Here is a 45,176-nt window from a genome sequence, read left to right as displayed (position 1 = left end):
TTAGAAGGCCTATTAAGTTTACCCTTTTTTAGCTAGAATTGATTGAAATATTTATTAGTGATTTTAAATTTTACTATTGACAATTCTTAGCTGGACTTAAAAATAAATGGTACCAATGATTCGATGAAATTCTCATTCCATTTTTATCACCATAATTCATTATACCCTATATATTGAAGGGTTAAATGATTTAAATTATCTATGTCTTCTATCTAAAATATGATATAATTTATTTTAGCTATAAAAAAAACAACTATAAAATATTGTAAGGAAGGTTTTTTTGGAACTCATGTAGGTCAAGTTCTTTTTGATTGATATTTTTAAGTGAGAACTTTCCTATTCGTTATAAAAAAGGAGTTTGATCATGTTTAATTTGAAAAGAAAATCTTTTAAAAACTTTGATTTCATATTATTTATTACTGTTATCCTACTTTGTATTTTTGGTATAGTAATGATTAAATCGGCTACTTTAACATTTGAAACTAACCGTTATGTAAAAGTACAATCTATTTCCACCGTTTTAGGTATTCTAGCCATTGTTTTTTTAGTATTGTTAGATTATCAATTCCTAGGAAAATTTTATATTCCTATTTATATAGTATCAGTTTTACTATTAGTAGCTGTTGCGTTTTTCGGAACAGGTGGAGATCAGTGGGGAGCTGATTCCTGGTTGACCATTGGAGGATTTACATTCCAACCAGCAGAAATCTCAAAGGTTGGTATAATAATATTTTTAGCTAAATTTATTGAAAAGAATAAACATGATATTAATAAACCAATGACTTTATTGAAGATAATAGTGTTTTCAGGAATACCTATTCTATTAATAGCAAAACAACCTGACTTAGGTACAGCAATAGTGTTTGTATTCTTCGTTTTAATCATGCTTTTTGCAGCAGGATTAGATTGGAAATATATTGGCTATGCATTCCTGGCGGGAGTTATAAGCCTTCCAATATTATGGTTTTCACTTGAGGGTTATCAACGTGATAGAATATTTAATTTTTTAGACCCAGAAAGGGATACATCGGGGACAGGTTATCAAGCTATGCAATCAAGAATTGCAGTAGGCTCAGGTAAAGTATTTGGAAGAGGATTGTTTCAAGGAACTCAAACTCAATATAATTATTTACCGGAAAAACAAACGGATTTTATTTTTGCAGTAGTCGGTGAAGAATTAGGGCTAATAGGAGGATTAGCTCTTATCCTTCTATATTTTATCTTGCTTTTGAGACTTATAAGAATCGCTAAGAACAGTACAGATACTTTTGGTTCCCTTATGATTACTGGTTTTGCTGCTATGTTTTTAATCCATATTTGGGAAAATATTGGAATGACTGTAGGTCTTATGCCTATAACTGGTATTCCTCTTCCTTTTTTAAGCTATGGAGGAACATTCCAGCTAATTAACCTAATATGTATAGGAATTGCGTTGAGTGTATCAGTCCACAAAGAAGGACTTAACTTTTAGCTGCATTATTGCAGCTATTTTTTATTGACTAGTACCTTGCAATAAAAGGTAGCATAGTATATAATATAGTCAAACGAATTTGGAAGGGAATGTCTATGAATATTCAATTCAAAAAAGGAGTATTAGAGCTATGCGTTTTATCATTACTTACTAAAAGGGATTTTTATGGTTATGAGCTTGTAGAACAAATATCAAAATACATTAATATATCTGAAGGAACTATATATCCCCTACTAAGAAGATTTAGAAAAGATGGATATGTAACCAATTACCTGCAAGAATCTCAAGAAGGCCCTCCAAGAAAATACTATAAGATTACAAAAGAAGGTCAAGTGGCTTTTGAGGAGTTGGTGAAAGAATGGGAAGACTTCACCATTGGAGTTAATAAGATTATAAGGGGTGATTTTATTGAATAGGACAGAATATATACAGATTCTTCAAAATGGGTTGAAGGGGTTACCAGAAAACGAAATTATGGATATTTTATATGATTATGAAGAACATTTTGAAGTTGGTCTGTCCAAAGGAAAATCAGAAAAAGAAATTACAAAAGAATTAGGTGATCCTAGAAGTATTGCTAGAACCTATAGAGCGTCTTCGAAAATCACTGAGGCAGCAACCAATCCATCTCCTAAGAATTTGCTTAAAGCTATTTTAGCAGCAATGGCTTTAGGGTTTTTCAACTTAGTCATTGTTCTGGGTCCATTTTTAGGAATAGTAGGATTGTTAATTGGGCTTTACGGTGTTTCAATAGGTTTTATAGTTGGAGGTATAAGTTCCTTCTTTGGTACAATAGTAGCACCTTTCTTCCCATATAGTATAAGTATAGGTGTCCATCCTATAATATCTATATCCTTTGGAATTGGTTTAACTGCTTTAGGATTATTAATAGGTATTGGATGCTTCTATTTAACTAAACTATTGTATCAAGGTGCTATTAAATATCTAAGATGGAATATAGATATTATTACAAAATAGGGGGTGTTTAAAATGAAAAAGATAATTATCGTGTTAATAGGTACTGTGTTGATATCTTTTGGTGTAGGTTTTTTTAGCTTGAAATTATCTCAAGATAATGTAAGGGATGGTTTTAAAATAAAATTTGATGATAAAAATTATTCGGTTAATATAAATTCAAACAAAACCAATGTTAATAGAAAAGATGGAGATTATGTCCTTATAGACGAGAAAGATAATACATCTATAAAAGGAATAGAAGAAATAGAAATTGATGTAGATATTGCAACAGTAAATATTATCTCCGATAATAGAGATAATATTTCCATCCATTATCATGGAAGAATCTCACCTTATATAAAAACTAATTTTAGTACAAAAACATCTGGAAATAAATTAATTGTTCAGGCTAAGGCAAAAAGTAAAAAGAATAACTTAAGCAATTCAACAAATGCAGACTTATATTTAGATATAATTATACCCTCTTCTTATACTAATGATTTAAATCTAGAAGCTAATCTAGGGTCAATAAAAATTGAAGATCTAGAATTGAATAAATTATATATTAAAAGTGAATTGGGAGATATAAATGTTAAAAATGCCATTTTCAGAGAATTGGATGCCAAATCTTCTCTAGGTAGAATATCTATAGATAATGTATCATCTTCAAAAAATAAATTAGTCACCGATTTAGGTGCAATAAATGTTGAAAACATTAAAGGCCCCTTAGAAGCCAAAACCAATTTAGGAAGCATAGATTTAGAATATGATAAGATTGATTGGGATATAAAAGCTGAATCTGATTCAGGAAGTATAAAAATCATCCTTCCAAAAAACTCTAACCTAACTATTGATGCAAGCACCAGCCTAGGAAGTATAAAATCTAATATACCACTAGAAATTAAAGAAAAATCCAATACTAAACTTATAGGGGTATGTGGAAGTGGAGAAAATATGATATCCCTCATGGTGGAATTAGGAAGTATAAGTATCAATGAAAAATAATTTGAATCCAGGGGGTAAGTAATATTGATTAATATAGGAATTAAAAAGAGATTACTATTATTATTAGTATTAACTACTATCATAATATCATCTACAGGCTGTAATCAGAATGGAGAAAGTGTAATGGTTTCCAATGGACCACTTACCATGGAAGAAAAGTTAGAGGATTTTGAATATGCCTATAATATTATAAAAGAAAACTATTCTTTTCTTGAAGTCAATAAAAGATTAAATGGAGTTGATTGGTTAGCAAATAAGGATGAATATACTGAAAAAATTAAAAATACAAATTCCCACTATCAGTTTATGGAAGAGTTATCAAATATAATAATGGAACTAAATAATGGCCATACCCATGTAGTGCAAATGAATGAATTTAAATGGTATCATTCAGTATATTCCCAACATAAATTCAGCTATAATAAACCTTGGTTTAAAGTATTTAACGATAAAAAGGTTTTGGCTAGATATAATTACTTAAGTCCAAAGGAAAGCCCTGAAGATTCAGGTTACTTTGGCAATACTAGTCCAGCTTTTAAAACAGATATTATAGTTCCCAATAAAGTTGCTTATTTAAAAATAAATATAATGGATGGTAGGCGTGTAGAAAAAGATGGCAAAGAGATTAGGGAATTTTACGAAAAAATAAAAGACTATGAAAAACTCATTATAGATATTAGAGGAAATGGTGGTGGGAGTGATAGCTATTGGCGTGAAAATGTTGTTTCAGCCTTAGCAAAAGAGCAAATTTCTACAAGTAATTATATCTTTGTTAGAGGAGATTATGGAAACCCTTTCTATAGAGCAAGAGGGATAAAATTAAAGTCTATTAAAAGTATAAATGAAGATATTTTAAATCAAATGCCTGAGGAGATAGAAAAAGATTTTGATAAGTATTGGATATCTACAACCACTATTAATCCAAAAAACCCAATAGACTTTAACGGTAAAATTTACCTATTAGTAGATTATAAAGTCTATTCTTCTTCAGAAAGTTTTGCCTCATTCTGTAAAGATAGCGGTTTTGCCACTTTGGTAGGTGAAACTACTGGTGGAGATGGGATAGGTATAGATCCACTTTTCTTTTCATTGCCAAATAGTGGAGTGGTAATAAGGTTTAGTAGTCTAATGGCTTTAAATGGAGACTTCACCATTAATGAAGAAGTAAAGACTACTCCTCATATAAAAGTAAGTTCTGCTGTTACAAGGAATTATGATTTGGATAATTGTATCCAACATGTGGTAAATGATAACTAAGTCGGGGATATCCCCGACTTAATTACTTATTAATGGTTTTCAATTCCTTTATATCCTTTTCTTCATTTGATATCATATTTACATATTAGCTTTCTAACAAGCTTCTCATAATATACTATATATCTGCTTCCTTAAGAGTTCCTGCCTTATATAGAATCGGGACCAAAAGTTTCAATATTACAGAATAAGCAGGTATATTTACTGCCTGTTTGCTTGCAGCTCTTGTCATAGTTACCATTAATGGATGATCAAAAAGGATATTTCTAAAATAGGGTACCATTATAATACTTGTTATCACTTGTCCTATAAGTATGGATACAAATATCTTCCATAAAGCAGGTTTTGCCCAATCCACTTTTAAGACCTTTGCTATAATTCCAGGGATTATCCCTGTAAGTGCTGAAGTTAATACAAAATGTGGCATGAATGGCCCTGTAGGTCTAAGTATATGACTGAGAATATCCCCTACTCCACCTACTATTCCTCCAACCATAGGTCCAAGCACTATCCCTCCAAATATAATTGGAAATCCCCCAAAATTGATTATTCCTGGAATAGTAACGATTCTTGATAATACAATATTCAAGGCAATCAAGAAACTTGAGATAACCATAGTCTTAGTATTCAGCTTTTTCACAAAAAAATACCTCCTTTCATAAATGATATGACAGCCTGTCACATCAGAAAGAAGATATTACTGAAGTGACAGCGAACGCGATAATATGCCGCAAGCACTAGCTTTTCGTTTAGAGGCAACGTCCCATCCTCTAACACTTTACGCATACTATCTACTCTGTCATTAAAATCTAGTTATAAAATATTGGTCAAAATTAAATATCAATTAAATTTATTGACCTATGAAAATTATATACTAATTGTAAATATTAGTCAAGAAATCGGCATAGATACTAGTATTAACTTTCTTATATTAATATAAAAGAACTGTTTTCTTTCTCTAATTAATATATTTCAGAATCATCAATAGTAATATCGGTTTCAGTTTTATCCTCTCTCGTCGTAAGAAAGGCAACAATAATCAAAGAAACAATATTGCCAAAGAATAAATTGATTACAGCAGCGACTAATCCAAGTATAATAAATAAAAAGGAATTCAATCTCTTTCTAACATAAATTGCAAAGTATAATACTAAACAGTAAATTGTTCCTGCAACTTCTCCTATTGTAGCCGGTAACTCTAAATTATAGGGGTCGATTATTCCGGTAATTCCTCCTATTAAGGCCCCTATTAAAAATCCTAATAGCAAATATGCAAAGTAAAATCCAATTGCTTGCTTCCAATTCCTTTCCAAGCTAAAATCAGTAAGATTATTCACATTTCTCCCTCCATTTGTACGGTTAATTTTATAACCTCTGCTAATTAATAATATATTTATTTATTACCCAATATGTACATGTCCAAATGGGGTTTTGTTAATTTATTACAACTTCTTTAATTTTAACAATTACATATAAAAATCATTCATTATTCTCCAATTTATTTACTACCATATCTCCCAACTTTTCTAAAGAAACCCTTCCATTATCATATCTTAAAAATACTACTTGTCTTCCTTTTCTACATAATAGGATTATTTCTTCATTTATTTCTATTCCATATAAGCTTAAATCCTGCTTATTTTTTATTTTGTTAAGTTCTAAGGAATGTTTTTCAGTTTCCCTATATAAAATATCATTCTCTAAACCTTTAGCAATTGAATCAAATCTTGTCAAGTAGTAGTCAAGAATTAAATAAGATCTATCCTCACTCTTATCTTTATTTTGATCATATATAACAACCGATTCAATCAATGTATACTCCTTGGGTATAAATAAACTCCAATCTTGATAAAGAGTATTTCCATATTCAGTTTCATTCCTCTTTAGTGCTAATCCTTTATCACTACTATAATCTATTTTTTCTATCTCCTCTATTGTAACTACCGGTAAAATATGTAGATCCATAATTTCATCAAGTTTTATCCTTTCTGCCCTTGAATCTCTGTAAAAAACACTAATTGTTAAAACCATAATAAATAAAATAAAAATAGATTTTCTCAATATAAATTTGCCTTTCATCAATAAATAATCTCCCTGATGCTTTAAAAATTCATTACTATCTAATACTCTCTCTAACCGTTGTAATTTCTTACTCTGTCTTCTAGGTTTAAATGTAGACATTAAAAGAAAAATCATAGATATAAGGGATTTTCCATTATTTAACGATAGATAAAAATTATTTTTTACATTTAGCTTTACATAGAAAATAATAATAATACATAGAACTAAAGCCATAGGAATGATTGTATTGGTAAATTTTTTGCCTAATTTTTTCTCTCTGTATTCCTTTATGATTAATTTCTGTGCCTCAGGAGTTTCATATAATTCTTTTAAATCAGATCCTTCTGGTGATGAAAATATTAAAAATATATCCTTTTCACAAACGAAATTCCATCCTTTGTTTTTATGTTTTTTGATCCTTTCATCTTTTATACCTTTATCATCTTTTTTTACTATATCTATTCTATAGTTTAAATGCCTAGGCTTATCTTCTTTAAAATATGCAAAGAACCCTCCTATTTTTTGGAGATGAAGTCCTCCCCTGGACATTTCAGAAAAAAATTCTTCATATTCTTCAATATTATATAGATCTCCAAAAAGGAACTTTCTAACTGGTTTGTTCATTTTCTACCCCCTTAAGCATTGTCCATTTACCATTTACATATATTCTTATTAAATAGTGCACTAGAGATAAATTCCAGTGCACTATTTAATATAAACCTTTTTCCTTCTTCTGATTATGATTCTAATTATTAGGATTATTAAAACTAAAACAATCAAAATAACTCCATATAATACTAGGGCAATCTTATTTGGTTTTTTTAATCTTGCAAACAAATTTGGATTATCGTCAACAATTTTTCTGCCTTGTTTTTGACTATAATATTGAGGAACTTGGGGTATTCCGTCTTCAGTTTCGAAGGATTTTAAATACTCAGCTATAGCTAACCATTCTTTAATTTCATGTCCATCATCATATATTATTTGGGCTTCATAATCGGTAATTGGGATACCTTCTTTAGTCTTAGGTACAATGGATAATAGCCCAAAGGATTTATCACCAACAATGGAAAGCATTTGGGCAGAATACAACCCTGCAACTACCCTATATAGTTCTTCATCCCTTATCTCTTCTCTGCTGCCATCTTCCTTTTCCAAATATACATCGGTTACCTTATTAAAGATTAATCTATTTGGGTTAAAGGTGAAATTAAGACCAGATGTGTAGAGCTGAGCAACACTCATTATAGGGGAGATTGAAGCATCTACCTCTGCTACAGTTTTTAATTCTTTTCCTGTTAAATATACAGAAATTAAAGGATAACCTGACACTTTATCAGGACCTATACCTAAAGAACTTACATTAAACACATCTGATACAGTAATATTCCCTTTAATAAAGGAGCCTCTTATAGTACCTGTAGGAACTACTGAAACAGCTATAGGCTCATAATTCTCCCCCTCAGCTTCCTTTACTGCATATATATAGGAATCGCTAATAAGATTTCCTAATATATCTTCATCATGATCTTTACCTAATATTCCGTAAGAAGTAAAATTAAATGGGGTATAAGCCACTACTTCATCAAATACCATATTAAATCTAGTTAAATATTCAGCTTGTACCCGACCCTTATAAAAATCTATAGTTTCTGTAATTTCTGGATTGGAAGTTAAATAACCCTCTATTGGTTCTAACCTATAATCTTTTACCATCCAATTTTTATTCTCGTCTTTAGCTATTTTCAATATTCCTAAATTTTCTCCATATCTACCAGAGGACCCAATTATTGTATTTCCCACTATTATAGGCTCTGGATGAGTAGTATGGGTATGCCCACTAATAATTATATCTATGTCTGGAACTTCTTTGGCTAGTATTTCGTCTTCTGATTTAGACTTATCCTCCCAGGTACCAGAATGAGACAAGCAAATTATTAAATCCGCTTTTTCTTCCTCTTTTAATACACCAACTGTATCTTTTGCCGACTGTATCGGATCTGTAAATTCAACCTCTGACATTGGTGCATTAGATGCTGCTTCCTTCCCCATTAAACCAAAAATACCTATTTTAATACCATTACGTTTAATTAATATATGGTTTTTTACACCATAATAATCCATAGCATCCTTTAGTTTTTTTAAAGTTGGAGTTAGTTCACCATTATCATCTACTGGAAAATGAACATTAGAAGCTACCATTTTTGGTAAAACTTCCCCACTATCCTTAGCAACTTTCAAACTATCTGCTAATCCTTCTGCTCTAAAATCAAACTCGTGATTACCTAGAGTTACTACATCATATCCCATCTGTCCCATTATCCTAAGTCCAGGTGCATGGCTGGAAAAAACAGTCTGAAACAAAGTTCCCATAGAAAAATCTCCTGCATCTACTAATAGTGTGTTAGGATTTTTTTCCTTTTCTTTATCGATTGCTGAGTATAACCTAGCGTATCCTCCTAATATTTTAATTTCTCCATCTTCTTCTATTTCGAAGGGATATAAATGGTCATGCATATCATGGGTAAATAATATCGTTATAGATTGATCTACTTCTTCCAAATAGGACTTTTGAGGAACTATCATGAATCCCATCACAAGGATCAATACAATTAGTAATATCCTAAAATTTTTTCTCATAATCCCCCTCCCAATATACCTTTACATTCAATAATTATTTAAGAACCATTCAATTAATTGAGAACCTATACTTATAGACTTATTGAACATTTCTAAAACCTCATCTTTAGAGAACCAATCTGCATCGACTATTTCTTCTCCATCTACTTTAATATCTCCATCTAAATACTCTGCTGTAAATCCTATCATCATAGAATTTGGATAAGGCCAAGGTTGAGAACCAAAATATTTAATATTCTTTACCTTTATGCCTACTTCCTCAAATACTTCTCTTTTTACACATTCTTCAAAAGTTTCACCATATTCAACAAAACCAGCAATTACACTATATCTTCTATTGGGAAACTGTTTATTACGAGCAAGTAGTAGTCTATCCCCTCTGGTGACTGCTACAATAATTGCTGGTGAAGTTCTTGGCCAAGTGGTATTACCGCAATTAGAGCATATCATTGCTCTTTCAAACTTACTATCCTTTATATACATTTCAGAGCCACATTTACCACAGTATTGGTTCAATTTCAACCAGTTAAGTAGCAGATTTGCCTTTGAAGCTAAAAGATATATGTTTTCTTCTATAGATCTAGATAAAGTTCTTAAATCCATAAAATAAAAATTATCGTCTTCAATATGATCAACAAACTCTCCACAATGGCAATTATACCCAGAATATGCTCCCATACACTGGATATTATATATACTTATATTCAGTTTAAGTATATCCTTTTGTCTAGGAATGAAAAAAAACCCTTTTTCCTTATAAACCATTAATTTATTATCCCTGAATAAAAACCAATAATCTTCTTTATCTTCCTTATGTAAAGGTTTAACTGACGGCTGAAATACAATGTAATCTTCCAAATCAACTCCCCCTTATTCACTATCAACAATATTCTCTTTTTCTTCTAAAAAACATTTTCTACATAGAGGTTCATATTCATCTGAAGCACCTATTTTGATCCTTTCCTGATCTTTAGACTTTCTATGACTAACCCACCCATCGCTTCCACATCTTACACAAACTGCATGGTGCTTATAAAGATAATCTGCAATGGGCATCAACTCCTTAACTATTTCAAAAGGCGTCCCTGTAAAGTCCATATCAAGACCTGCTACTATGATGGTGAAATTCTTCTCAAGTAATTTATTAATCCCTGAAATAATATCTCCAACTTTTCCCCCTAAAAATTGGATTTCATCTATTGCTATAACATCAGGTTTTAATTCATTACAATACTCTATTAACTGATCTATATCTTCTACTATAATGGCATTCATAGAAGTTAGATCGTGGGTAACAATCTCATTTCTTCTATACCTGCTATCAATAGCTGGTTTAAATGCTATTGTCTTATATTTTGCTATGTTAAATCTTTTAACATCCTTTTCTAGACTCGATGTTTTCCCTGAAAACATGGATCCTGTGTGAACAATTAATTTTCCTTTGTATTGATGCAAAACAATTTCCTCCTTTTTCATTAGCTTTTACTATTATACCATGATTTCTTTAATTTCAAATTGAAAACTTTGATGTATATTCACATAATATTTTTTTATGAATATTATAAAGTATCATATGTCCTATAAGGGAGAGTTGCTCATGGATAAAAAGACAATAGTAGAAGTAAAAAATATAGGTATGACTTATCATACATTCAATGGTGAGACGGAAGCCCTCCGAAATATAGATTTTAGTGTTTATGAAGGTGAAATAGTAAGCATTGTAGGGCCTAGTGGATGTGGTAAATCTACTTTACTTTCAATAATTGCAGGTCTAATAAAGCCCTCTGCTGGAGAAGTATTGGTCAACGGAAATAAAGTTACTGGTCCAACTGAAGACATAGGCTATATGTTTCAGAGAGACCATTTGTTTGAGTGGAGGACCATACTTCAAAATGTATTGTTAGGTCTTGAAATACGCGGTAAAGTAGAAGAACAATCTGTGAAAACCGCAGAAAAGCTTTTGGAAATCTATGGACTAGGGGATTTCAAAAATAATTACCCTAGGCAATTATCTGGTGGTATGAGGCAAAGAGCTGCTTTAATTAGAACATTGATTGTAGAACCTAATCTATTATTATTGGATGAACCCTTTTCTGCATTAGATTATCAAACAAGACTAGCAATATCGGATGAGATTGGAATCATATTGAAAAAGGAGAAAAAAACAGCTCTTCTAGTCACCCATGATATTGCTGAAGCTATATCTTTATCCGATAGAATAATTGTACTAACCAATAGGCCTGCTAATATTAAAGATATAATAAAAATTGAATTAACCTGTCCTGGAGGAGTATGGAGCCCAATTAAATGTCGTGAAGCTCCCGAATTTAGACATTATTTCAACAAAATATGGAAGGAGCTTGATGTTCATGTCTAATAAATCAGTATCGAAGGAACATATTAAATATTTGAAAAGAATAAGAAAAAGGAAACGCACTATTTTCATAGCACAAGTATCTATTCTGATAATAGGTCTATTACTATGGGAAATAGCTGCTCGACTTGAATGGATAGATTCTTTCTTAACAAGTTATCCTTCGGGAATATGGAAGTTGTTTTTAGAGTATACTAAAAATGGAGGTCTATTCTATCATGTAGGAATTTCCGTTTTCGAAACCATAGTTGGTTTTACTGTAGGTACCTTATTGGGAATCCTGATTGCAATAGGTCTATGGTGGTCTGATTTTTGGGCAAAAGTTTTAGATCCTTATTTAGTAGTGTTAAATAGTTTGCCAAAAACAGCATTAGCTCCTATTGTGATTATCTGGGTTGGTGCAGGTTATTCAGGGATCATAGTCACTGCCATCACTGTATCTATTGTTATAACTATTATGAATATGTTCTTTAGCTTTATATCTGTAGATGAAGATAAAATAAAACTATTACAAACCTTTGGAGCTACTAAATTTCAAATTCTCAAAAAAGTAGTACTACCTTATTCAATACCTACTATGATAAGTACTTTAAAAGTAAATATCGGACTATCCTGGGTAGGGGTAATTGTAGGAGAATTTCTAGTATCCAAAGCAGGCATTGGTTATCTAATAGTATATGGTGGTCAGGTCTTTAAATTAGATTTAGTGATGATGAGTGTGTTCATTTTAGCCTTAATTTCAGCACTAATGTATAAAGGAATTTCTATTTTGGAGGATAAATTTTTAAAATGGAATGAATGATATAAAGGTTAGGTTCAATTGAACCTAACCTTTATTATTTATCTAAATCTTCAATTGTATTTTCTTCTGCTTTTATAGTTTTTGGTTCCATTTTATTATTTTTATTTATATATACATTTGCCACTTTAATCCCTTTATATAGGAGAAAAATCATCAAAACTTCTTTAGCTATGCTCAAAATAATTGTTAATATTTGGATAATGCTAAATAGAGTCATACTTGGACTTGGATTTACATTTACATTCATTAATTTTCCCCTTTCTTTGGTCTAATCTATTAATAATTAACTATCTCAACCCTTTCTATTACAACTGGTTCAATGGGTCTATTATTTCCATCGGTTTCTACTGCTGCAATTTTATCTACTATATCCATTCCCTCAAATACATGACCAAATACAGTATGCCTATAATCTAAATGAGGCGTACCTCCTAATTCTTTATAAGCTTTTATTGCAGTTTCAGGGAAACCTCCATCTTCTCCGATTTCGGTCATTTGATTTATTAAAGATTCTTCAACAGTATCTTTTTGAACTATAAAAAATTGACTACCATTAGTATTAGGCCCAGCATTTGCCATAGATAGAGCACCTCTAAAATTATGATAATTGATATCGAATTCATCCTCAAAAGGTTTGCCCCATATGCTTTCCCCACCAGTTCCATTTCCAATTGGATCTCCACCTTGTATCATGAAATCTTCTATTACCCTATGGAAAGTCAATCCATCATAATATCCATTTTCAACATGAGTTTTGAAATTTTCCACTGCCTTAGGTGCTATTTCAGGAAAAAGCCTTATCTTAATGGTTCCATAATTGGTTTCCATTACGATAATCTCCTCATCTTTTTTTGGTAATTCTAATTGTTCTAATACCACATCAGCGCCTCCTTCTGTTCGTTCTTGATTTTTTTCTACCTTTTTACATCCATTTAGAATTGATAGAGTAGTTAATATCAAAAATAAAAAAATAATTTGATATATTCTCTTATTCATTTTTAAATTCCTTTCCAAATAGTTTCTTCTTTAGGATACCATATATTTCGACTGAATATAATAGTTTTTCAATGATTTACTCAACTTTATGGAAAATTCGGGATGATTCTGTCTGCCCTATAACATACTATTCTACTACAAACCATACTAATATTAATCCTAATACTGCTAAAACTCTTGATACATATAAATATCCATCAGATGGTTCTACATTTTTATACTTCCATCCTTCCCATATTTTCCATCCAAGCCTAGGATTAATTATATTAATAATCAGAAGTATGCTTACAATTATTCGCATCATATCACCTGCTTGATAATATTTGATCTACATCAATTTATAAAATAATCTTCCATTTTCTATACTTTTCTCTACTTCTCCTATGTAAACTAAATGCTCCAGATGGCTCATTGCTTCTCCAGAGGCGAACCATTTTTGAGGACTAGGAAATTCTCCCCAACTATCATATTTTAAATCCCAATGCATTTTGGATGCTATATCCCTAACTGTCATCTTGTTTTCTTTTATAATTCCTTTTATCTCTTCTAATCGTTTAGCATGATGCTCTAAAAGTTCATCAATTCTTTGTTTATGATCCCTTATTATATTTCTATGAGAAGAAAACAGATACTCTATAGGATAATCATAAACTTTTTTTAAGCTTTTAAAGTATGTTGCCAGTATATCTTCATCGAATCCCCAAAAAGAAATATTTGGGGTTATACTATCCAATATATGGTCTCCACCAAAAAATAATTTATGTTCCTTTTCGTATAGACCAATATGTCCTGGAGTATGCCCAGGTATATCTACTACTTCCAAATGATAATTTCCTATAGTTAATATATCTCCTTCACTTAATGGAATAAACTCTATTGGTTCCTTTGGGCAATATTTGTAGCCAGGGTGATTATCAAAAGATATCTTATCTTTCTCTAGATCAAATAGTATTTTATATTCTTCCAACCTTTTCCAATATTTTTCTCCTGTCATCTGATTAATCATTTTACCATCTATTTTACCTGCATATACCTTAACCCCTTCTTGATTTAGAGCAGCGGCTAGTCCTGAATGATCCGAATGAAGATGTGTTATTAAAAGATAAGAATCTTTAAGACTTATGTTTAAATTATTTAATCCTTTCAATAATGCATCTTTACATTCTTTTCTATTAAATCCAGTATCAATTATTAAATTTTTGTCCTCAGATTTAATTATGTAGCTATTCAATGCTCTTAAAGGATTGTTAGGCAATGGTATTTCTAGCTTGTAAACATTTGGATATATCTCTACTGTCATCTTAACACCTCATTTTCCTTTTAATCCTTTGTATATTTATCTATACAATCTTTGCAAATACATACTTTCCCTTTTTTATCCTCTGGAACTAAATCTAAAATATACTCGGGTATGACCACCTTTTCACACCAACAGTTCCCTTGGTCATGTTGACAATTATTAGGTTTCCCACAGATAGGACAAATCTTTTCCATTTCCTTTAAAGCCATTCCTATCCCTCCCTCATATTTTTTATGTAATAACCCATATGAATTTAACAAAGGTAAAAACATACTGTATCATACCATACAGCATGTTTTATTTTATATATTACCATTTATCAAAATGTATTTTACTTTCATCATATCTATCTACTGAATCTTTATCTTCATCTTTGATACCAACTACCACCATGCCAATAGGTATTATGTGATCTGGCAATTCTAAAATCTCGGTCATAGCCTTTGTCAATTTTTCTACAGAGTAAAGTCCACACCATACAGCTCCTAATCCTAATCCATGAGCTGATAGTAACATATTTTGTATTGATGCAGAACAATCCTCTACAAGAAAACCTATCTCTGGCTGCTTATCTTTATCCCCACACACTATTATGCCACAGCCTGCTTTAGGTAACATCTTAGTATATTTATGAAATTCTGTAATTCTTTCTATTGTTTTTTTATCTCTTACTATTACATATTCTCTGGGTTGAAAATTATGAGCTGAAGGGGCTTGAAATCCAGCCTTTAATATGGTTTTTAAATCTTCTTCACTTATTGGCTCTCCTGTAAATTTACGAATACTTCTCCTTGTAAATATGGCTTCTAACACATTCATTTAATTATATCACTCCTTTTAAATTTTAATGCATGAGGGACGGTTCTTTTTGCATCGCATCTATGATCAAATGATCAAAGGTTACAGTATTTCTTATTTATAAAAATCGGGCTGAAAAGCCTACCCCTATTACACCATTATAATTTCCTAGCAATATTGTGGACCCTTCCTCTATTTATACCTACAATCTCAGCTACTCGTCTATGAGATAATTTAGTTAATTGTATTAACTCAATGACAATTTCCTCTATAACATTTCTATTATCGTATAATTGCTCTATGTCTTTTACTCCATATTTGTTGCAATAATTATCTAGAATCCTTTTAGCTCTCTCTTCTCGTTGTCGTTCTAAATCCTCTTTAATTTCAAGAAACTCAATCATATCCTCTTCTAAATGGAATTGTTCAAATAGCTTAGTGGAACCATTAAACATATCCATTATCATCTCCAGCTCCTCAGGGTTTATCAGACTATCTTTTTTACCTATATAAGCCTTATAGCTGCTCCATTTATAATCTCCCGCCTCTGATACTATTTCAGCTTTTACAGGATTATTATGTATATATCTTATAACACCAAGTAAGTATTGATCCGTATTTATTACCTCACTTTTATATCTACCTTGAAACACATGACCTACTCGATCATATTTTGTATTATACCTCATTGCAAATTTGATATTTGTTCGTTTTAATGCTTCTGCCATTAAATCTAAATCGGCATTAATTAATAAATGTATATGATTGTCCATTACACAATAAGATAATATTGAAATATCTCCCTCATCCACTCTATTCTGCAACTCTCCTAAAAAATATTGCTTTTCTAAGGGATGTCTAAATATCATTTCTTTATTATTTCCCCTAGCTATTACATGATAATATCCTGTGTCACTTTCTAGTCTAGCAACCCTACCCATATTTTTCACCCCACTAAATTAAATAATCCCTATAGTTGGTAATTATTGGACTGCAAGGTGATCCGTCCCTGGTGCACATTCCTATATCCTCTTATTATACATTCTACGTTATTCCTTATATTCCTTCCAAAAAAAGAATATAAGAAATATGCAGCGCCTCTTTTCCTAACTTCCTGTTGATTTATAATTCCTAACGCCGAATTTCCAAACCCAAATACTAATTATAAAAAACATTACTCCAGCCATAGGAGATATCCATTGAAACCACAGTGAAGATTTTAATGGATCTGGCTTTTCGAGAATCGCTATAGCCGGGAAATAATTTATACATGCTAGAGGAATTATAAATACAAATATCTTTCTAAACCAAGATTTATATATAGACAGTGGATATTGGACTGTTTCTACTCCTCCATATGTAAAAGAGTTGAGTATTTCTAAACTTTGAACAGACAAAAAAGATAATGTGGCTTGAAATATAATAAGCCCAGAAAATAAAAAATTTCCACCAAGTATTGATAATACCAAAAGCAATATTTTACCTAAAGTCCAGTTTATATTTAATTTATAAATAGCCCAAATTAAAACTATAAGACCTTGAAGGAATCTTCCTACTCTCATGATTTGAAAATCATGTCCCAATACTTGTAAAACCGTATTCCTAGGCCTTGTAAGTATTCTATCAAAATCTCCGTTTCTAACTAGTTTAGGAAAGGTATCGAAACCCCTAGTCCAAGCTTCTGTTATCGCAAAGGAAATGTGTGCCATTCCATAGAATAAAGCTGCTTCTTCAAAACTAAATCCTTTTAAGTTCCCAAATCTATTAAAAAGCACCCATAATCCTAGAAAGTCTATAAATGTAATTAGAAAATGGCCTATACTCATCATAATAAAGGAAGCTCTATATTGCAATTGACTCTGTATGCACAAAGATAAATACCTAAAATAAAGTCTAAGCCCGCTCATTCCTATCCCCCCTGTACAATAATTCCCTTTAATTTTCTATTTAATAACCATTTCCCAAATCCATATAATAGAATTACCCAAACTATTTGAAAAGTAAAGTATATATAAAGTTTGCTAAAAGGAATATGGCCAGTGTAGAACCTCAATGGTATATCAAGTAAGCCACTAAAAGGCAATATTTTTAAAATGCTTTTTAACCATTCTGGACAAAGGGGAAGAGGTACAATCATTCCTGAAGAAAAAGTCACAATTGCTGAAAAAAATCTGGTAATTCCATCGCCTGATATAGACCCTAAAGTATAAATATTAATAATATTTGTTATAGTGCAAGAAATCACCAAGGCTCCAAAGGTAGTAATAACCCACCCAACCAATGCTCATAAAGAAGGTGGGAACATCATACCATAGTCCTTAGGCAATAAAAATAAAGCTATTAAAAACATTGGTACAGCACGAAGAATTGTAGGAGCAGTTCTTAAAGCAAAAGCCCTACAAAACCATTGATTATATAAATTGATTGGCCTTAATAGCTCATAACTCACATTTCCTGTTCTAATTAAGTTTTGTATCTCACTATCCCCATTCCAAGGTACCATACTAAACATAGCTTGCCCCATCCAAATATAGGTTATAGCTTGATTATAACTTAAAGGTACTCTATCAGTAGTTGCTCTATAAAATGCATAAAAAACCATAATCCGAACTATTCCAAAAAAGAACTGAGTACATACCCCTGCAATAGCAGCCATTCTATATTGAAGAAGTAAAATAAATCTAATTTTAATTATAGATAAATAAGCCTTCATATTTTTAACTCCCCATATAAACTAGCGATAATTTCTTCTATAGGGGGATTTTCAATAAATAGGTCTTTTATTCTATGAGTATTGGATATAATACTAATTAATTTTGCAGGTGAAATTATTTTAGGGTCAAAGTTAATAAAAGCTATATTGCCTTCCCTTTTCACAAGATAAGCACCTTCAATAGAGATGTTAAATCCATTATTTTCTAACTTTATAGTCAATCTTCGTTCCTGAGATACCCTATTTCTCAATTGATCAAGGGAGCCATCGGAGAGAATTTGCCCTTTACCTATGACAATAACTCTACTACATAGAGTTTCAATATCGTCCATATCATGGGTAGTAAGTATAATTGTAACTTTCTTCTCTTTATTCAACTCTTTAATGAATTGGCGAACAGCTAATTTGGATACTGCATCAAGACCAATGGTGGGTTCATCTAGAAATAATATAGAAGGAGAATGGAGTAATGAAGCTGCTAATTCGCATCGCATTTTTTGTCCAAGGCTTAATTGCCTAACAGGGGTGTTTATAAAACCTATTAAGTCCAGCCGTTCTATAAGCTCTTTTTTAGTTTTTTCGTAGTCTTTGTATGGTACTTTGTATATATCTCTCAGGAGCTCAAAGGAATCTATAACAGGTAAATCCCACCATAGTTGAGTCCTCTGACCAAATACCACACCAATATTTCCTACATGCTCTATTCTCTCTTTCCAAGGAACTTTTCCTAATACTTTGCATTTCCCCGAATCAGGAGTGAGGATTCCGCTTAATATTTTTACTGTAGTAGATTTGCCTGCTCCATTTGGTCCTATGTATCCTACCAATTCTCCTTCCTCAATTTCAAAGGATACCTTGTCCAAAGCTTTTATAGTTTCATATTCCCTGTGAAAAAGACTCTTAAAAGCATTCTTTATACCAACATTTCTTTTGGAGATTTTAAATGACTTACTCAAATCCTCCGCCACAATAAGCACTGAAAAACCCCCTTTCATTTTTAGACGTATGCAAAATATTATCAAAATTTAATAGAGATGTCAATGAGAAAAACACCTCCCTATCAAAAAGGTGTTTTCTTAAAATTATATAAATTATATTATGTTTAAACCAATTGTTTTTGTAAGCTAGTGATCTTCTTTGAAATTAACCATTTGCTATCCATGTGCAAAAAGAACCGTCCCTAATGCACTGCATATTTCAAAACTGTCTCATCTATTTCGCCTATATCATAAAAACCTACCTTCAAGCAAATCACTATCCTCCTTATATCCTTTTTCCTACTGTTGCAAGATAAACAACAAATTGTTCCTCTCCGTCTAACCCAATCAATTTGTTTAATTCATTGTCGTCAAAAGCTGCAATTGCACAGGCTCCACAATCTATAGACTGAGAAGCTAAGTACAGATTTTGACATACATGTCCTGCATCTAAATGTACATATCTATATCCCCTTTCACCATATCTCCATTTCATTCTATAAATTACTGTACTCCATATGAAAGTTACTGCACTATTTTTTACAAATATTTGGTCGAGACAACTGGAGGTTACTTTTTCAGCTATACCTGGCTCAGTATTAACTTCCACCAGCTTGTGATCAATAGCTAAATATCTATATAACCCTGGTTTTATTTCATTTACCCTATTCATAAGTAGGTAAGTTTCAAAAGAATGCCTAGCCCCTGCAGAAGGAATATTTCTTAATGTTGTTGGTCTTGAAGTAATTGCCTTCACCCCTTGAGTACACCACAAAAGATAAGATAATTCTTCCATAGTTAAAGGTTCATCCGCATATTTTCTAAGACTTTTTCTTGATTCTATAACTTTCCTTAAGTCTATTTCTTTAACTTCGATATCTTTCACTGGCGGAAGGTCTATTAATACTGCATCCTTGTCGTATGCTAATTCTAAAGGTGGCTGGGGCAATTCTTTTTGTTGATCTGTTTCACCCATGTATTGATATTTTGTTTTCTCAATAAATTCTTTTCCAATATTTTTAGTCATGCTTTCACTCCCTTTATAATATTTAATTTATATATTAATCATTCTAACTTAATATGTATAAGTTTACCAAACTATATAGATAGAAAGTCATTCTTCTGAAAGATTATTATTATTTGTCATAAATAATATGGCCCATATATAGCTAAGAGATAGAAGTATATTTCTAAAATTAAGTATCTTTATATTATTCTGAAGTACCTTCTTTTCTAATTCTAAGCCCGTGATCTACCATACCTCTCTTTCTAATATTTCTTCTCTATCGCCTCCTGTAATTTCAATAGTTCCCACATGTTCCACAGCTTCTTTAACCAATTCATTAGGTTGTCCAACAAAAAGTATTTTCCCTTTATTTAAAATAATTATCGAATTACATATTGATTCTACATCTTCAATAATGTAAGTAGATAATATAACTATTTTCTTCTCGGAATTTTCAGAGAAAAGATTTCTAAATTTAATTCTTTCTTCTGGATCAAGACCTACTGTAGGCTCATCAACTATCAATAATTCAGGATTGTTGAGTATTGCCTGAGCAATACCCACTCTTTGCTTTTGTCCTCCAGAAAGGGTCTTTATCTTCAACTTTCTTTTTTCTTCTAAACTTGTCATACTAATAGCCCTATCAATTGCTTTTCTTTTATTCTTGTTTATACCTTTTAGACAAGCCATTTAATCCAGAAATTCCTCTACCTTAAGTTCCTCATACAATCCAAAATGTTGAGGCAAGTATCCTAATTTTTCTTTAAGATGTTTTTCGTTTTTATGTAGAGGAATTCCATCTACTGTGATACTTCCACTTGTAGGAAGCAATTGTCCTACCAACATTTTCATTAGTGTACTTTTTCCTACTCCATTAGGTCCTACAAATCCAATCATCGCCGGAGAATTAATTTCTAAATTAATATTGTCAAGCGCTTTTACACTATTGTATTCTTTACTGATATTTTCTAATTTTATCTTCATTTTTTATCACCCTCCACTATATATTCGAGAAATGAAGATAAAAGTTACAAAAACTAAAGTCAAATTTGAAATAATAACAAAACATTTCAAACTTGACTTTAGTTCTCTACTTACTAATATATTGATTTAAATACATAAAGTGCTAAGTTTCTTAAATAACATATACACTTATTTATTGATTGATTAAGCCAAATATATCAATATTCCTACAAAATGAAGTACTGTACCTCCCAATACAAACAGATGCCATATAGCATGATTATATGAAATTTTTTTACTACTATAAAATACTGTCCCAAGTGTATAGACTAGTCCCCCTCCTAAAATCCATAGCATGAAACCTAAAGATGTCATCCTAACAATAGGTTTTATTGTAAACAATGCTATCCACCCCATGGCAATATACATAATTAAAGATACTGCTTTATATTTATCCAATTTACCAGCAGTAAATATTTTAAATATTACCCCAAATATAGCAATAGTCCAAATAGCTGTCATAATTCCTATTCTTAATCTTCCTTCCATTGAAAGCAAAGCTATAGGAGTATAAGTCCCTGCTATAAATAAAAAAATGGATGAATGATCAAACACTCTTAAAATTCTTTTTGCCTTTTGATTTCTAATTGAATGATAAAGGGTTGAAGATAAATACATAAGTATTAGACAAAATCCATATATACTAAAAGCAACAATGGAAATAGTATCTTCTTTTCTAATGGATAGAATTAGCAATATGATTAAAGCTACTATTCCAAACAATATTCCTAATCCGTGGGTTATACCATTAGCAATTTCTTCTTTTTTAGAATATTGGTTATTATTTTTCATAGTTTACCATTCTCCTTTTATTTTATAAAACTTCTATTTTCTTTATTCTAAGTATACCTTATTTATATAATCATATCCAAATTATATCAAAGTTTTTATATTTCCAACAATAAAAATTCCTTTTGATGGTCACTTATAATTAATAATTAATATGATATAATATAGTAATTCACGCTATAATATTGTTATATTTTATGGAGGCGAATACACCAATGGAAAAGATAATAAAAAAATGTAAAGTTTGTCCTATTGGATGTGAACTTACAATATATAAAAATGAATCAGCCCCTTCAGGATATACCGTAGAAGGAAATAGCTGTGGTAGAGGAATAGAATTTGGAATAAAGGAGGTAACAGAGCCTTCAAGAATTTTGACTGGTAGAGTATTATTAAAGAATGCTCCTATGAAACATTTGTCTGTTAGAACCACAGGGGTAATACCAAAAGATAAGGTGGATGAGTGTTTGAAAATCTTTAATTCTACCGAAGTTTCTGCTCCTATTCAAAAGGGAGATATAATTATAAAAAATATATTAGGATTAGGTGTAGATGTAGTAGCTGCAAGAAGAGTCAAATAAGTCGGGAAGGATCTCCGACTTATTTTTATCCTATGAATAGTAATCTGTACAAAAGGGTTGCACTATTTTCAGAACTATTTGAGGTTATTAAAAAAGGCTATTCAATAGGCAAAATTATTTCTGTCCTAAATCCTTTAGTTTTCTCCGTTACAAATCTAACACTGCCTTTGATTTTTCCAGCCCTTTCCTCTATTCCAATCAGCCCATTTCCCTTAACAATTTCTTCACATCCATTCCCATTATCCTCTATTGTCATATATATTTGGTCTACTACTTTTATTTCTATTTTCACTATACTAGATTTACCATGTTTAATACTATTAGTTATACTTTCTTTAATGGTAGTATATATGATGTTTTTATACTCTGGAGAATATTCTTCAATTTTTTCATCTATATTATACTTTATAACTATATTATATTTACCTACAATATTATGAGTTAACTTCTCTACGGACTTAATCAATCCTTCAGATATATTCTCATCTTTTAATGCATATACTGCTCTTCTTAGGTTCTCCATACTGTCTTTAGTTAGTCTTTGACATTTAACTATTATTTCATTAATTTCATCTTCTTTATCCACCATATTACCTATCACATCTAGATTCATATTCAATGCTACAAGGCTATGACCTAAATTGTCGTGAATTTCTTGGGCTACCCTATTCCTCTCTTTTGTAATAGCTAATTTTTCTATTTCTTTATTTAACTTTTCTACCCTATTTTTTTCTATTAGCAATGCTCTGTAGGAAAATATAGTAGTAGTAGAAAAGAATAATGCCACACTCATCATAAAGAAATCTAATAGATTCATTCTAAATAATTGTATAACCGTTACCCCTTCTAATAATGCAATTCGAAATAAAGATGAAAATATAATTACAATTAGATTTAGGGTATATAGATATTTTACTACTCTCATATCCTTTATAAAAGCTATATGAATCAAGATTATATATAAATAAATTACTATATATCCTCCTACAATAAATTTTAATACTCCTCCAAAAACAATTGAAATTATTATAGAAGTATAATATATAGTACTAGACCTTTTATAAAAAAAATTATATCTTAAATAGTCATTAGAAATTGCCAAGACCAATATTAGCGAATAGATAATTAAGTTTGTTGTATCTCCTTTGTTTCTAAAAAAAAGATCAGTAAAAAAGATAATATACAAAATAATTCTCAATACATAATTATATCTTTCCCATTTTTTCATCTAAACACCACCTGAGAATATTAGGTGCTTTGTAAACTTTAAATTCTGTCTATACTTTCCCTTGAGTTTTCAACTTTAGTAAATCCTATTTTAACATCTATCAGCTTAATTACTAACATACTAAGACTAATCAACATTATTCCTTTAATATAAAATACTATTGCGTTCCCTATTTGTTCATAAACAAAAGCACCTAGCATAGAACCTAGCATACCTCCAATACCAAGAGCAAATTTGTATTTCCCATAGGATTTTCCCCTTTGATTATCCCCTACTATATCAACTACTAAAGCAGATTGAGCTGGACCGTAAAACATTGAAGTTATGGCAATTAAAGTATTGATTACTATAAAATAATAGTAATTGTTTATTGCTGGAATCAATAAATACAATATTCCAAGAACCAATATACCACTACATAATATTTTTCTTCTATCATATCTGTCGGATACTTTGCCAAATTTATTGGGTAAAAACATAGACAGAATAGCACTAGGAATGAAAAGATAATTTATTAGATATAGTTGATCTGTAATATTTTCTCTAACATAAATAAGATAGGTGTGAGCTGTTAAACTAGATATAAAAGCTAAAGAACCCATTAAAACTAAAAATAGATTAAAATTTTTATAATTCTTTATCATATCTTCTTCATAAGATTTTTTATAAGAAATAGTTTCCTCTACTTTTGAAACTGCATAATAAAGACTAATTAAACTTGTAATTAAATAGATAAAAAATAAGATTCTAAAGGAGTCGTTAAAAAAATTATTATATATTATAGTGAATCCTATAAAAGCTCCTAAAAATCCACCTTTACTTAGAGATTCATTTATAATTCCAAAATTTTCTGATCTATTACTTTCATTACTTATATCGGATATAATCGTATCTATACTAATCCAAAGAAAAGACCCACCTATACCTTGAAAAATTCTAACAATTAATAGATATTTAAAACTATTGCCCATTAGAAAAAGAAGGTTTACTAAACAATAAAATACTACTCCTAAAACCACCCCTATTTTCCTACCTTTTTTGTCAATTAATAATCCAACCACGGGTCTTATTAAAATTGTAAATAAAGAAAAAACTGAGTATATAATCCCTAATTCTATAACAGATACCCCTATAGAATGGGCATATACCGGAAATAAAAAGCCTATTAGGGAAAATGGAAAAGAAATATAAAATATGGATTTCTTTAAAGCTTTTAAATTATTCATGATAAAACCTCCTCTATACTAGATATAAATCTTTTATATCTAGTATAGCGTTAAATTCCAGTCATATCTTGAATCTAAGGTCACCTTTTTGGTGATATTTTAATATATGACTTAAGTCATAATACAATCTTCTCCCCTTATTTATGGTGATTAATTATTGTAAGTTTTTAACCAAATTGCTAATTGTGTCCTATCTCTCAGATCTAATTTACTTAATATCCTAGTTATATGATTCTTTACCGTACCTTCTGTTATGTATAGGATTTTACTTATCTCCTTGTTGCTTTTTCCTTGACCTACTAACTTTGTTATTTCCATTTCTCTAGGGGTTAACTCTTCTAATATGTTTTTCTTATTTTGAATTAGCTTCTTGTCTTGCATGGCACCAGCTATAGTTTTAGCAACCTCTCCATGAAATAATATATCTCCTTTATAAACGGATTTAATACTATTTACTAATTCTTTTGAACTTACATCTTTGAGAATATATCCATCTGCACCATTGTTTAATCCTTGAAATATATATTCATCTTCATTAAAGGTAGTCAGTATTATTATTTTTATATGAGGATATTTTTCTTTTACAATTCTAGTTGCCTCAACTCCATCCATCAAAGGCATTCGAATATCCATAAGGATTACATCTACTTCTTTCTCTTCAATAACTTCAATTGCTTCTTGACCATTAATTGCCTCTCCAACTATCTTTATTTCTCCATAAAGATTCAACATCATATTTAACCCTTCTCTTATGAGGGCTTGATCATCGACTATCAAGACTTTAATCATAATACATCCTCCTGGTTTATCGGGGCGACCTAATATCGCCCCTACATAGATTAATTATCCCATGTAAAACTAATCTTGTTCTTGATCAGTCAAAATCAATGGTCCTTCCTTTGTTATAGCGATAGTGTGTTCATACTGAGCAGAGAGCTTGCCGTCAATGGTTCTCGCTGTCCACTGATTATCATCTATCGTACAAGCATACTTACCGATATTTATCATAGGCTCTATAGTTAAAACCATGCCTTCCATAAGTCTTAAGCCTCTACCAGGTGTCCCAAAATGGGGTACTTGTGGATCTTCATGCATATTCTTCCCTATTCCATGGCCTACAAAATCTCTTACAACAGAAAACCCTTCCGACTCAACATAGGATTGAATAGAATAGGATATATCTCCTATTCTATTGCCAATCACTGCTTTCTCTATGCCTAAATACAAGGCTTTCTTAGTTACATCTAGTAATTTTTTAGCCTCAACCGAAATATTCCCTACAGGATAGCTCCACGCTGAGTCTGCTAACCAACCACCTAAATTTACTACCATATCAATAGTTACTATATCTCCATCCTCTAAAGGCGTTTTCCGTGGAAAACCATGACATATTTCATCGTTAATAGAAGCACAGGTGGCATAAGGATAACCATGATAACCCTTTTGCTCTGGGATTGCCCCGTGTTCTTTCAAAAATTGTTCCACAAATTGATCTACCTCATAAGTACTAATCCCAGGTTTAATCATTTTAGCAATTTCTTTATGAACAGTTGCTAATAACTCTCCAGCTTTTTTCATCATTTCTATTTCTTGTTCAGTTTTAATAATAACCATTTATCCTTTCCTTTCTATATATAATTCTATCTTAATATATACCAAAAATACCTTCCATAATCAAATATCTTTCTTCCTCTGATTAGTTAAGATAATAAATCTTTCATCATCCCGTAAATTATCTAAGTCTTTATCTACCTCTATCATTTCAATAATTTTGGGGTATATGATTAAAGCTTTTCTTAAATCCTTAATAGCTTTATCTATTTCATTTAACCTTGCATAGCAACATGCCCTATTATAATATAAATATTTAGCATAAGGATTATTTTTTATCCCTTCTGACAATACTTCTATAGATTCCTGGAGTTTTCCTTCTTCAATATATATGGCTGATTTATTTAAATATGAATCGGAGTAATTATTATTCTCAATAGATTTATCATAGTATTCTATAGCTTTTTTATGGTTATTCAATTTCTTATATATTACCCCCATATTAAATAAAGCCTTATAATAATCGGGATTGATTTCGATACTCTTTTTTATCATATTATATGCTTTATCATAATCCTTGAGCTCTTCATAGATAGAACCTAAGTTATTATAGGCTATATAATCATTAGGATTAATATTTATAACTTTTTGATAATAGTGAATAGCTTTGTCCTTATCTTCCATTTCATCATAAAGATTTGCTATGTAAAAATATGCTCTATCGTAATAGGGGTCTATTTCAACAGCTTTAAAATAAGATTTTAATGCTTTTTCCTTGTCTTTTAGTCTTTCATACATTGTTGCCATACCATAGTAGGCTCCAGCCTGTCTTTTGTCTAACCTAACGATGTTCTCATAGGCTTTTAATGCCTTTTCTGGAATATCTAATTCATCGTATATAATGGCCATATTATACAGTATTTGTATATTATCAGCCTTATTTCCTTTAAATTTTAATGCCTTAATATAAAACTTAATAGCATTTTTCTTATCTTCGTCTAAATAGGCATTTTCAGCTAAAATTATATAGTTCTTTCTTCTGTCAATATTACTTAACTGATCCTTCATATTTGCAACCACTCCTAGATACAATAATATATTTACTTATAGTTTATCACAAGTTCATAGTTGATTATTACTTTTATAGATAAAAATATATATTTAAATAAGGCAGGGTTGTTCAATCCGTTGAACAACCCTGCCTTTCAATTTACTTTATCTTTAACGCTCTTATAGAATTTAATATGGCTATTATGGAAACCCCCACATCAGCAAATACGGCTTCCCACATAGTCGCAAATCCAAAGGCACCTAGTGCTAACACTATAAGCTTAACCCCTAATGCAAATATAATATTTTGAGTAACTATTCTCTTTGTATTTTTAGCAATCTTCATACCTATTGCTACTTTTCCTATCTCATCAGTCATTATTACAATATCAGAAGCTTCAATGGCCGCATCGGAACCTAATGCACCCATGGCTATTCCAATATCAGCTCTTGCGAGAACTGGTGCATCATTTACTCCATCACCGACGAAGGCAACCTTACCCTTGGTTTCTTCTAATATTGTTTCAAATATTTTAACCTTATCTTGAGGTAGTAGATTCCCATATACTTTGTCGATACCTACTAGCTCTCCTACTTTAATAGCAGTTTCTTCTTTATCTCCAGAAAGCATTATAGTTTCTTTAATTCCTTCAGATTTAATATTTTTAATGTCCTTAATTACATTTTCTTTTAATTCATCAGATACCACTATAGTTCCTATATGAGCTCCATTTCTACCTACATATACTATTGTTCCTATGGACTCTTTTTCTTCAACTTTTATATTATTGTCCTCGAATATTTTTTTATTACCAATTAATATTTTATTACCATCTATATCTGATTGGGTTCCTTTTCCTGCTATTTCTCTATAGTTAGTAATCCTATTTTTATCTATTTCTTTGCCATAAGCATCTACTATAGATTTACCTATTGGATGATTCGAATAGGATTCTCCTAAAGCTGCCAATTCTATTATTTCATCTGCTGTAGTTTCTCCAAAACCATCCACTTCTGTCACTTTAAAGGTACCCTTAGTAATTGTTCCCGTCTTATCAAATACAATAGTATCCACCTCATTCAACCCTTCTAAATAATTTCCACCTTTAATCAGAACCCCTACCTTAGATGCTCCTCCAATTCCTCCAAAGAATCCTAGAGGAATTGATATAACCAAAGCACATGGGCATGATATTACAAGAAATACAAAAGCTCTATAAGCCCAATCAGATATATCATAACCTAAAAATAAAGGTGGAATCAATCCAATTGCTAAAGCTGTAAATACTACTACTGGAGTATAATATCTAGCAAACTTAGTTATAAAGTTTTCTGTAGGCGCTTTTTTGCTTGAAGCATTTTCAACTAAATCCAATATCTTCGATACTGTAGAATCTTGAAATTCTTTTTTAACTTCAACTTTTAATAATCCTTCTCTATTAACAAATCCACTCAGTACCATATCCCCTATATTAATAGTCCTAGGTACCGATTCTCCAGTTATATTGGATGTATCAACAGAAGATTTCCCTTGGACGACAACCCCATCTAGAGGAACCTTCTCCCCTGGTTTTACTATTATATAATCTCCGATATGGACATCTTTGGGATTGACAATTACTATTTCCTCATTCTTTTCTAAATTAGCATAATCTGGCCTAATATCCACCAAAGACGATATAGATTTTCTAGAATGATTGACTGCTAACCCTTGGAAAAACTCCCCTACTTGATAAAAAAGCATTACAGCTACTCCTTCTGGATACTCTCCAATTGTAAAGGCTCCTAAAGTGGCTACCGTCATTAGGAAATTTTCATCAAAGGATTGTCCTGCAAATAAATTCTTTATAGCTCTAATTATTATTTCCGACCCAATGATAATATAAGACGCTAGATATATTGTAAATCTAGAAGTACCATCTAATTTAAATAACCATGGTATTATAAAAAGGATTCCACTAATAATTATTTTTATTATATCTTTTTTACCTATAACTCCATGATCATGACTATGTTGATGATCATGCCCTTCTTCTACAACTTTTACATCTGGTTCCAATCTTTTTACAATATTTTTAATTTCTTCTATAATCCCTTTTGATCTATCTTCTTCAACTATGTTAACCCTTAATCTCTTTGTTACAAAATCTAAAGTTGCATTGTCTACACCATCAATTTCATTTGTCAACTTTTCAATTTTTGATGCACAATTTGCACAGTTCAATCCTTCTAATCCTAGAATGAATTCTTTCATCTATATATCCCCCTTGCTTACTTTTTAACATATGAGCAAGTGTTCATATGTTTGATTATATTATATGCCTCAGATCAAAAACTGTCAATAAAAAACGCCTTTTTAGGCGTTTTTTATAACCTGAATTCCCCAATAGGCTTATACTTAGAATTATCATATTCTATATCTGTTTCATCTAGTAAATTCCATTCTTTTTTTAATCCTATAACTTCTCCTAAAGCTTTAAAATAGTACATTATTATTCCTGCATCCATAAGATCTGTTTTCCCCTCTTCCGAATACTTTAGGAGTAAAACTATTTTATGATCTTTTAAAATAAACCTCCAAGGCTGTAAATTATAATTAGAAGGTGCAAACCTTATGTAATAAAATAAATCGTCTAATCCTCTGCTCTCTAATTCCTCTATACTTACAGGATTACCTATTTTATCTTTATACACAATATCGCTTACTCCATATCTGGAACTAGTTGCTTCCTGCACAAAAGGATTCTTAGCTTTTGGATAGCCTAAAGCCACTAAGTATCCAATATTTTTATTATCTTCACCAAGGATATCAGCCTTAATATTTTTGTCTACATCCTTAACATTTACCCAGCAGGTACCGAGATTTTCATTGGCTAGTAGAGTCATCAACTTTTCAGTATAATAAGAAGCAGTAATAATAGCTTTTTCTGTAACTTCCTTTAATCTAATGCCAATATAATAAGGGCTTTCTATCATTACCCCTGCATAACCTGCTAACCCATCTAAGGACTTATAGATTTTATCCCCTTCTTCAAATAATATAAAATTAAAGTACTCATTATTTACCTCTTCTTCTAGGTCCTTAAAAATTTCTAATACTTCCGTTTTGATTATATTGTCTAGTCTTTTCTTCTTAAAATCCCTAGTAGATTTCCTATTTTTCAAAAAATTACTCATTAACAATTCCATCACCCTTTCTATTGCTATATATTAATATATACCACCATTATTGGGTTTTAATCCTATTTAGATTTGAAATAAATCAATTAAATTTTTTATATAATCCATTAAATAAACATGGACTACAATAGCTGAACCTACCCCCAATATAATACCTGCCACCACATCTGTTGGATAATGAACACCTAAGTAAACTCTTGAAATACCAATAAGTAATGCTACAGTAAGGACAACAATGGATAACTTAGGCATGTTTAATGCTATGGTAGTAGCTACAGAGAAACTAGCAGAAGTATGTCCTGAAGGAAAGGAATAATCCTTTAAAATAATCCCAAAGGTATTAAGATTTTTTAGTATATTATAAGGTCTTTCTCTGCTTAATAGACTTTTTAGACTATAGGTAAGGGTTTGGCTAATAGCAAGAGTTGCAGCTCCTTGTATCCCTATAATTCTAGCCTTGCCCTTGCCAAATATCAATAATATTAAAATAAATAATGTAGTAAAAACAACACCACCTAAATTAGTAAATCTAGGCATGAATCTATCTAAAAATTTGGATTTCATATTTCTATTTATAATTTTAATCAACTTTTCATCAAACCATTTAAAACCTTTTTTCACCTATGACCACCTCTACAGTTAGTATATACAATTATTTCATTTTACTCTTACCCTTATTAAGATATTATAACCTATTTGGGCTCAATTGACTAAACAATTCACCTGTCAAGGTTTTTAAACTTTTTTTAAAGCTATATTCATGTTAATATAGATTAGGAAGTAAGGCCCTTTGGATACATAATTTTTTCGTTAGTAAGGTGGTGTTTTTGTGAACTTGAGCAAAGAACAAAAGAAAGCAATATCCCATGTAAATGGACCAGCTTTAGTTTTAGCTGTTCCAGGAGCAGGAAAGACTACGGTATTAATTCATAGAACAGCTAATTTAATCCTTAATAAAAATATTAGCCCCGAAAAGATATTGTCTATTACCTTCAGCAAGGCTTCTGCTAGAGATATGAAAAATAGATTTAATAGTATATATGGGGATATTTCTCCTATACCAGTCCATTTTTCAACTATCCATAGTTTTGCTTATAGTCTAATAAGGGAATATGCCTTCAAAAATAAGACTAGATATACCCTTATAGAAGATAATAATAAAGATATAAACAAAATTAATATACTTAAAAAAATATATTTTTCCATAAATAAGGATTACATCACAGAAGAAAAACTAGAAACTATAATAAATTCCATAGGTTATATCAAAAATATGCTTATTACTCCAAAGGAATTTTTATCTCAATTTAAACTAGATATAAATAACTTTACTCAAATATATAATATCTATGAAAAATATAAAAGAAAGAACAATTTAATAGATTTTGATGACATGTTAACACTATCTTATGAGATATTAAAAACAGATAATTATCTGCTAAATAAGTATAGAAACAAATATGATTACATACAAGTAGATGAAGGTCAGGATACTTCTAAAGTTCAACTAGAAATAGTTAAAATATTAGCCCATCCTAAAAATAATCTATTTATAGTTGCAGATGATGACCAGTCCATCTACGGTTTTAGAGGGGCTTATCCTCAAGGACTTTTTGAATTTAATAAAATTTATAAAAATACTAAAATATTCTATATGGAACAAAATTATCGCTCCTCTAAAAACATAGTATCTGTATGTAATAAATTTATAAAAAAGAATACCCTCAGGTATAATAAAAATATATTTACAGAAAACCAATATATGGAGCCAATTAGTATAGTGAAAGTGAATAGCTTAGAGGAAGAATATAAGTATCTAATGGAAGAATTAAAAGAAATGGACAATTATATCGATATAGCTATTCTATATAGGAATAATATATCCGCTATAGGTGTAATAGAATATTTGGAAAGAAATAATATTCCCTTTTACATAAAAGATACAAATGCAAAATTTTTCAACCATTGGATATTACAAGATATCATTAATTTTTTCTTATTATCTTATGATAATTCAAATATGCAATCCTTTGAAAGGATATACTATAAAATGGATGGATTTATTTCTAAAAATCAAGTTAATTATATTAAAACCTTAAACCTAGACAAATCTGTATTCCAAAGATTGCTAAGCTTTCCTGGACTAAATAATTTTTATAAAAGGAATTTCTTAGATCTGAAACTTAATTTTAAAAAACTATCCAAAATGAAGCCCTATGAAGGTATATGTCATATTGAAAATAATTTAGGATATGGAGATTATTTGAGGGAAAGTGGAATGAAATTGGGATATACTTTAGATTCTTTGAAGACAATTTTAAATTATATAAAAATCATCGCTTCTAAAACCCATGACTTTAACGAATTTATTGGCAGATTGAAATATCTAGAATATCTTTCTATTCAGTCAAAAAATACAAGAGATGGCATAACCTTATCTACCATCCATTCTGCTAAGGGTTTAGAATTTAATCGAGTTTATTTAATCGATTTAATTGATGGAGACTTTCCACCTACTAGTAGTATAGACGCTTTTAAAAAAGGAAATATTGAAGCTTTAGAAGAAGAGAGAAGGCTTTTCTATGTAGGAATGACAAGATCAAAAAGACATTTGACTTTAATGGCTTATAATAATAGAAATGATAAAGAGATTAGTCCATCAAGATTTTTATTAGAACTAGAAAATCTTAATGCTTAGCTTAATGTATTACATTAACCTTTATAATCTTTAACTATAGCCATTTTGAACCTTAAGTTCAACTTTAACATTAACTAAGTCTATTAATTTAATTAAATTTATTTTTATTATAATTTTTAATTAATTTGGAATACTATAAATGAAGAATTGCACTAAAAAATTATTATTGAGGAGGTTCAAAGTGGCTAAAAATAAGAAAGATTCTTTTAAGAATCAAAAAGGCAATAAAAATAATAACCAAAATAAAAATAACAACAAAAATGACAATAAGGATGACAATAACAACAAAGACAATTTTTAGCTTAATAAGAAAGAACCCCAGTTACAAATGGGGTTCTTCTACATATCAATCCTTTAAAGCTTCTACATTTGAATAGTCAACAGTAAAGAATTCATCTTTTCCTATTGAAAAATGGCCGGAACTATAGGGGATACCATCGGTGGATATATAAACTTTCTCTACTCCATAGAAATCACCAAAAGTATTTACTATACTCTTTAGTATCTCTCCTTCCATGGCACTCCCCCCATTCAAATCTGTTAATAATTCCTTAGAAAAATCTACTTTTACCATCTGATTTCCTCTATCTAATACTATAGAGTTAATCTTGGTATCCTCGGAAATAGGTGAAATTAATCCGCTTCTGCCAGGATTTTTAAGATTATATTCTAGTATTCTCTCTATATTATCATTAGTATTAAATCTTATATCCCTTTCCAAGTATCCAGTTTTAATATCTTCATACATAGGGTAGAAAAATCTAGTATCCATTTCATAGGGTTCATTTTCTAAATCTTCCAAGAGGGTCTTGACTTCAAATTCTCCGTCTTTATAAATAGATGCTACAAATCCAATGCCTTTTGCATAGTAGTCTAATTGTTTTCTACCTTCTCCTAGTTCAGTAGTTACTTCTAGGGCTTTAAAATTTTTATAAGGGGTTTCTATACTAATATCTATTCCAGTTATACTACTTTTATATCCTCCAGGAGTATTCCACGTTGTTCCTATTTCTAGTGGTTCTTTTAAAATAATATTATTGTTTTCATTAGATATATTTAACATATTTTCAATATGGTAAAACTCCCCTTGACTAAATACCTCTCTCAGCTCCCCATCTTTGTATTCTAAAACTTTCACCATAACTGTACCTGGATTGAATACCTTAATCTGCCCCCTATTACCTTCAATAAATTCAAAAAAAGTGGTCTTCTCAGCAAATTCATTCCCAATTCCTTCATATTCCATTTTCATATTTGCTTTAAAGGGATAGTAATCTGCAATAGTTAAATTTTCTTCATTAGGGTCCACTGCAGTATTATCTTCATTTGGCATATTAACCCTTCCACAACCAGTAAATACTATAGAAATAAAAATCAATATACTCATTAAGGATATAAATCTTTTCATCCTAATCACCTCTTCTATCTTGGATTTCTTCTATACCTTCTATATGGATTATATCCTTATTTACATATTTTATTTTATAGATCTATTACAATATTTCTACATCTGCCCTTAATTTATATATTACATCTTTCCTTTCAATGATCACAATAGTATTTCTAAAGAGGTTATTATCTTCTCTGATGCTTAGCAAAAATTCTCTATTGGGGTTTATAGCAATGGGGTTTCCTACCATTTTAAGCATTGATAAATCACCAACTGTATCGCCATAAGCATAACTGTTTTCTAAATCCACATCATATCTTTTCAGAAATTCATCTAATGTCTTTTGCTTGTTTTCAGAATTCCACATCTTAATTATTTCTCCAGTAAAGTTATTTTCTTCATCTACTAAATAGGCAGTCCCTCTACATTCAGTAACTCCATATTTCTCAGCCATCTTAGAAACTAAAAAATCGGGACTGCCTGATATAAAAAACACCTTATGTCCTTGCTTTTTATGCCATTCTATCTGATCCCTTGCATATTTATATACCATATCCCCACTTACATTTATAACTTGGGAAGCAATAAATTCAATATAAGATTTATTTACACCTTTCAATTCATCAATATAGACTTCAGCTAAGGTTTCTAAATAATGTTCAAAATCCCCATATCTTTTTTCCCATTCCTCATAAACAGGCTTTATTTTGTTATACCATATAGATGGATCAATAACCTCATATTTAATTAATTTTTTAAAATGTTGTATCATCAAAGAGTTTCTAAAAAGGGTACCATCAATATCGAAAAAAGCTGCAATATTCTTCATAAAATCACCTTATTTCTTTTTAGTTTATTATATATTATATACCCAAGTAAGTATAGTAGTACCTTTCAAAAGAACTTCTGTATTTTATTTTGATTTTCGTTAATGAAATCTTCATATTGGTAATAATCTATACCTAATTTTGAACAATTCTTCAACAATTCCTGGACTATGATTTAATCAATGTTTTGAATTATGGAAAATAGATATAAAAAGGTTCTATAATAAATGTTGGGGTGGAAAATAATTTACCCTAACATTTATTTTTTCTAAAAATAAAATGCACTCGTGAAATAAACAGCTGCTGGCCATTTATTGGGGTTTTTCAGATTTTATATGCTTCACCCAAATAGGCCTGGTATTGATTTTTGGAAGTATATGGGCAGTAAGGGGAGAAATATCCCTGGGAACCTTTGTTGCTTTTGTCTCCTATGTGAATATGCTTGTATGGCCAACACGCCAATTAGGAAGAACCTTAACAGATATGGGAAAGGCAACAGTTAGCACTAGACGTATTAATGAAATATTTGATGAACCAATTGAAATACTGGAAGAAAATTATCAAAAGCCTAAGATTAAGGGAAATATTTCCTTTGAAAATGTGTATTTTGGATACAAGAAGGATAGACCAGTGCTGAAAAATATTACATTTTCCATTAAGGCTGGTGAAACTGTTGCAATTATAGGACCTACAGGTTCTGGTAAAAGCTCACTTGTTCACTTATTGGCATGGCTTTATGATTATGATAAGGGTTCCATAAAAATAGATGGTATAGAATTAAAGGATATTGATAGGCTTTGGATTAGAAAAAATGTAGGCATTGTTTTACAAGAACCCTATTTATTTGCTAAGACTGTAAAGGACAATATAAGGCTATTTAATCCAAAAATCAAAGATAAAAAAGTTTATGAATCAGCAAATATTGCCAATATCCATAAGGACATTCAATCCTTTGAAAATGGCTATGATACATTAGTTGGAGAAAGGGGAGTTTCCTTATCAGGAGGTCAAAAACAAAGAATGGCCATTGCAAGAACAATTATAATGGAAAGCCCCATTGTAATATTTGATGACTCACTGTCTGCTGTAGACACAGAAACAGATATATCTATTAGAAAAGCTCTTAAAGAAAGAAGAAATAAATCTACCGCCATAATAATATCCCATAGAATATCTACAGTATCAGAGGCTGATAAGATCATAGTATTGGAAAAAGGCGAAATCACCCAAATGGGAACCCATGAAGAATTAATAAGAGAAGAAGGGCTCTATAGAAGAATATATGAAATTCAAAATGCCATAGATGATTTTAACGATGACCTAGCCTTAGATGCCTAGTGGAGGTGACAGTATGGATAATATTGACAATAGTAAAATAGATATAGGCATATGGAAAAATTTTTATGAGCTTATTAAGTCCCAAAAAAATCAGTTCCTTTTATTATTTGTGGTAATGATTACTGTAGGTTTTATAGATGCCATATATCCCCTTTTTTCTAAATATGCTATAAATAATTTTATAAGCAAAAATACGATAAAAGGATTGGATAAATTTATTTTAGTTTTCTTTTTAGTCTTTTTATTTCAAGCCTTTAATGCCTTTGTGTTCATTTTATTAGCTGGAAAAATAGAGACAAATATGTCCTATAGTATTAGAAAAAGAGGATTTGAAAAGCTTCAAATCCTGCCCCTTTCATACTATGATAAAAAGGCTGTAGGATGGCTAATGTCCAGGCTTACTTCTGATATAAACAGAATAAGCGAAACCATATCCTGGGGCATTGTTGATTTTGCTTGGGGCATAACTATGATGCTGGCTATAGTAATAGCCATGTTTAGACTAAATTTTAAACTTGCCCTAATAACTCTTTCGGTAGTGCCTCCTTTAGCCATTGCCAGCTTCTATTTCCAAAGAAAAATTCTTAAGTCCCAAAGGCAGGTAAGAAAAATAAACTCACAAATTACTGCTTCATATAATGAGGATATTCAAGGTGCAATGACTACTAAAACATTAACAAGGGAAGAATTGAATCTTAAGGAATTCAGCAGCCTTACTGAAAATATGAAAAGGGCATCCATGAGAACTACAATAATTTCCTCACTCTATATTCCCATAGTAATTGTACTAGGCAGTATTGGAACTGCTTTGACTCTACATTTTGGAGGAGTTAAACTATCATCCAATGCCATATCCTATGGAACCTTGGTAGCCTTTATATCTTACTCTGCACAATTTTTTGAGCCTATTAGACAATTGGCCATAATCCTAACTGAAGTGCAAGCAGCCCAAGCTTCTGCAGAAAGAGTTTTCTCCTTAGTTAATGAGATTCCTGATATCCTGGATAAGGAGGAAGTTGTTGAAAAATATGGAGATCTTCTAAATCCTAAAAGGGAATTTTGGCCTCAAATGAAAGGTAAAGTAGAATTTAGAAATGTATCCTTCGCCTATAAAGATGGTGAAAAGGTTCTTGAAAATTTTAATTTAATAGTGAATCCTGGTGAAACCATAGCCTTAGTTGGGGAAACTGGTTCTGGTAAAAGTACTATTGTAAACCTTTTGTGCAGGTTCTACGAACCCACAGAGGGAGAAATTCTAATAGATGATGTAAACTATAAGGAGCTACCCCAAAACTGGATTCATGAAAACTTGGGATATGTATTACAGACCCCCCATCTGTTCAGTGGAAGCATAAAGGACAATATAAGATATGGTAATTTAGATGTTACAGATGAAGAAATAATTGAAGCTTGTAAGTTATTAAACTGCCATGACCTTATAATGAATATGGAAAAGGGCTATGATACTTTAGTTGCACAGGGGGGAGATCTATTATCTACTGGAGAAAAGCAGCTTATATCCTTTGCCAGGGCCCTTGTAAGGAAGCCAAAATTATTTGTACTGGATGAAGCTACTTCCTCCATTGATACAGAAACTGAAAAAAGAATTCAAAGTGCCATTGAAAAAATACTTGAAGGAAGGACTAGTTTCATAATTGCTCATAGATTGTCCACTATAAAAAATGCTGATAGGATACTGGTAATTAAAGATGGAAAAATTGTAGAAGAAGGAAAGCATAGGGAATTATTAGAAAAAAGAGGATATTATTATAGGTTGTATACAAATCAGTTTGCAGAGGAAAAATCAAAGGAAATACTAAGAAATTGATAATAATAAGACGTGGGAACAAGGCAGGGGGATGGTTCCCCTGTCTTATTTAGCCCATCAACTCAGCCTCTATTTCTTTCCTCAGCTTAATCTTATCCTCTTCAACCCCACTTTCCATATATGGATTTTCTATAACCCTTTTTACCCTAGTAGGCTTGTCTGATAGTATAACAATTGTATCTCCCAAATCCAGAGCTTCATCCATATCATGGGTGACTAAAATACAGGTTCTCTTTTCCAGGCTTCTAAGCTCTTTAAAAAAATCAAGGACTATCTTTTTATTGCTTATATCCAAGGATTTAAAAGGTTCATCCATTATAAGTATATTTGAAGGGTAGGCAAAGGCCCTCAGTATACTTATTCTTTGCCTCATGCCTCCACTTAAATTTCTTGGATAGTAATATTTGTACTCTTTTAAATTAACCAGACTTAAAAATCTGTCTATGGTAACTTCAATTTCCTTTTTGTTCATTTTTTTCTTCAGTACAAAGGCCATATTGTCCCTTACATTTTTCCATTCTATTAGCCTATCCTCTTGAAAGACAAAGCTAATATCTTCATTTTCAAAGCCCAGGACCTCTCCAGCATCCTTTTCTATAATACCAGCTATTATATTTAAAAGGGTGGTCTTACCACAGCCAGATGGACCTAATATGCAGGTTGTTTTGTTCTTTTTAAAATCTATACTTATATTATCCAGTACCCTTAAAGAGCCATAGCTTTTATATATATTTCTTATATAATACTTCAATATATCACTTCCACTTTTCTTCCTTAATGATTTTTCTTAAAACAATACCCACATATCCTAATATTTTTGAAATAACAAGTATTATTATTATCCAGGCAAAGACTCCAGATGTATTTAAGTACATTTTCTCCATCTGAAGATTACTTCCAATTCCGAATTTTGGCTGGCTTAAAACTTCTCCAGCTATAACCATTTTTAAATTGATATTAATAGCTGAAGTTAGCACTGAACTTAGATTAATAAATATGCTGGGTATATATATATCCTTAACTATGTTCACTCTATCCACCTTGTACAATTTAGCCATTTCCATTATTTTTTTATCTACATTTAATATGCCCTTTAAAACTGATTCATATAGTATGGGAAATACCATTATAAAACCTACAAACATAGGTACCAACTCATGGTTAAGCCATATTAGGGCCAGAATAATTATGGCCATTGTAGGAATTGAGCTTAAAAAATTGAGCACTGGCAACATTAAACTATATATAAATTTAGAAAAGAAAGAAAGTATTCCCAGGCCAATGGCCAATACAAGGGAAAACAAAAATCCTAATAGACCTCTAAGCAGGGAATGAAAGATAACATTTAAAAAATATGGGTCTTTAATTATATCTATCAAGCTCATAATGGTACTTTTTATTGATGGTAATATAACTTCCCTATCTATTACATGTGATAAAAAAGCCCATAGGCCTATTAGAATTAACTTTGAAAGTAAAGAAAATTCCTTATCTTTCAAGATAGAATTCTTCATCTGGAATTTGTCCTCCTATTACGTCAGGCGCAAAATTAAGTAAAACCTCATAATACTTTTGATAGTATTCTATACTGTCATCAATCCTAAATGGATATATATTCATACGGCCTATTCCATTTACCACTATGTCCTTATTCATTCCCAGTTCTAATTCTTCCATATATTGCCCTGCCAGTTGTGGATTTTCCATTATCCATTTTAAGTTTTCTTCATAAAGATTCAAAAACTTGTCTAAAAAATCCCTGTAATTATCAATTAAATCAGCTTTAATAATTAGACTGGCCTGTGGATAGCCATATTCATTGCCAGTAATTTTACTCCACTCTTCATTAAAGTCTAATAATATTTTGGCATCTACTTTTTTCATCAATATATTTGTAGTCTGTGGTTCCGATAATACAGCCAAATTTGTTTTCCCGCCAATAAATTGGGGGCCTACTTCTGATGCAGCACTTAAATAATTAACAGATATATCCTTATCCACATCTATGCCATTTTGAGAAAGAACATATTTAAAAACTAAGTCTGGTGTCAGATTTTTCCCAAAGGAGGTTATTTCACTGCCCTTTAGGCTTTCAATATTGTCAATGTCTTCAATACCAACAAGATATAAGGTTCCCCAGACAGATGTGCCTGCTAATTTATATGGAATATCCTTATTGTATAGCTGGGCTGCCAGGTTAGAAGGAACTATGGCAATATCAGCTTCTCCCTTTAACACTTTGGAGGCTAATAGATCTGGAGTTGATTGGAATTCATACTCTATAGCAATATTTTCATCTATAACGGGATTTTCCTTCATCAATTTGGCAACAGTTAAGGAAGGCACTCCTCCTGGGAAACAAAATCTAAGCATTAGTGTTTCTTCAGTATCATTTATATCCACTGCTTCCATATTTTCATCCCTGGTACAAGCTACTGATAAGGCTAGTAATATGGCTAATAGACATACAAGTAATTTTTTCACTGTAAAACTCCCCCTTATTTATTAGTGGCCTCTAAACATGTAAACATGTTTAGAGACCTTAAATTTACCATAATTCCCAAGCTCTTTGATCTGTATGAAGAAGCTCATGAGACTTTTCAGATAAGGGTTCTCCCAGAAAATCCTCATAACATTTTATAATAGATGGATTTTCATGTGAAAATCTTAAGATATTTATCTTATCCAAACCATATAATACCTCTGCCCTATCATAGGCCAATTCTTCTCCATCGTGAATAGGCTGGCCTCCTCCACCAGCACATCCGCCAGGACAAGCCATTATCTCTACAAAATCATACTCAACAGAGCCATTTCTTATGGCTTCTATTAATCTTCTTGTATTTCCCAATCCACTTGCAATAGCAACCCTAATCTTAGCTCCATTTATATTAAAACTTGCTTCTCTCCAGCCTTCTCTTCCTCTAACATCTTTAAATGCATCTGGATCTGGATTTTCTCCTGTAACGAAGTAGTAAGCAGTTCTTAAGGCTGCTTCCATTACTCCTCCTGTTGCTCCAAATATAACTCCTGCACCACTGCTAACTCCCAGAGGCCTATCAAATTCTTCTTCCTTTAAGGTAAATGGGTTTATATGCTCCGCCTTAATTAGCCTATCTACTTCTCTTGTAGTCAACACAACATCCACATCCTGGCCAGCCCCTGCAGACCTCATGACAGAAAGTCCAGCTTCATACTTCTTGGCAGTGCAAGGCATTATGGAAACAGAGAATATTCTGGATGGGTCTACTCCAAGTAAATCTGCATAATAGCTTTTAGCTATGGCGCCAAACATCTGTTGAGGGGATTTTGCAGATGATAAATTTTCCACCATATCTGGATATTGGGTTTTTACAAAGCGGACCCAGCCAGGGCAGCAGGAAGTAAACATTGGGAATTTTGCCTTTTCTTTGTTCTTAAGCCTTTCTAAAAATTCTGTTGCCTCCTCCATAATAGTTAAATCTGCTGTAAAGTTTGTATCAAATATATAATCAAAACCTATTTTTCTTAAAGCTGCAACTAGTCTATTAACTGTTGCAAATTCTCTTGATACTCCTAAAGTTTCACCCCATGCGGCCCTTACTGCAGGTGCTATTTGAACTACTGTAATCTTATTTTTATCAGCTAAAGCATCATATACCTTATCTAAATCATCTCTTTCTCTTAAAGCTGCAGTAGGACAGTGGGTTATACATTGGCCACAAAGAGCACAGTCTGATTCTTCAATCCTTCTATTTTGTGAAACGTCAACCCTTGTTCTTGAACCTGTATTTGCAACATCCCATATATGCATATCCTGTATTTTGTCACATACTTGCACACACCTCATACATTTAATACACTTTTCATAGTTTCTAACAAGAGGAAATCCTTCCGTCCATTGAGCATGGGGTAAATCCTCCTCGTAGGGAACTTCTATAATTCCTAAGTTGTTTGCCACCTCTTGAAGGCTACAATTTCCACTTCTTACACAAGAAGCACACCTTGCATCATGTTGGGATAGTATCAGCTCTACATTTATGCGTCTGGCCTCTCGCACTTTAGGGCTGTTTGTATATATTACCATTCCTTCCTCTACTACATTATTGCAAGAAGTAACCAGCCTGTTTATACCTTCTATTTCTACTACACATACCCTGCAGGCGCCAATTTCATTTATATCTTTTAAGTAGCAGAGATTGGGAATGTTAATATCGTTCATCTTAGCAGCTTCCATTATAGTGGTGTTTTTAGGGACATTTATTTCTTTATTATCAATGATAAGCCTTACCATCTTTCAATCCTCCCCCCTTTGAATACGCCAAATCCAAAGTGGTCACATCTCAAGCATCTTCTAGATTCTTGGTTTGCTTCCTCAAGGCTCATTCCTATTTCCACAGGTTTAAAGTCCTTAACCCTATCTGTTGCATCTCTTTCCTTCATATTAACTCTACCACAAGGTATTCTATCTGCTAGTCTTGGAGCAGGAATTTCAACAGGTGTTTCTATAATGTGATTATAGCCCAGATAGTTGTCTATATTTGCTGCAGCTACCTTTCCTGCCGCTATTGCAAGGATAACAGTTGCAGGGCCTGAAACACAGTCTCCACCTGCATATATTCCCGGTATATTTTCAAACTCACCAGTATCAAGGGCAGTTATTACTCCTTTTCTTACTGGAATTCCCTCTTTTTCAAATTCTTTAGATTCAATACCTTGACCAATGGCACTTATTACTACATCGCATTCCATCTTTACTGATTTCCTACCTGCATCTACTGGTTTAGGCCTACCTCCTTCTATTGGGCCTACCATTTGTGGTTGTACCCATAAGGCTTTAACCTTATTTTCTTCATCACTTTCTATTCTAATTGGCTGATATAAATCATATATTTCAATGCCTTCAGCAATAGCACCTTCCACCTCTTCTTCCAGGGCCGGCATATCTACTTTACGCCTTCTATATACTATGCTTACCTTCTTAGCTCCTAGACGAACAGCAGAACGGGCAGCATCTATGGCAACATTTCCGCCACCAATAACTACTACTGTCTGTCCAGTAAAGTCTGGATATTCATCGTCACCTATTTTCCTCAGTATATCAACTGCTGAAACTACTCCTTTTACCTCTTGACCTTCAATACTGATTATCTTTCCTTCATGGGCGCCTATTGCTATATATACAGCATCAAATTTATCTCTTAAATCTCTGAGAGATATATCTTTTCCAACAGTTACTTCTGTATGGACCTTTATTCCCATAGAAAGAATTTCATCTATTTCCCTGTCTAATACTTCCCTTGGAAGCCTATAGCTTGGAATACCGTACCTTAACATACCTCCAAGTTTTTTCCTCTGCTCAAATATTTCTACATCGTGACCCATTAAAGCAAGGAAATAAGCTGCACTTAATCCGCTAGGCCCTCCTCCTATAATTGCAACCTTTTTACCTGTGGCAGGTGCCTTCTTTTCTCTAGGCATTTCTTTTGCATTTTCTACTGCAAATCTCTTTAATCCTCTTATATTTATTGGATTATCAATCATATTCCTTCTACATCTGTTTTCACAAGGATGTTCACAAACAAAGGCACATACTCCTGGCAATGGATTATCCTTTCTTATTAATCTAATAGCATCTTCATACCTTCCTTCAGATATTAATGCAATGTATCCTGGTACATCAACTCCTGCTGGACAAAGGGATACACATGGAACTGGCTGATAAATTTCAAAGGTACAGCGATCTCTTAAAATATGTTCCTCAAAGTCGTCTCTAAAGCCTTGTACTCCCTTTAATACCATATTGGCTGCTTCGTAGCCTATGGCACAGTCTGCAGTATAGTAGATTGTCTTTGCCGTCCTTTCAATTAAGTCAATTGTCTCCAAAGTTGCATTTCCTTCTAATACATCTTCAAGTAGTGACTCTAATTGACCTAAACCGATTCTGCATGGCACACATTTACCACAGGTTTGAGCATGGCACATCTTTAAAAAGGATGAAGCCAAGTCTATAGGGCATAGTCCTGGTGGACTTGCAATTATTCTTCTCTCTAAGTCCTTATAGAGAACTTCAACAGTTGCTTGTGCCCTATCTTTTGTGATAATACTAAGTCTGCTCATGATCATACCCCCCT

The 45,176-nt window shown here is 31.5% G+C and carries 44 protein-coding genes, 1 pseudogene and 1 riboswitch; of the genes and pseudogenes, 11 read left to right on the top strand and 34 right to left on the bottom strand.

Translation table 11 applies throughout. The features are described 5' to 3' along the window. Window positions 1–364: 364 nt before the first annotated feature. The 5 genes from rodA (at window position 365) to C3E89_RS04320 (ending at window position 4,690) form a co-directional block, all read left to right on the top strand. Entirely contained in the window at window positions 365–1,471 is a 1,107-nt protein-coding gene (gene rodA / locus C3E89_RS04340) for a rod shape-determining protein RodA (RefSeq protein ID WP_236911262.1), read from the top strand. Between the two features lie 95 nt (window positions 1,472–1,566). Then, window positions 1,567–1,887: a PadR family transcriptional regulator gene (locus C3E89_RS04335; protein ID WP_236911261.1), complete on the top strand. Its 321-nt coding sequence runs from the start codon at window positions 1,567–1,569 to the stop codon at window positions 1,885–1,887. Next, window positions 1,871–2,449 carry a DUF1700 domain-containing protein gene (locus C3E89_RS04330; RefSeq protein WP_236911260.1) on the top strand — a complete coding sequence of 193 codons (579 nt, stop codon included), beginning with the start codon at window positions 1,871–1,873 and terminating at the stop codon, window positions 2,447–2,449. Before C3E89_RS04335 ends, C3E89_RS04330 begins: the two co-directional genes overlap by 17 nt. A 12-nt stretch (window positions 2,450–2,461) precedes the next feature. Further along, entirely contained in the window at window positions 2,462–3,433 is a 972-nt protein-coding gene (locus tag C3E89_RS04325; RefSeq protein WP_236911259.1) for a DUF4097 family beta strand repeat-containing protein, read from the top strand. A 24-nt stretch (window positions 3,434–3,457) separates the two neighbouring features. Further along, window positions 3,458–4,690 (top strand): S41 family peptidase, encoded by a 1,233-nt coding sequence (locus C3E89_RS04320; RefSeq protein ID WP_236911258.1) that lies wholly within the window; start codon window positions 3,458–3,460, stop codon window positions 4,688–4,690. Window positions 4,691–4,805: 115 nt separating this feature from the next. On the opposite strand, the gene C3E89_RS04315 is transcribed toward C3E89_RS04320, so the two are convergent. The 6 genes from C3E89_RS04315 to C3E89_RS04290 all read right to left on the bottom strand — a co-directional run bounded on the left by C3E89_RS04315 (window position 4,806) and on the right by C3E89_RS04290 (window position 10,843). Next, entirely contained in the window at window positions 4,806–5,327 is a 522-nt protein-coding gene (locus C3E89_RS04315; protein WP_236911257.1) for a folate family ECF transporter S component, read from the bottom strand. A gap of 67 nt (window positions 5,328–5,394) precedes the next feature. Continuing rightward, a riboswitch (THF riboswitch) is annotated at window positions 5,395–5,488 on the bottom strand. A 161-nt stretch (window positions 5,489–5,649) separates the two neighbouring features. Then, complete coding sequence (locus C3E89_RS04310; protein ID WP_236911256.1) at window positions 5,650–6,024, bottom strand: hypothetical protein; 375 nt, start codon at window positions 6,022–6,024, stop codon at window positions 5,650–5,652. Between the two features lie 142 nt (window positions 6,025–6,166). Continuing rightward, window positions 6,167–7,372, bottom strand: coding sequence for a DUF2812 domain-containing protein (locus C3E89_RS04305; RefSeq protein WP_236911255.1), 1,206 nt, complete (start codon window positions 7,370–7,372; stop codon window positions 6,167–6,169). A gap of 81 nt (window positions 7,373–7,453) precedes the next feature. Beyond that, window positions 7,454–9,388 (bottom strand): bifunctional metallophosphatase/5'-nucleotidase, encoded by a 1,935-nt coding sequence (locus C3E89_RS04300; RefSeq protein WP_236911254.1) that lies wholly within the window; start codon window positions 9,386–9,388, stop codon window positions 7,454–7,456. Window positions 9,389–9,415: 27 nt separating this feature from the next. Continuing rightward, entirely contained in the window at window positions 9,416–10,246 is an 831-nt protein-coding gene (nudC, locus tag C3E89_RS04295; protein WP_236911253.1) for an NAD(+) diphosphatase, read from the bottom strand. 12 nt (window positions 10,247–10,258) lie between these two features. Further along, the gene (locus C3E89_RS04290) at window positions 10,259–10,843 is read right to left on the bottom strand and encodes a thymidine kinase (protein ID WP_236911252.1); all 585 of its coding nucleotides are present in this window, start codon (window positions 10,841–10,843) and stop codon (window positions 10,259–10,261) included. 142 nt (window positions 10,844–10,985) lie between these two features. Between C3E89_RS04290 and C3E89_RS04285 the strand changes: the two genes are divergently transcribed. Both C3E89_RS04285 and C3E89_RS04280 read left to right on the top strand, forming a co-directional pair. Then, a complete protein-coding gene (locus C3E89_RS04285; RefSeq protein WP_236911251.1) occupies window positions 10,986–11,765 on the top strand; it encodes an ABC transporter ATP-binding protein in 780 nt (259 codons plus the stop codon). After that, window positions 11,758–12,564: an ABC transporter permease gene (locus tag C3E89_RS04280; protein WP_236911250.1), complete on the top strand. Its 807-nt coding sequence runs from the start codon at window positions 11,758–11,760 to the stop codon at window positions 12,562–12,564. The genes C3E89_RS04285 and C3E89_RS04280 overlap by 8 nt, the downstream gene beginning before the upstream one ends. 34 nt (window positions 12,565–12,598) lie before the next feature. Here the strand turns inward: C3E89_RS04280 and C3E89_RS04275 are convergent, their stop codons facing one another. From C3E89_RS04275 to trhA, 13 genes and pseudogenes are all read right to left on the bottom strand, one after another. After that, a complete protein-coding gene (locus C3E89_RS04275; RefSeq protein ID WP_236911249.1) occupies window positions 12,599–12,811 on the bottom strand; it encodes a hypothetical protein in 213 nt (70 codons plus the stop codon). Between the two features lie 29 nt (window positions 12,812–12,840). Next, entirely contained in the window at window positions 12,841–13,560 is a 720-nt protein-coding gene (locus C3E89_RS04270) for a peptidylprolyl isomerase (RefSeq protein WP_236911248.1), read from the bottom strand. A gap of 127 nt (window positions 13,561–13,687) precedes the next feature. After that, window positions 13,688–13,861 (bottom strand): DUF6199 family natural product biosynthesis protein, encoded by a 174-nt coding sequence (locus C3E89_RS04265; RefSeq protein ID WP_236911247.1) that lies wholly within the window; start codon window positions 13,859–13,861, stop codon window positions 13,688–13,690. A 27-nt stretch (window positions 13,862–13,888) separates the two neighbouring features. Then, window positions 13,889–14,860, bottom strand: a complete 972-nt coding sequence (locus C3E89_RS04260) for an MBL fold metallo-hydrolase (protein ID WP_236911246.1) — start codon at window positions 14,858–14,860, stop codon at window positions 13,889–13,891. 20 nt (window positions 14,861–14,880) lie between these two features. Next, window positions 14,881–15,069: a cysteine-rich CWC family protein gene (locus C3E89_RS04255; RefSeq protein WP_236911245.1), complete on the bottom strand. Its 189-nt coding sequence runs from the start codon at window positions 15,067–15,069 to the stop codon at window positions 14,881–14,883. A gap of 100 nt (window positions 15,070–15,169) precedes the next feature. After that, window positions 15,170–15,679: a nitroreductase family protein gene (locus C3E89_RS04250; RefSeq protein ID WP_236911244.1), complete on the bottom strand. Its 510-nt coding sequence runs from the start codon at window positions 15,677–15,679 to the stop codon at window positions 15,170–15,172. A 137-nt stretch (window positions 15,680–15,816) separates the two neighbouring features. Then, window positions 15,817–16,599: a transposase gene (locus tag C3E89_RS04245; protein WP_236911243.1), complete on the bottom strand. Its 783-nt coding sequence runs from the start codon at window positions 16,597–16,599 to the stop codon at window positions 15,817–15,819. A gap of 165 nt (window positions 16,600–16,764) precedes the next feature. Next, entirely contained in the window at window positions 16,765–17,565 is an 801-nt protein-coding gene (locus C3E89_RS04240) for an ABC transporter permease (RefSeq protein ID WP_236911242.1), read from the bottom strand. Window positions 17,566–17,942: 377 nt separating this feature from the next. After that, the gene (locus tag C3E89_RS04235; RefSeq protein WP_236911241.1) at window positions 17,943–18,371 is read right to left on the bottom strand and encodes an ABC-2 family transporter protein; all 429 of its coding nucleotides are present in this window, start codon (window positions 18,369–18,371) and stop codon (window positions 17,943–17,945) included. Then, window positions 18,368–19,348, bottom strand: a complete 981-nt coding sequence (locus tag C3E89_RS04230) for an ABC transporter ATP-binding protein (protein WP_236911240.1) — start codon at window positions 19,346–19,348, stop codon at window positions 18,368–18,370. The genes C3E89_RS04235 and C3E89_RS04230 overlap by 4 nt, the downstream gene beginning before the upstream one ends. A gap of 286 nt (window positions 19,349–19,634) precedes the next feature. Further along, window positions 19,635–20,375 carry a SagB/ThcOx family dehydrogenase gene (locus C3E89_RS04225; protein ID WP_236911239.1) on the bottom strand — a complete coding sequence of 247 codons (741 nt, stop codon included), beginning with the start codon at window positions 20,373–20,375 and terminating at the stop codon, window positions 19,635–19,637. Window positions 20,376–20,627: 252 nt separating this feature from the next. Next, a pseudogene (locus C3E89_RS04220) lies at window positions 20,628–21,338 on the bottom strand (ABC transporter ATP-binding protein); the annotation flags it as partial. A gap of 183 nt (window positions 21,339–21,521) precedes the next feature. After that, window positions 21,522–22,169: a PAQR family membrane homeostasis protein TrhA gene (gene trhA / locus C3E89_RS04215; protein ID WP_236911238.1), complete on the bottom strand. Its 648-nt coding sequence runs from the start codon at window positions 22,167–22,169 to the stop codon at window positions 21,522–21,524. Between the two features lie 212 nt (window positions 22,170–22,381). Between trhA and C3E89_RS04210 the strand changes: the two genes are divergently transcribed. Next, a complete protein-coding gene (locus C3E89_RS04210) occupies window positions 22,382–22,747 on the top strand; it encodes a DUF1667 domain-containing protein (RefSeq protein ID WP_236911237.1) in 366 nt (121 codons plus the stop codon). A 97-nt stretch (window positions 22,748–22,844) separates the two neighbouring features. Here the strand turns inward: C3E89_RS04210 and C3E89_RS04205 are convergent, their stop codons facing one another. The 8 genes from C3E89_RS04205 to C3E89_RS04170 all read right to left on the bottom strand — a co-directional run bounded on the left by C3E89_RS04205 (window position 22,845) and on the right by C3E89_RS04170 (window position 31,603). Then, window positions 22,845–23,975: a sensor histidine kinase gene (locus tag C3E89_RS04205; RefSeq protein ID WP_236911236.1), complete on the bottom strand. Its 1,131-nt coding sequence runs from the start codon at window positions 23,973–23,975 to the stop codon at window positions 22,845–22,847. A gap of 38 nt (window positions 23,976–24,013) precedes the next feature. Continuing rightward, window positions 24,014–25,201 carry an MFS transporter gene (locus C3E89_RS04200; protein ID WP_236911235.1) on the bottom strand — a complete coding sequence of 396 codons (1,188 nt, stop codon included), beginning with the start codon at window positions 25,199–25,201 and terminating at the stop codon, window positions 24,014–24,016. Window positions 25,202–25,351: 150 nt separating this feature from the next. Beyond that, window positions 25,352–25,990 (bottom strand): response regulator transcription factor, encoded by a 639-nt coding sequence (locus tag C3E89_RS04195; protein WP_236911234.1) that lies wholly within the window; start codon window positions 25,988–25,990, stop codon window positions 25,352–25,354. 69 nt (window positions 25,991–26,059) lie between these two features. Beyond that, window positions 26,060–26,815 carry a type I methionyl aminopeptidase gene (map, locus tag C3E89_RS04190; protein ID WP_236911233.1) on the bottom strand — a complete coding sequence of 252 codons (756 nt, stop codon included), beginning with the start codon at window positions 26,813–26,815 and terminating at the stop codon, window positions 26,060–26,062. A 60-nt stretch (window positions 26,816–26,875) separates the two neighbouring features. Beyond that, window positions 26,876–27,820, bottom strand: coding sequence for a tetratricopeptide repeat protein (locus C3E89_RS04185; protein ID WP_236911232.1), 945 nt, complete (start codon window positions 27,818–27,820; stop codon window positions 26,876–26,878). A 142-nt stretch (window positions 27,821–27,962) separates the two neighbouring features. Next, window positions 27,963–30,056 (bottom strand): heavy metal translocating P-type ATPase, encoded by a 2,094-nt coding sequence (locus C3E89_RS04180; protein WP_236911231.1) that lies wholly within the window; start codon window positions 30,054–30,056, stop codon window positions 27,963–27,965. Between the two features lie 113 nt (window positions 30,057–30,169). Further along, window positions 30,170–30,979, bottom strand: coding sequence for a nitroreductase family protein (locus C3E89_RS04175; RefSeq protein ID WP_236911230.1), 810 nt, complete (start codon window positions 30,977–30,979; stop codon window positions 30,170–30,172). Between the two features lie 69 nt (window positions 30,980–31,048). Next, window positions 31,049–31,603, bottom strand: coding sequence for a phosphatase PAP2 family protein (locus C3E89_RS04170; protein ID WP_236911229.1), 555 nt, complete (start codon window positions 31,601–31,603; stop codon window positions 31,049–31,051). 208 nt (window positions 31,604–31,811) lie between these two features. Here C3E89_RS04170 and C3E89_RS04165 point away from each other — a divergent pair, with 208 nt between their 5' ends. Continuing rightward, complete coding sequence (locus C3E89_RS04165; RefSeq protein WP_236911228.1) at window positions 31,812–33,680, top strand: ATP-dependent helicase; 1,869 nt, start codon at window positions 31,812–31,814, stop codon at window positions 33,678–33,680. 346 nt (window positions 33,681–34,026) lie between these two features. Here the strand turns inward: C3E89_RS04165 and C3E89_RS04160 are convergent, their stop codons facing one another. Both C3E89_RS04160 and C3E89_RS04155 read right to left on the bottom strand, forming a co-directional pair. Next, window positions 34,027–35,088 carry a GerMN domain-containing protein gene (locus tag C3E89_RS04160; protein WP_236911227.1) on the bottom strand — a complete coding sequence of 354 codons (1,062 nt, stop codon included), beginning with the start codon at window positions 35,086–35,088 and terminating at the stop codon, window positions 34,027–34,029. Window positions 35,089–35,173: 85 nt separating this feature from the next. Then, window positions 35,174–35,899 (bottom strand): HAD family hydrolase, encoded by a 726-nt coding sequence (locus C3E89_RS04155; RefSeq protein ID WP_236911226.1) that lies wholly within the window; start codon window positions 35,897–35,899, stop codon window positions 35,174–35,176. Between the two features lie 358 nt (window positions 35,900–36,257). Between C3E89_RS04155 and C3E89_RS04150 the strand changes: the two genes are divergently transcribed. Together C3E89_RS04150 and C3E89_RS04145 are read left to right on the top strand one after the other, a co-directional pair. Then, window positions 36,258–37,235 carry an ABC transporter ATP-binding protein gene (locus tag C3E89_RS04150; protein WP_236911225.1) on the top strand — a complete coding sequence of 326 codons (978 nt, stop codon included), beginning with the start codon at window positions 36,258–36,260 and terminating at the stop codon, window positions 37,233–37,235. A gap of 13 nt (window positions 37,236–37,248) precedes the next feature. Further along, the gene (locus tag C3E89_RS04145; protein ID WP_236911224.1) at window positions 37,249–39,063 is read left to right on the top strand and encodes an ABC transporter ATP-binding protein; all 1,815 of its coding nucleotides are present in this window, start codon (window positions 37,249–37,251) and stop codon (window positions 39,061–39,063) included. Between the two features lie 49 nt (window positions 39,064–39,112). Here the strand turns inward: C3E89_RS04145 and C3E89_RS04140 are convergent, their stop codons facing one another. The 5 genes from C3E89_RS04140 to C3E89_RS04120 form a co-directional block, all read right to left on the bottom strand. After that, the gene (locus C3E89_RS04140) at window positions 39,113–39,814 is read right to left on the bottom strand and encodes an ABC transporter ATP-binding protein (protein ID WP_236911223.1); all 702 of its coding nucleotides are present in this window, start codon (window positions 39,812–39,814) and stop codon (window positions 39,113–39,115) included. Window positions 39,815–39,818: 4 nt separating this feature from the next. Beyond that, a complete protein-coding gene (locus C3E89_RS04135) occupies window positions 39,819–40,577 on the bottom strand; it encodes an ABC transporter permease (RefSeq protein ID WP_236911222.1) in 759 nt (252 codons plus the stop codon). Continuing rightward, a complete protein-coding gene (locus C3E89_RS04130; protein ID WP_236911221.1) occupies window positions 40,552–41,547 on the bottom strand; it encodes an ABC transporter substrate-binding protein in 996 nt (331 codons plus the stop codon). The genes C3E89_RS04135 and C3E89_RS04130 overlap by 26 nt, the downstream gene beginning before the upstream one ends. 64 nt (window positions 41,548–41,611) lie before the next feature. Continuing rightward, complete coding sequence (locus C3E89_RS04125; RefSeq protein WP_236911220.1) at window positions 41,612–43,336, bottom strand: NADH-dependent [FeFe] hydrogenase, group A6; 1,725 nt, start codon at window positions 43,334–43,336, stop codon at window positions 41,612–41,614. Continuing rightward, window positions 43,330–45,162 carry an NAD(P)-binding protein gene (locus tag C3E89_RS04120; protein ID WP_236911219.1) on the bottom strand — a complete coding sequence of 611 codons (1,833 nt, stop codon included), beginning with the start codon at window positions 45,160–45,162 and terminating at the stop codon, window positions 43,330–43,332. The genes C3E89_RS04125 and C3E89_RS04120 overlap by 7 nt, the downstream gene beginning before the upstream one ends. Window positions 45,163–45,176: the final 14 nt, after the last annotated feature.

The sequence above is a fragment of the Clostridium sp. Cult1 genome, assembly GCF_021655095.1.
Classification (GTDB): Bacteria; Bacillota; Clostridia; order Tissierellales; family Tepidimicrobiaceae; genus Schnuerera.
Note: the sequence above shows the minus strand (reverse complement) of the source record. Positions and strands in the feature narration are given on the sequence as shown.

Excerpts from the sequence above, each read along its gene's own strand:
- C3E89_RS04270 (WP_236911248.1), bottom strand. The coding sequence starts at position 13,560 with ATGAATAAGAGAATATATCAAATTATTTTTTTATTTTTGATATTAACT.
- C3E89_RS04200 (WP_236911235.1), bottom strand. The coding sequence starts at position 25,201 with ATGAATAATTTAAAAGCTTTAAAGAAATCCATATTTTATATTTCTTTT.
- C3E89_RS04240 (WP_236911242.1), bottom strand. The coding sequence starts at position 17,565 with ATGAGCGGGCTTAGACTTTATTTTAGGTATTTATCTTTGTGCATACAG.
- trhA (WP_236911238.1), bottom strand. The coding sequence starts at position 22,169 with ATGAAAAATAATAACCAATATTCTAAAAAAGAAGAAATTGCTAATGGT.
- C3E89_RS04160 (WP_236911227.1), bottom strand. The coding sequence starts at position 35,088 with ATGAAAAGATTTATATCCTTAATGAGTATATTGATTTTTATTTCTATA.
- C3E89_RS04245 (WP_236911243.1), bottom strand. The coding sequence starts at position 16,599 with ATGGGTAGGGTTGCTAGACTAGAAAGTGACACAGGATATTATCATGTA.
- C3E89_RS04145 (WP_236911224.1), top strand. The coding sequence starts at position 37,249 with ATGGATAATATTGACAATAGTAAAATAGATATAGGCATATGGAAAAAT.
- rodA (WP_236911262.1), top strand. The coding sequence starts at position 365 with ATGTTTAATTTGAAAAGAAAATCTTTTAAAAACTTTGATTTCATATTA.
- C3E89_RS04155 (WP_236911226.1), bottom strand. The coding sequence starts at position 35,899 with ATGAAGAATATTGCAGCTTTTTTCGATATTGATGGTACCCTTTTTAGA.
- C3E89_RS04335 (WP_236911261.1), top strand. The coding sequence starts at position 1,567 with ATGAATATTCAATTCAAAAAAGGAGTATTAGAGCTATGCGTTTTATCA.
- C3E89_RS04125 (WP_236911220.1), bottom strand. The coding sequence starts at position 43,336 with ATGGTAAGGCTTATCATTGATAATAAAGAAATAAATGTCCCTAAAAAC.
- C3E89_RS04260 (WP_236911246.1), bottom strand. The coding sequence starts at position 14,860 with ATGACAGTAGAGATATATCCAAATGTTTACAAGCTAGAAATACCATTG.
- C3E89_RS04135 (WP_236911222.1), bottom strand. The coding sequence starts at position 40,577 with ATGAAGAATTCTATCTTGAAAGATAAGGAATTTTCTTTACTTTCAAAG.
- C3E89_RS04120 (WP_236911219.1), bottom strand. The coding sequence starts at position 45,162 with ATGAGCAGACTTAGTATTATCACAAAAGATAGGGCACAAGCAACTGTT.
- C3E89_RS04300 (WP_236911254.1), bottom strand. The coding sequence starts at position 9,388 with ATGAGAAAAAATTTTAGGATATTACTAATTGTATTGATCCTTGTGATG.
- C3E89_RS04180 (WP_236911231.1), bottom strand. The coding sequence starts at position 30,056 with ATGAAAGAATTCATTCTAGGATTAGAAGGATTGAACTGTGCAAATTGT.
- C3E89_RS04205 (WP_236911236.1), bottom strand. The coding sequence starts at position 23,975 with ATGAAAAAATGGGAAAGATATAATTATGTATTGAGAATTATTTTGTAT.
- map (WP_236911233.1), bottom strand. The coding sequence starts at position 26,815 with ATGGTTATTATTAAAACTGAACAAGAAATAGAAATGATGAAAAAAGCT.
- C3E89_RS04225 (WP_236911239.1), bottom strand. The coding sequence starts at position 20,375 with ATGACTAAAAATATTGGAAAAGAATTTATTGAGAAAACAAAATATCAA.
- C3E89_RS04175 (WP_236911230.1), bottom strand. The coding sequence starts at position 30,979 with ATGAGTAATTTTTTGAAAAATAGGAAATCTACTAGGGATTTTAAGAAG.
- C3E89_RS04210 (WP_236911237.1), top strand. The coding sequence starts at position 22,382 with ATGGAAAAGATAATAAAAAAATGTAAAGTTTGTCCTATTGGATGTGAA.
- C3E89_RS04255 (WP_236911245.1), bottom strand. The coding sequence starts at position 15,069 with ATGGCTTTAAAGGAAATGGAAAAGATTTGTCCTATCTGTGGGAAACCT.
- C3E89_RS04285 (WP_236911251.1), top strand. The coding sequence starts at position 10,986 with ATGGATAAAAAGACAATAGTAGAAGTAAAAAATATAGGTATGACTTAT.
- C3E89_RS04305 (WP_236911255.1), bottom strand. The coding sequence starts at position 7,372 with ATGAACAAACCAGTTAGAAAGTTCCTTTTTGGAGATCTATATAATATT.
- C3E89_RS04250 (WP_236911244.1), bottom strand. The coding sequence starts at position 15,679 with ATGAATGTGTTAGAAGCCATATTTACAAGGAGAAGTATTCGTAAATTT.
- C3E89_RS04235 (WP_236911241.1), bottom strand. The coding sequence starts at position 18,371 with ATGAAGGCTTATTTATCTATAATTAAAATTAGATTTATTTTACTTCTT.
- C3E89_RS04185 (WP_236911232.1), bottom strand. The coding sequence starts at position 27,820 with ATGAAGGATCAGTTAAGTAATATTGACAGAAGAAAGAACTATATAATT.
- C3E89_RS04195 (WP_236911234.1), bottom strand. The coding sequence starts at position 25,990 with ATGATTAAAGTCTTGATAGTCGATGATCAAGCCCTCATAAGAGAAGGG.
- C3E89_RS04265 (WP_236911247.1), bottom strand. The coding sequence starts at position 13,861 with ATGCGAATAATTGTAAGCATACTTCTGATTATTAATATAATTAATCCT.
- C3E89_RS04325 (WP_236911259.1), top strand. The coding sequence starts at position 2,462 with ATGAAAAAGATAATTATCGTGTTAATAGGTACTGTGTTGATATCTTTT.
- C3E89_RS04280 (WP_236911250.1), top strand. The coding sequence starts at position 11,758 with ATGTCTAATAAATCAGTATCGAAGGAACATATTAAATATTTGAAAAGA.
- C3E89_RS04275 (WP_236911249.1), bottom strand. The coding sequence starts at position 12,811 with ATGAATGTAAATGTAAATCCAAGTCCAAGTATGACTCTATTTAGCATT.